Source organism: Chitinophaga filiformis, assembly GCF_900102545.1.
In the GTDB taxonomy this organism is placed as follows: Bacteria; Bacteroidota; Bacteroidia; order Chitinophagales; family Chitinophagaceae; genus Chitinophaga; species Chitinophaga filiformis.
Genome location: NZ_FNBN01000007.1, coordinates 1 through 57,025, shown reverse-complemented (window position 1 = coordinate 57,025; position 57,025 = coordinate 1). Strand labels below are relative to the sequence as shown.

The window sequence follows — 57,025 nt, the reverse complement described above, 5'->3', positions numbered from 1 at the left end:
CAGTGTTTGTAGCGCGGGGTGACAACCCCGGGAACATAATGATAGCCCCCGGCCAGGATGAAAAATATTATTTTAATTATTATATTTGTTCCGTGAACAACGACCCTATATTTATAATCAATAGGACCCGGAACACTCGATACATATCCCCTAACAAATAATCTACAAACAAGAAAAATGAAAATTTGGAACAACGAACCAGGTAAACAGGAGGCTGAAGCATTAATCACTGAATATTTTCAACTCTTACAAAACGGAAAATTAGACGAAGCAAATGAATTGATTGGTAGTGCATACGATGATTGGTTAGATACGCTTTTTGTAGTTTGGCAGGACCATTACCTGATTCATGAAATCCCTAAGGATTCATCTTTTGATGGAAAGGAATGGCTAAATGATTTAACATGGTTAAAAGACCTGACTATCAAGCCGGAAATGGAATGGATCAACGACAGCCATGTCTGGGCTGATTTCATTTATCGTGGAGAACCATCTGGTTATGTTGGTGAGTTTAGCATCCGGAAGATTGATGAGGGGTATACCGTGAGACGAGAGATCTTTAAAATGGCATAAAATATTCCCCGGAGATTATTATCTCCGGGTTTTTCTTTTTATAATACCTCATCAGAGACTAAGCGCCACAAAAACTGCATGGGTCTGCTGTTTGTTCTGAGCCGTTTCAAAAGCCTCATTGATATCATCAATTTTAAAGCGGTGTGTAACAAGCTTGCTGGCATTTAATTTCCCTTTTGCCAGCAGATCAAGACACATCTTCATCTCAGGATATATATGGTGGAAAGCATAGCTGGCGCTGAGTACCAACTGTATCTCTGCCTTTTGCATATGTTGCCAGTTCAGAGGAATGGCCTGCTCTCCTGTTTCGAAGCCGCCTACTACTATCACCTTCCCGCCAACGCGGGTGAAGGTAGTAGCCTGGGGCAGTGTTTGTGGCATTGAAGGGCCGCCGGCACACTCAAATGTAATATCGGCGCCCTGGTTGTTGGTAAACTCCATCAACTTCGCATGAGCATCTTCCTTGCTGGTATTGACCACAACATCAGCTCCCAGCTCTTTGGCAATGGCAAGAGAGGAGTCTACTACATCAGTTACCATCACATCTGCACCGCTGATCTTCGCCAGCTGTAATTGTCCAAGCCCTATAGGACCGGCGCCTATCACCACTATTTTATCATTTAGCCCAATGCCGCTTAAATGTATGGCATGTATGCAAACAGAGAAGGTGTCCAGCAGGGTAGCTTCCTCAAAGCTTACATGCGCTGGTAGCTTATAAAACTTTTTAGCCGGACCTATCACATATTCAGCAAATGCCCGTGATACAGTCTTCATTCTTACCGGGTAGAGGTTCGGACAGATATTATACTGCTGCACATTACACCAGTCGCAGGTCTCATCTCCCAGCAATGTTTCTATCACCACCCGGTCGCCGGTTTTTACATTGCTGACTGCATTACCAACTTTCACCACTTCACCCGCCAGCTCGTGCCCCATGACCTTGTGTTCAAGATTCGGATCATGTTTCTTCCAGTGGCGAAGGTCGGTGCCGCAAATACCCGCTACACGTACCCTTGCAAGTACCCAATCGTCATGAGGTAACTCCGGAAGATCCACATTCGCTATGTCAAATGTGCCCGCTGCATTCTTAACAGCAGCCTTCATCGTCTTTTCCATAAATGCAAAAAATAAGTGTCCTATACAGGACACTCAAATTCTGTGCGTGTTATGTATATAACAGCTCATTCCCTAAAACCTGGCTATAGCGTAATGGTTTTCAGAATAACATTTAGCAACAGTTAGCCTATGATGAGCAACAGTATGTAGAGCACATGAATAGTCATATACCGCCGCCCGGGCATATTCACCATTTAGACCATAGCATAGAATGGCATCAATCCCTATAGTTCCTGCATTTACACTACATTTCCCATCAGCGGATCTGTCTGACTAACCTTCCCCGTCTCCACATGCCCTGCAAAACCTTCCAACATATCCGTTCCAGGCACGCTGACAGTATAATCATACCACTGATAACTTCTCGCTAAATTCAGCACAACATTCACCGTTTCCTGTGGCGCTACAGTACGCCTCACTGCGCCGTTCTTATAACTGTTATCCTTTATCTCAACAGTATGCGCCTGCGTATCATAGTTGGTAATGCTGACAATGATATTACCAGTCAGCTCCGCCGCATTCTTTTTGCCCTTCTCGTAAAGCGTTGCTATTTTCAGCTTCGGATTATTCCTGTTACCTGCAAACTCCCGATAAAAGCCGTTAGGCGCATATACTCTCAGGTGATAATGCCCCTTATCAAAATCATTCAGGGTCCATTCATCAACCAGTGTATCACCCGGAGCCGCAGCATATTGCCATGTACGCAGCACTTCTCCTTTGTAAGGCTGCATCGCATACACCATAAAAGGAGCACCGGCAGCACGTTCGCCAAAGGCAGTATTACCGGCATTAAAGCTGATGCTATAACTGTCCTTCTCCTTATCGAACTGGCCATTTACAAGGAGCTCATAAGGCGCAGCACACGCCTGACGTGTACCCTTTTCCTGTTTAGGGAAGTATGGCGACCGTAGATGATCTTTATTGATCTGCTCGATCTCTGATTCACTCAGCGCCTTGAAATTATCAGGTGTCTGTTTGAACTTTGTACTATAGATCTTCTCAATGAAGGCCTGTTTTTGCAGGAACTGCGGACGCTCAATCTTTTCTCCGTTATATGGCCTGAACGCCGAAGTCAGATCTCCGCAGATCGTTCTTCTCCACTGCGTGATATTCTCTTCCTTTACCTGTTTGTTGAACTTCTTCGCAATAAAATTCTCCAGGAATTGTAAAGAAGAGGTATGATCAAACAACTCTGAACAAACATACCCGCCTCTCGTCCATGGAGAAGCAATGATCATAGGAACCCTGTACCCCAGTCCGATAGAACTTTCCCTGATCCTGTCCGGATTGGCAGAAGGATTGGTTTGCTGCTCTTTTGTTACGAAATCCATCCTGGGATCTATACCGGAAGATACTTTGCCGGTATGCTCTTTATAAGGATTCGGTACAGCATAGGGCACCACATGGTCAAAGAAACCGTCATTCTCATCATAGGTAAGCACAAAGATCGTTTTCTTCCATACCTCCGGATTCTGCAACAGGATCTCCATTACTTCATTCACATACCAGGGACCAAACCATGGCTCTCCGGGATGGTCCGAGAAGTTGGCAGGCGACATCAGCCAGGATACGGTCGGCAGAGTACCATTCTTCACATCTTCCCTGAACTGGTGAAGGATGTCTCCCTTAGGCACTTTCAGTTCTCTGTCCGTACCGTCCTCCTTATATTTGATATTGGTCAGCTCATGGTAATGCGGATCATTATTGTTCACCGTAAAAGCTTTGGCATTCAGTTTCCTTTCCGCTTCCGGAAGATTATTATAGGCTGCTATCGTATACTGCCGCGTTTCTTCTTCCAGTTTCTCCAGCGTTTTCTTTGCCGCAGCCAGTCTGAGAGGGGCCGTACCTGATGCAGGCTCTTTTTCCAGGCGTTCTATCTCTTTGATAAGATTAGCCTTTTTAACCTCGAGATTGGCAATACCACCCGGATGCAGCCTTATGTTGAACTGCTTATAATATTCCAGTACGTTACAGCCGAAATTACTCAGCCAGTCACTTTCTTCCCCGTTCAGACCAAACCCTATAGTCACCTCATTCTGGTATACTTTCCAGGAAATGCCATTCTCTTCCAGGCGCTCCGGATATGTTTTCCATGCCAGTTCAGGCCTGGCATAGTTGGTAATATTCCACAGATGTGCTATGCCAGCCGGCTCATTCTTTTCGCGCACAGTACCGGTCATCCAGTAATAACGGTTAGGATGTGTACCGGTAATGCTTGAGCAGAAGTTCTGGTCGCAGACCGTAAAAGCATCCGCCAGGGAGTAATAAAAAGGAAAATCCGCGCGGTCACAATATCCCATGGTCAGCGGTACATCTGCATATTTGGAGTTCTTCTTCACATCCAGCCAGCGGTTGTATTTGCCATCATTACGTGCATCTGTCTGATCCGACCAGCCATGTGGTGTAGATCCCATCCAGGGCACTTTCGTATCCATGGCGTTTAACCGGAAGGGTGCATAGGTCTTACCTTCCTTATTGGATTGCAGCCATACTTTGTTGCTGTTGCTCAGCCGGATGGCCCGGGGATCGTTAAAGCCCCTTACACCCTGCAGGCTGCCGAACAGGTGATCAAAGGAACGGTTTTCCTGCATGAGGAATACAATATGTTCAGCATCGTAAAAGGTACTGCCCGGCTCCGGGTTAATAGCTAGTGCACGCTGTATTGCTGGTGGCATCGCATTGGCCAGCGCAGCACTTCCTGACAATAGCGCTGCCTTTTTTAGAAAATCTCTGCGGGTATCCATATTTTTTACCTGATATTATCGTTAGAATGAATCGTGGGCATCCAGGATGGCGAAGTTAAAAATATCAGGATGAAAGGTCAACCCCTGTATTTTAAATGATTTTAAACATTGTTGTGCGGTAAAATAATTTTATAGGCGACAAAAAGGAAGGACGTCCCTGATAGTATCTGTTTAGATGGCGCCTTCGGACTCTGAAGGAATTAAAAAGGCATCGGCGGTAGCCGATGCCTGTCAGGTATTATAATGGGTTTGTTATTTACATCTGTAAGTAAATACGGGATTGAAAAAGCCCATATAGTCAATAATAATGGTAGAACCACCATGACTATACGGATATTCCAGCGGAAGACCATATGCATTATATGAACTGGCGCCTATCGGATTATTTACGCTATAGTCGCGGTTAATAAATTGCAGAACTGGATCAGTACGATTGAAGTTTACTTTATTATCATAGTGCAATGAATCTCCGTAAACATTTGTTACAAGATTACCCTGTGCATTGTACGCATAAGTGATGGAAGATCCTCCTGCCGTCCGGCGTATCATCCTGTTATGGGAATCATATTCATAGGTCGTAGTTAAGGTATAATATTCAGGAGGCATTTGCGGATCAAATACAGGACCATTAGCGCCTATTGTGCCTTCATAATAGAAGGTGTCTTTCGCAATCCGTCCGTATGCATCATAATACAGATAGTGCCACTCCCAGAAACGATCACCAACACTGTAGGTTCCTCCATTAGTAATGAATTGCGACAAGCGGCCATGCGCGTCATATATGAACTTGTAATCCGGACTTAAACGGCTCTGATGTGCAGCACGTCTGTAGGCAAGCCGGCCCTTTGCATCATATTCAAAGGCGACATTGTAATCAGACACGCCATCATCGATATTTGTCAACTTACAGATACAGGGTAATGCGTTATCCTGTTTGCGGCAACCAGCTGCAGAAATAAGCACTATTGCCAAAAGAGGGAAAATGAACCTGTTCATAAATAAGGGTATTTTGAAGTTAAGACCTGCATGAATAGTCGATTGCGCGCGCGGTACAGTCAATCATGGCGCGTATATCAGATGTGAATAATCAGGGTATAATTGCAGAGAGGTATACTGGTTAGAAGGAATATCGAAGATATAAAAAGTTTAAGGTAACATCTGTCTTTAATTTTTATCCTATATAGCTAATCCGCGCTAACTTTTTATCATTAGATAAAGCCGGTTAATTACCTTTGTTCCGTCATCTGGAGTTTGTCTATCAGGTTCCCCACTTTTGGGGATTTTAATATCGCATTAGTTGACAGACATTTGCATACAAATAGTCATGTTAAATGCCTACGTTTAAGTAGAAGATCTGATGGGGGATCTTTCCGCTTAGTGGTCGTCCCGGTTCATGCGGGACGACTTTTTATTGAATTACCATTATCCAATCATAAATGACATGACACAAGCATTCAATTACAGCAGGACCGGATCATTACTGATGTTTATACTGTTGGGAACATTCTCTTCCTTACAGGCACAGAAACGGATCAATAAGGAAAACGGGAATACCATCACAGCCAGGCAATTTCCCGGGCATAAAAAGGCTGGCAATCACGCAAAGCATAACATACTTTTTCAATACGGTGTTGCCGATGCTTTTATCGGAGGCGTATTTGATGGCAATTATACCTGGAGTCAGCTAAAGGAACAGGGGGACTTCGGCCTGGGCGCCCCGGACCAGCTGGACGGAGAACTGACCATCTGCGATGGCAAAGGCTACCAGACACAATCTACCGGCAAAACTATACAGGTAACAGACAGTTTTAAGACCTCCCTGGCCTTTGTTACGTTTTTCAAGGCAGATACTATCTTCACGATCAATGGCACCCAGGATCAGGCAGCTGCTTTTAACCAGATCGACAACTATCTGAAAAAGAAGAACGGCATGTACGCCATCAGGATCTCAGGTAGCTTTAATCAGCTGAAAACAAGGGCGTTCCCTCCTCCGAAACAACCTTATGCTCCTCTGGCCACCCTGCTGAATACCCAGCAATTCTTCGATATAAAAAATACAAAAGGCGTACTGGTAGGGTATAAGCTGCCGACCTATATCAACGGTATCAGCATAGAGGGGTATCACTTCCATTTCCTGTCAGACGATCGTTCAAAGGGCGGACATATGCTGAGCTTCTCAGGCAATGATCTTAAAGTAGAAGTGGCAGAACTGAAGGACTTCCATATGACCGTACCGGACGACGGTTCCTTTATGAACTACGAGTTTAAAAAGAAGCAAAATATTGATCTGGAGAAAGTTGAGAAGGGGCATTAAGCCAGACAGGGAGCTTAGTTTGCATTATGTAGCGCAGGAACTGCATGAGGGCGAGATGATGCTGGCTTCGGTACAGTTTAAATAGATTTAAAAAATATGGAGGTAATGAGGGCATGGTACCTGGTTGGCGCTATGCCCTTTAATCATTTAATAATATGTGAGACACTGTCTCACGTATTACAAAGCCGGGCTGGCTATTGCTATAGATCAGTTATTTGCAGTAACTTACGTAACTATAATAACTGCCAGCTTAAACATACGTGCGGATGCTAAAAAAGTTGTTTTTCATTAAACATTGTTTTTATGAAAATCAGATCTTTTTTTATCAGTGCTTTGCTGGTAATGGTGATGTATACCAACTGTAGCAAAGAGAAAAGACCAACTTTACCACTTAATGAAACAGAAAGCAAACTAATGGGTACCTGGGTTGTAATGACAGTAACAGTTGAGGAAACCGGTAAACCTCCTGTGGTCACACATATCAATGGCGCCCAGTGCTACTTTATAAGATTCAGGAATCACCCTTATCCTGTCTCAGATGGCGCATTTGCCGATGCAAATTCGGTAGACGACCAAAGAGATTGTTTAAATTTTCTGCGTGCCTGGAAAGTTGGTAGTGATGGCAGATTACAGATATCAACTTTGCACCTGATATCTTTAGATACTGTGTTTGAGTATGCGGATATATTGATCCTAAAGAAGGATACTTTGGCATTCAGAAGCACTGTGAATAATTCGCCGGATCGGCATACAGTTTTTGAGTTCAGATAGGAGACACATGCATAGGGCATGTATGTTCTTCTTAGATGAATATTACGGCACTCATTAGTTCTACACTATTGTACAATATTATGTGTCTCCAATTTTTTGTATGTATTATTTAATTTCAACCATTCTGCAGGCATCTCCATTCCCATGATAGATTTGGCTGTACTGTCACCAGAAGCTTTAAAACCCCGCATTTCATAGTTCAAATATATGCCATCGTGGAGTTCAATAAAAAGGAAGTCATTATATTTTCTATTGCACACTTTGAATGAGAACTGCCAATCATTGCCAACCTTTCCTAAGGTATCTGTTACTGTATATCCGCCATCTTTGTCTTTGACAGCCTTTAATATTTTGAGATCCGTGGCTTGAGGATTAGATAATTGATGTATCCAGCCTTTTAAATAGAAACAGTTATCAACTGTTTCACAATGTGCTTTCTCGATCCAGGGAACAATATCACAGGGCGCGAATCTAATGGAGACGTATTTCCCATATCGTTCATCGAATTTCACTCTTGTAATGCGCCCTTCGTACGTACAGGAATCGCATCTTTTATCTTTTCCCGGCGAACTAAAAGAGGAAAAGAGTATTAGTGTTGCAAACAGTATGCTATTCTTCCAAGGTATTATCATAATTCATTGTTTCGGATCTCAGTCCCCATTTCCTTTAGCAATCCCTCTACACCTTTCCCAAAGTCTTTTTTACGAGTTAATTCAGTTATGTGATCATAGACAATCAACTTATCCTTACTATCAAATTCGCAATATTTCAGATTCATTAATACTCTGTAAATACTTCTCCAATCATTTGTACGTGTAAGCATTTCGAGTAATTGCAGGAGATATTCTTCTTTTTTCTTTGTGTTTATAAGCACAAGGTTACACTGTGTCTGATTCTTTAGGATGTCTGAGGCGCGCCTCTGCAATAATGAAACAAGATCCTGCTCGTAAGTAACTGGTAGCAGTTCTTTGGAACAATATTTAAAATAATCCAGCGCAGCCAGTTTAACGATAGAATGTTGTTTGGTAAACAGATAGCTGTAATACCGGTCTCTTAGCTCTTTGTCATAGATACGCAGCATGCCTGCGAGATCCATCAGATCAGACAGGTACAAATGATCTCTGATATTGGTGGCTGCCACTATAAACTGCCGGTAATATTCAAAATGATCATCTTTGAAGTCATACTCGTTAATGAAATCACTTCTGACATCATAACTTTTATGTTCAAAAAGTGATTTTACTTCTTCTAATGTTTTCATAGATATCTTTGTTAAATGGGCCTGCGCGTACAAACATAATTATTTATACATAATAATTGCTATAAAAGAAAAAGGGGGATACACATCCCAGTCATGGTCGGAAGATTATTTCTTCCGACTTTTTTATTTTAGGGACTAATATTGCCCCTTAATTAATTGAAAATCAAATAATTATATTGTTTTTATCATTTTAATTGCTTATCTTAATATTTGATAATCAATAAGATATGCCCATGTTTAAAGACCATAAAATCAACATAAAACATCCTGTTGGGGTTTATCCCCGAAGCTCTTATCGCGAATTTATCTGTAACAACTAAAGTCGATTATTACGCAAAAGTCCTTCATGGAAAGAAGATGTTTTACTTATTGATGTACGGTATTTTGGAAAATGAAAAACTTAGCCAGAGAACATTGGAAGACACATTCAATGATGCTGTGTTCAAAATACTTTTCAACCTGGATGAAGATGAAAAAGTGCGTAGGAGCTCTATTTCAGATAGATTATCCAAAATAGATCCGGACTATTTTAAGCAGATATACGAATGTATTTATGATCAGTTTTCTGAAATATATTCCTCAACAGAAAGAGAAAAATATAACTTGATTCGTGTAGACAGTTCAATGATTAGTGAAACTGTTGGTAAGCTCATGGAAGGAATAGATAACCAAAGTGGTAAAAAGGCGGTTAAGTATAGTATTGCCTTTGATGGTATTCTACCTTGTCATTCCAATGTCTTTACCTCTGCTGCTTATTCAAGTGAAGATATTGCGTTACCGGAAGTAGTATTGGAACATGTGAAAAAAGAAACTAACCACAACAATATTTATGTATTGGATAGGGGTTTGCAATCAACCAGAACAATGAAATCCTTTACTGCGGATGATGTGGCCTTTATTTGCAGAGCTAAGGAAAATAGAAAGTTTGTTGAACTAGAGTCATTTATTACTGAAAATCAGGACTTAGATCTAGGCGAATCCAATTTGCTTAAAGATTGTAAAGTTCAATTATACACAGGCATTTTAATTAATAACAAGCGTGGGAAGGAACACTACAAAGAAATGCTGGTAGATACCCATTTCCGTCTTGTTGTTGTAAAAAGCAAAACAGATGAAGACAAAATCTTTTGGTTTTTAACTAATGATTTTCAACTATCCGCAAAAGACATTGCTCAGGCATATAGACGACGATGGGATATAGAGGTGTTCTTTCGATTTTTAAAACAAGAACTCAATGTAAGTCACCTTGTTTCATTGAACCAAAATGGCATACAGGTAATGTTATACATGACCTTGATAGTTGCAATGATGGTATTGATCTACAAAAAGGCAAATAACTTAGGTTACAAAACCGCTAAAGACGGTTTTCAATGGAAGTGAGGGATCTGGCAATTGCTCTAATCGGTGTACAGTGTGGAGGAGATCCCAGCCTGTTTTTCAAAACATAAAAAAAGGTCGGAATTTCTTCCGACCATGACTGGCATTAAGCCCCTTTTTTTATACCCGGAACGTATCTATCGAAATATTTAGTTCAGTCAATAAATGTCCTATATTTGCCACTGGATTTACATTATAATACCACCATCATCTTCATTTGTACACAACTCAAAGCAACTTATCATGAGTACGCAAACAGAAAATATTGCTGCAGCACAGACTAAACAGATCATTTCACAGATCCTGACGACCTGGCATTCAAATACTAAGCGGGTGACGGCCTTCTTCAACAAATATGAGGACGATTTTTACCTGCAGGAAGTAGCTCCCGGTCGCAGCAGGGCCATATACCTGTTGGGCCACCTCGCAGGATCAAGCGATGGTCTGCTGTCATTATTCGGTATCAGTGAAAAACTGTATCCTCAGCTGGAAAAGCTTTTCCTTACCAGCCCGGACAAGGCTTTTGATGAATATCCATCTATGGCGGAATTAAGGGAATACTGGGAGAAAGTGAACAGTATACTGGCGGATCATTTCAGCAAAATGCAGCCGGAAGATTGGTTATCCAGGCATACGAAGGTATCAGAAGAAGACTTTGCGAAGGAACCTCACCGGAACAAGTTGAATGTACTGATTAGCCGTGCTACACACATCAGCTATCATGTGGGGCAGTTGGTCTTCCTTGAGAAGAAAGAACCTGCGTTTTAAGGACATTATTCCCGGCTCATTGCATTACCCGAAGGCGGATTAATGAGCCGGGAATCAGTTAATACGTTATTGTTTTGTCAACCACAATGGCTTTGCCTGTTGTATCTTTTTATACACCTTACAACTGGTATCATGAGCACCCGGCAGGCAGCCTATACTCATCAGGAATTCATTCACAATCTCTCCACCAGTGAACTTGAACGTTTTCTTAAAGATCTTTACCCATTCCTCTTTCGTTTTCGGATGATGAAACGCTATCCATTTCTCAAAAGAGCCATGTTCTTTTTGTAGTTGCAGGATAGTCTTGGCATTTTCTATTGCCGCATTGATCTTTAAGCGGTTCCTGATAATGCCCGGATCTGCCATCAGTCTTTCCCTGTCCGCCTCCGTATAAGCGGCTACTTTTTTAATATTGAAATTGCTGTATGCTTTCCTGAAACCGGCCTCTTTTTTCAGGATGGTTTCCCAGCTCAGGCCCGCCTGGTTGATTTCCAGTATCAGGCGACAGAATAACTCGTTGTCGTCATGTATAGGAAAACCGTAGTGCTGGTCGTGGTAAGTTTTGTGTATAGCCTTTTTTTCTTCAGACATGTACTCGATCGCGCTGCAGTATGACATATGTGATGTTTCTAAAGTTTTAATGATTAATGAATGATGCTCTGTATTAACGGGAGACATCCTTGTCTTGATGTTAAGGTCTTGTTAAACTGCCAAGTTAGTTAAATTAGGCTTTATCAGGAATGTATCTTTGGCGCAACCTATTTCACACTGTTTCATTTTATACCCATTACCATGAAAAGAATATTTTTGTTAGCCGTCATCTGCCTGGCAGGTGTACAATCATTAGTAGCACAGCGTTTTACTCACGGCGCAGGCATTGGGCTTTTCGCAGAAGCTGGTAAAGACAAGACGAAAAGTAAAAGTGGTTTCACATTGACCTATTCTCCGCGGCTCAGTTTTGCGGAAACGAACAGAACCTCGCTGTCTATCGGCATTCCGTTGATTGTTGGTATTTCCGGCGAATATGAAGGTTTCTACGAGGGCGAAGGCAATCTCGAAAAGAGTTCGCTTGCATACACCATCGAAGTTCCCCTGATGTTCAATTTCAACATCGGCGCCGGCTCTGCCAGAGGCTGTAAGGATAAAATGGGGTACTTCATCGGCGCAGGTTATGCCTATCATGCTGGCTCCGTGTATGAAACCCCGATTGGTGGGCCGGGATATCGGTATCGTGGATTCAAAAGCGCCACTGGTGTGACCGCCAACATGGGCGTCCGTATAGCCGTGGGGGCAAACAGGAGGCATAACATAGAGATAAGAACTTTATACACGCAGGGTCTTACTTCATATAAGCCCCGCCTTTTAGAACTAAGCTGTCTGTTTAACTTCTAGCATGCGCAAACCAATGTGTAGCCCGGACTTCCATAATTAAATGTCGAAACGTATATTTGCCGCATTATAATTGAGTACTGTTCATTCAACACCCTTACCATGAAGAGAATTTTTTTGTTAGCCGCCATAGGCCTGGCAAGCGTAAAAGCGTCAGTAGCACAGCGTTTTATCCATGGCGTTGGCGTGGGTATCTTCGTAGAAGATGCGAAGATGACCGATGCAAAAGGCAGTTTTTCATTTACGTATTCCCCGCGCCTCAGTTTTGCGGAAACAGAGAATACCTCAGTGTCTATCAGTATTCCACTGAACGTTGGTTTCTCAGGATCCTACAATTCCGCGTACAGCAATGGTTATTACTATGAGGAGAATACCCTTGGTTACATGATTAACGTTCCCCTGATGTTCAATTTTAACATTGGCGCCGGTTCTGGCCTTGGTTGTGAGGATAGGATGGGATTCTTTATCGGTGCCGGTTATGCTTATCATGTAGGATCTGTATTCGAAACGCTGTATGATGTAAACGGATTCGGGTATATCGATTCACATACCAGAAGCTCCACAGGCCCGGCTGCCAATATTGGTCTGCGTATCGGTGTAGGTTATAAGAAGAAGCGTAACATCGAAATAAGAACTTCTTATATGAGAGGCGTTACTTCATACAAACCGCACGTTTTCGGTGCTAACTGCCTGTTTAACTTCTAGTATTATACACCCGATTTATAGAGCCGTTTTCATGATAAATGAAGACGGCTTTTTTTATATGGATCAGAAAGCTTGATGCTGGAAATACCGATGATATTTTTAACAATCCGCAAAAGGAACTGACTGCGAATTATGTGAAAAGGCATTTCGGATAATGATGCCTCCGGATAATCAGGATCCGTTAACGGACCGCCTGAGCACCAGCCACGCATTATCACTATCAATAGGATCTCTGTGCCGCTTAAAATACTGTTTATTACTTTTATGCCGGATCTACCATGTACCGGTTAGCATATATCCCGCTCCATTGGTGACTACTGGAAGGGGAGAGGTCTTACAAAACTTCTGTAGTAATCAACGTCTATCTCCACCAGATCGTTTGCCGCTTTATACTCAGGATATTCTTTATTGGATGCATATTTTACTGCCTGCATAAATTGATCAACATATGCCTGGTTCTTTTTCGCTGGCGTAGCCTTATCAATGATGTCGGAGTTGGAGAGCATTGTTGTTTCGAGGTAAAGGATTTTGTCTCTCTTTCTGCTGGTATAAAATCCGAGGAAGCAATGATTATGGGTCAGTACCATCACAGTGGATATATTGATAGCTCTTAGCAGGGAGGCAAATACGACCGTTCCATCAACACAGTTTGCCTGGTTGGTTTTCATGGAGTTGTCGAATGTCCGTACTGCCTGACTTACTAAATTACTGGTGCTATTGGTCGAAGTAGTAGTGATGCTGCTATATTGAAACCCTCTGTCATGCAGTACTTTCCAGATAGCAGCCACTTGTAGAATGGTATTTACATCGTCACCCTGATACCCACTTATTGCGTTTATCAGTTTTGACTTCAATGCGTCCTTTAATATTTTGTCTATCTCCGGATGTTGTTCCTGTATAAAGGCGGTAAACAGAAAATCGAATTTTTGTTCATGATAGCGATAAATGCAATCATTAACACTGCGCATAAAATAGGAGACTGATTTTTCCGCTTTATTACCATCTTCATCATATATCCTGAAGATGATGTTAATAGGAGAGCTGGAAACCTGCTTTGCAAGCGTTGACATATTCCATGGAACGTTAGGCATAAAATATACTTCCTGACCTGCCTGCTGAAACATAAAGTCTCCGCTTACCTTATCGAAGTATGTTTTGTCAGTACATTCAATTTCCCATTTTAAGGGGATATAGGAGTTGTTACTGATAAATCTGAATCCTAAAGCACTGCTCTTAACAGAATTCATAAATGCGTTATCGATATTGCCTTTGTAGTCGGCCATACTTATTACCATAGACGGAAATATCTGTCCATCGAAATAGGCAATAGGCTCCCATCTGATATTGGTGAAATCTCCCTTTTTGAATTTCGGTTTGGTTGTCTGGTCTGCTGGTACTGAAGGCTGTGGCGTATTACTCTTTACTACCTTTACATTCTTATTGAATTGTTCTGTGGTTCTCTTGGTCGCGTCTATAAATCCTCCGATACTTCTCATCGTTTCAGTGCCTGTTCTGAGCACGTCATTGGCATCTTTCAACACTTTGGGGAGTTGTGCAGAGAGGGAGGACGAGAACATCAGTATAATAGCAAGCACGAAATATTGCTTCGATCTCAACAGGTAAAATTGTCTGGTTTGCATCTTAATAGTTTTAGAGCGTGTGGAACTGCGTTTTGTAGTGTCAAAACGGGTAAGAATTTATATATGGGGATTTTGGCTGTAGTAATCAAAAACACGACTGGAGTGATCCTGGCATTAAGCTCTCTAAATCTTCCAGCAACAAAGTTATTTTATAGTTTTTGCTCTATTGGTTAATGAACTGTTAACCAATTAGTAATGGTTCTACTACCGCATCTTAAATGACATCATCCATGTGTTTAATATGATGAATATAATCGCTGTATCTGATAATATCTTTGTCTATGGGATAGTATTTGGCTGTCTGCTGGCAGTATTCAGTGAAGACTTCCTATATTTATGACTATGCAAAGAAAAACTGTTCTCCTGCTCGGCGCTAATTCGGATGTGGCAAAGGCTGCCATTCTCAGGTATACAGCCAAAGGTTTCCGGGTAATGGCTGCCTCCAGGAGTACTGATGCGCTTTATACACTTGTTGACCAGCATCCGCCCCTGAAAGAACTGGTGACCGTACTTTATTTTGATGCCACGGATTTTGACAGCCATGCACGTTTTTATGAACAGCTGCCGGAGAAACCACACATTGTTGTGTATGCAGCTGGTTACCTCAAAAATAACGAAGAGGCTTTACTGGACTTTCCGGGGAGTCTCCGGATGATGCAGGTCCATTACGCAGGCGCCGTATCCATTCTTAACATTATTGCCATGGATAGGGAGAACGCCCGTCTGGAGAGAATTATAGGGCTGTCTTCCCTTTCCGGGGTACGGGGAAGGAGAAGCAATTTTATCTATGGAAGTACCAAATCGGCCTTTACCCAATACCTGGCTGGTTTGAGGCAGTATTTGTTCAGTAGGAGGATCACAGTAAATGTGATCGTAGCCGGTTACATCCGGAGTAAGATGACCGCCGGACTGGACTTGCCGGAATCGCTGATGCTGGAACCGGACTTTATTGCAAAAGCAGTAGTGGAAGCCGGCAGCGGATTTGTCATTGTACCCGGATTTAAATGGAAGCTCATTTATACGGCTTTGAAATGGATGCCGGAACGCCTGGTGGCGAAGTTGCCCTGATGAATAAAAAAAGGAGCGAAAACCAGTTATGGTATAATATTTATGGGACTACTGCATGGAAGAACCAGAGGACTGAGGACCTGAACAGGAAATTGACCATAAATATCGTCGTATGCAAAAGATATTCATCGTGCTTGTTATGTGTTATCTATGGCAACCCGCCTTTTCACAGCATGAACACCACATGCCGGCGAAACAAGATACAACAAAGCCCCGTTCGCAGATGAAGATGGATAGCTCTATGCAGCACATGCAACATGGAGCCGGTATGAATATGCAGATGGACATTCCCATGAGCCATGCTTTTTCATTAAACTTACCCATGAACAGGAACGGTTCAGGTACCGGGTGGCTACCTGATGCATCACCTATGTATGGTTATATGATACACTCCAATAAATGGATGTACATGGTGCATGGAAGTATCTTTATCAGGTACAACGACCAGGACTTCACTGATAAGGGAACAAGAGGTGATTCAAAGTTTGATGCCCCGTCATGGTTCATGCTGATGGGACAGCGGAAAGTAGGGCAGAATGGCCTTTTCCATTTCAGTACGATGCTTTCCCTCGATCCCCTGATTGAAGGAGGAAAAGGGTACCCGCTGTTATTTCAAACGGGTGAAAGCTACAAGGGACAGCCTTTGATTGACCGCCAGCACCCGCATGATCTTTTTGATGAGTTATCTGTTAGTTATTCCCACGCCTTTTCAAAGAAGCTGGATGCCTTCATTTATGTCGCTTACCCAGGAGAACCTGCCCTGGGCCCCGTTACATTTATGCACCGGCCTTCAGCACTGGATAATCCCAATTCACCCATCTCACACCATTGGGTTGATGCTACCCATATCACTTTTGGCGTGGTAACAGTGGGCGTCCGGTTTGACAAATTTAAACTGGAGGGTTCTTCCTTCACCGGCAGAGAACCAAATGAAGAGCGGTATGGTTTTGATAAACCAAAATTTGATTCCTGGAGCGGAAGACTTTCTTTTAATCCCTCTGATAATTGGGCCTTACAGGTGTCTCACGGTTATCTGAAAAGCCCTGAAGAGCTGCATCCTGAAGAGAATGTTTATAAAACTACCGCATCAGCCATATACAGTATTGACATGGGTAATGAGAACCGGATCAATGCAACAGTGCTCTGGGGAATGAATAAGCAAAAAGAACATAGAGGAGAAAATGCTTTTATGGCGGAAGGCGCCTGGTGGAAGAATCGGCTGGCGGTATATACAAGGTATGAATTCACCGAAAAGTCGGGAGCAGAACTGGTACTCGAACCAGTGTTTGAATCTCACGACATATTCAATATTCATGCGCTTACATTGGGTGCCAATTATGACCTCATCAGGTTGTTTAAGACAAGGGTAGCTGCCGGGGCACAATGGAGTATTTATCATGCGCCGGAATCGCTTGATGCGTTGTATGGTAAGAATCCTATGTCGCTGGAGGTGTATTTGAGAATATATCCGTCGTTGATGAGAATGAGGAGTAAAATGTAACGCTACCTCACCACCGTCACCACGCCCCTGAACAAAAACGTCGTCCCATCCTCACACACCGTTTCCATAGCATATGCATAAGTGCCAATAGGCGCTACCTCGCTCTTCCAGGTACCATCCCAGCCTGATGCCGAATTATTGATCTGGAAATGTGTTCTTTCAAACACCAGGCTGCCCCATCTGTCATAAATGCGCATCCACTTCACTTCTTTCACACCGCGTCCTTTGGGATAGAACCAGTCATTCTTTCCATCCTTGTTAGGCGTAATGGCAGAAGGCATGAACACAGCACCTTTGTCGCAGGTTATTTTGACAAACACTTCATCAGTAGCCTTGCAGCCGTAACCATTCGTGGCTTCTACTGTATAAGTGGTTGACAGATTCGGCATGGCTACGGGTGCCGGACAGGTAGGGCAATTCAGATACTCGGCCGGTGACCAGTTCCAGTCTATGATATCGAAGCTGCCCTGTCCCCGGAGTGTTACCGGCTCACCCGCCATTACTACGCGGTCAGGACCTGCATCAATGGTAGGTGATGGGTGTACACTTACCACCAGGGATGTATCATGTGTAAAGCAGTTGTCAGCGTCGTAGCCGGTTACTTCATAGGTAAAGTCGCCTGTTCTCTTGATAGTGGCATGCGGATAAGGACTGTCAGTGCCATCCAGGCCTTCTCCTTTCCATACGTAATGATCCGCACCGGATGCCCATAAAGGCAGCACATGTCCGAGACACAGGACCGTATCTGGTGTAGCCTGTATCCTGAATGGTTGTGCCACGCGAATGCTTACTTCATCAGTATTGGTACAGTTATTATCGTTCGTCACGGTCACCTGGTAGGTAGTGCTTACCTCCGGAGCAGCCACCGGATCAGGTGCCTGCGGATTGCTCAGGCCCAGGGTGGGCGACCATTGATAAGTTGTACCACCGCCGGCGCTTAGTGTAGTGCTGTTACCCAGGCATATAAACTCAGCCCCCGCTACAGCATTGATCACCGGTTTAGGCAGTATCGTAATGTTGTGACGCACCGTATCACTACAGCCATCGGTGCTGGTAACTGCGAGCACCACTTCCGCAGGCCCAGTCTTGCTGTACGCCTGGTCAGCAGGTTGCTGTACATTGCCGGTAGTACCATTGCCAAAATCCCATTTCCAGCTGACGTCATTTACCTTGCTTACTGTTCCGTTGAAAGTTACCGGCGCATCCTGACAGGCTTGCGGTGGCCCGCTGATAGCCGATACTGGCTTAGGATAAGCATACACCGTTTTACTGACTGTTTGCACACAGCCGTAAGCCGTGGTAGTGGTAAGGGTGAAATCATATCCTTTGACTTTATCCAGGTAGAAACGGGGAGTGGCAGTGGCATCATTCTCCGCTGTCAGTCCGGGTTCATATGTCCATTTGTATTTCGCTTCTTTTTTCAGCTCGTCAATGGAATAACTGCTGAATGTTGGTGTAAAGGAGATCCAGCCTTCATCACACACAAAGGTTGGAGCCGATGCCAGTTGTACATCCAGTTTATCTATGACGATGGGATCCTGCAGGAAGGCAGTACCCTTACAACCCGCCTTGTCTGAGAGGATGAGGCGGGGTTTGTAAATGCCAGGCTCCTTAAAGGTATGTTTGATAGTAGAATCTGTTGTTTCCAGTACGTTACCATCTGTAAAGTCCCATGCAAAATTGACAACCGCGTTTGAGGATACCTTGAACTCAATCTCTTTTGTAAGACAACCACCATCAGAAGACGTCAGGATAGCTGCAAAAGGTCCTTTTACCACTACTTCCTCCTCATATTCGTCTTCTGTGTCCGCATCACCCACAACTTTCAGTTTCACTTTATACTTGCCGGCATAGGTATACGTGTGGGAAGGATTGGCGAGGGTAGAAAAGCTGCCATCGCCAAAATCCCAATATGAAGTTCTGTAATTAGCGGATGTATTAGTAAAACGAGCTATCACCGGTGGACAGCCACTATTATTTACAAACGCGCTAGTGTATGTGAAGCCCGCGCCAACGCTCGATACCTTGATCGTTCTTTTGGTGCTGTCTGTACAGCCGTTATCGTCTTTTACCAGCAGCTTTATATTATATACACCTTTTTCGGGGTAGATCTTATATGGGCCATACTCGGCAGAGGAAGTATTATCTCCGAAGTCCCATTGGTAAGTAGCATAGCCACCCGTTTCAGAGGTCTGGTTATAAAACCATACACCACCGCCAGGCGGCACCAGCGTAGCGCTGGGCGTAAAGTCTGCATTGGGACCGTTCACCTGCAGATAATCACCGGCAGCGGTACTGGTACAACCATCCTGATCTGTAACAGTCATTCTGGGAGTGAAGTAACCGGACTTATTGTAGGTATATTTGAATGGAGGCGCAGTAAATAATCTCGCCGGCGTGTTATCTCCGAAATCCCATGACCAGCTCTTTATTGGCTTCCCTTTCGAAACGTCTGTCTGATCGGTGAAAGTCAGCTCTGTACCACGGCATTCCAGTACATCCGGAGATTGAAATTTAGCTACCGGCCCATGTACGTTCACAACGACCTGATTGCTGCTATCTGTACATCCCTGTAGGTTATATGCTACAAAACGGATGGTGTCCCTGCCAGGTTGCAGGTTTGGAAATGTAGCGCTCTGATAGTCGTAATAATTCCAATAAGCGGGAGTGCCATCTGAAGAATACCAGCCATAGTTCGCATACATACCGCTGGCAATAGACGTTACGCTGGGCTTGAGTGTTTCATTGGTGCACAGCGTTGTTTTATCTGCGGTAATGGTAACGGGCGAGGGCGCATACACATTGATGTTCAGTGAGTCTGTACTGGTACAGGTGCCGTCAGTAACGGTCAGCTTCACCAGGTAAGGACCTGTTTTATCATATTTATGTTTGACAGGACTTGTTTGTGTAGCATAAGTATTCTCCTTTCCATCTCCCCAGTTCCATTTCCAGCTGGTAATAGTGCCAATCGAATGTTCATCAAAGCCGATCTCCGTCCGGTGATCACAGTCAATATTCTGCATGCTGAAGCGAGGGAAAGGATTCACTGCTGTGATATATGCCGTTTTGGTGAGTGTCTCGCTACATCCATAATTTGAAACCACCAGTGTCACCGTATAGGTGCCGGGTTCCCTGTAACTGTGGACTGTATTCTGTCCGGGAGAGTAGGTGTTGTCTCCGAAACTCCATGCCCAGGAATTGCCTACATCAGCGGTACTGTTGAAATGTACCCAGTTGTTACCACAAATCTGGGGTGCTTCAGGCGATGAGAAATCAATCTTAGGTTTTTTACGTACCTGGATAACGCCGCCGGGATACAGATTCACCGTTCCTTTACAACCATGGATTGTTGTATATGTCAGCTTTACCGGGTATGTACCTTCCTTGGGATACGTATGTGATGGTGTGGCTTCTGTCGACTTTGGACTGCCATCGCCAAAATCCCATTCATAGGCCACAATAGTGTCGCCAGCGCTGATATAACTGTTAAAATTTGGCGTCAGTCCTTCGCAACCTTCAGTAACATCCGCATATGCATTGACTTCCGTTTTTGTTACATTCACATAATATTGTACATCGCTGCTACAGCCGGCTGCATTGCTGACGGTGAGATTTATACCAAAATATCCCAGTTCATTGTAGGTGATGGATGGATTTTGCAGGGTAGATGTGCGTCCGTAGCCAAAATCCCAGTTCCACTTGGTGGCGCCTGTTGATTTATCGGTCAATTTCAAGGTAGCGGGTACATCACAGATAACTTTCTGATCGATCTCAAAATCAGCATGCGGCGCAGCGCTTACCACAACATCTTTTGTCACAGTTTTCTTACACGCGCCATAATCTGCTATCATGGTCACTTTTACAGTACCGGCACCCGCCGGATAGAGGGCAGCAATGCTGTCAAGGCCATAGATCTCCCCTTTATCAACGCTCCAGGTAAAGCTGTTGGGCCGCGGATTGGCGATTGCCAAAAAGGCGGGGACACTATTCTCGCAGACGCTGGCTGGCCCCTGTAAATCGACACTGAGGTTGCCCACATTGATATCACCCGAGGTTTGAGTAGCTGTACAGCCTTTATCGCTGGTCACCGTGAGCTTTATCTTGTAAACACCCTTCGTAGCATAGCTATGCGCGCCAGGGTTAACGCCTGCGGCGGTACCGCCATCGCCAAAATCCCATTGATAAGTAAGGTTGCCCGGACCTGTGGAAGTATTGGTAACCGTCAGCGCTCCGGGGGCAGCACACAGGAACTTGTCCGATACATTGAAACCAGCGACCAGCGAGGCTGCCGCATCCACAATATTGCTGATCTGTTTGGACGCCGTACAACCATTGCTATTAGTGACGGTGAGGGTAACAGTGGGCGAGGAAACATTATTATAGGTATGTACAGCCGGATTGCTGGAACTAACAGCGCCATCGCCAAAATCCCAGCTATAAGTAGTAATGGTGCCGTTTACAGGATCCGATTTATCGGTGAAAGTAACGTCAAAGGGTATACAGCCTTTCGCAGGACTGGCGGTAAAATCCGGTTTCGGCTTCTCCCATACGGTAACAGTCTTCTGGGCAGTACTGGTATTGCCTGCAGCATCCTTGACGGTCAGCGTTACAGTATAAGTACCAGGAGAAGTATAAGACGCACTGGGGCTTTGCTGGGTAGAAGTATAGCCATTCCCAAAGTTCCACTGCCAGGAAACAGGACTACCGGTGGAGTTATCATTAAATCTGGAGATCAGACTTTCACAATCGCTTGACTTACTAGGGGTAAAATCGGCTTTTATCTGCGCATGAACAGAAACGCTCAGCAAAAGCATGATGAAAAGTACGACATAGGTTAAAGCAACGTCCCGGGTTGCTTTGATAATTGAGGACATAATTTAGAGTTGGCGCCGGAAAATTAAGCAAAAATTCTAAGATGCGCTTGTTAACCGAATGTTATAGGGTCTCAGTGATAATTCACCTGGTTATGTACAATGGGCGTTGGGTTGGCCCGGTTATATGCGGTCGTTGGTACTTCCGGGTTAAGTCATAGTGCATTTTTTCTACTAATTACTGTTTCCTTGTATTCGTATAAATCAATAAGCCAGCATTATCAGTGCTGGCTTATCGGCTAATGAGATATATTGGTGGTATTACAAGCCTGTTGTAGTACACCAGAATGTGTTAGGGGGAATGGTCGCAGCCTGCATTTTCTTTTCTGCTGTTTCACTCAGTCTTGCGATCTTCATCTTACTGATGTTCAGTTTTTTCTTGTTTTTCTTTTTCATAAACGGTCATTTAGGAGGTAAAAAATGCCTACTCTTTTCTGAAGGTTTTCAGCTATCCCTTGTTGGAAATTGATGGATTATAGGAAGTTTGTGGGTTTATATTACAGGTCATATACAAGTTATGGCAATTATTTAGCATAACGGGTCTACCCCAATTTAGGTTTTTTTATTTAATACTACCTCGTTTTATTATATGATAATTATCTAGTAGCGCTAGCGATGCGATTGACTTTTTCCTGTATACCCGATACGAATTTAAGCGCGAGCGATCTCTTCCAGTAACTGACAGCCTTTGCAGTGTCGCCTGTTTCCCTGTAGTAATCGCCCATGCTGTCGTAGGTGTTATAACTCCTGGGGTAGTATTCAATATTGAGCTGAAAGAACATTAGCGATTTAGCGTAATTCTTCTGTGAGAGATGATGGTACCCCATCTGATTGAGCTCCCACTCATTGGGACGAACGGGATATCCCATGTCTTTACTAAGCGCTTTATAGTGTGATACGATCAGGGTTCGCAGGGAGTCAGCGTTGGAGTTATCCGGGTACAGGTATGTAGGGAACCAGTATTGACGGAAAATAGACCGTAGGCCATCATAATAGGCGATGAAGGGAACGGAATTGTGATAGTCATTGTCATAGTACTTATAAGACCAGTTGAGATGGTTGCCCATGTGCTTTTTCAGTTTATCCGCCAATTGCAGGATCGCAGTTGTATGTATGGAACCCATGGCATTGTCTTTCCTGACCTGAATAGTGTCAAGGTATTGGTTCATAGTATGGGCTACGGCCAGGTAAAATCGTTTGTTTGTAAAGTCCTGGTGTTCCAGCAGGCTGTCGACAGTTGGAAGTATCCGGCTGTTGTTCCAGAATATGGTCGGATCGGAGGCGATATATGCATTAAACAGCCGGGGATGATGCAGAAGCGTATTAACTACCAATAATCCTCCCAGGGAATGCCCGGAAAAGATCTTGTAAGGAGCAGTAGGATACTTACTATCAATGTAGGGGAGGAGCTCTTTTTCCAGGAAGGCCGTAAACTGTTCAGCTCCACCGGAACCGGGTTGCTCCGGATCAGCACTGGGAGTAAGATCACGTGTACGGTTAGTATTGGAGATAGCTACGATGATCATTTGTGACAGTGCGGTATTACCGTTATTGCTCAATAGCTGTATGACGGTCTGAAGAGACGCGAAATGTGCATCGCCATCCAGTAAATACAGAACAGGGAAGGAGGGCTGTTCAAAGTAATTGGTGTCAACACCAGGACAGTATATCAGGAGTTCCCTTTTCTCTTTCAGGATATCAGAGTAGAGACTATCAGCTTGTCCGAAAGAGACCAGGTTCTTTGGCGCCTGGGCTGGCGTTATAAGTGGCAACAGCAGGAAGAAGAGGATCAGTGTTCTCATGGCATTTTTTATGCAACAAGGTCGGCAGATCCCCGGATTCTCTGTGGAATATGTGATGTAACTGTGTTTAAATGGGATAGAAGAGTGGTTGTTTAAAATACTTCCGTTGCTGTAGTAAATGCAACTGCTTAATCCGAAATTTCACCATCACTTTTGTCATCTTCTATCAGTCCGCCTGGGGGAAGTGTACCCTCCGCCTTTTTTTCATAGTATTTTGCTAAGCTCATTTCTCCTATTTCAGCATTGATATCGAATTGCCTGCCCTTTCTGCCACTTTTTTGCATGTTGGTACTGGCCGGCAATACACTGGCATTGAAATAATAATTGGTTCCACCTTCGCTTTTTGCGGTAATGTGGTCAATGTGTGGGATGCGTGTCGTATCGTATTTGGCCAATTTTGTTTTTCCATCCACATCGCTTACCGGAGAGGTAGAATCGTAGTGCGATTTATTGTGTGAAAGAATCTCGGCCCGCTGTTCCTGGCTGAATTCACGGAACGTTCCCACTTTAGAAGAAGCAAATGCAGATGATACGGCAAGTAAGCGGTATGGCTCTAAAGGCGTTGTCGGTTCTTCAGTCAGCTCAAGTTTATTACTTTTTTTAATGTTCCCCTCGGCCGGTAGCACAGCGGCATTCAAATAACTGTTGGTCCCTCCCCTCGATTTCGGAAAGCGGTGGTCTATATGCGGTACCAGTTTCGTGTTTTGCTTTTTTAATACCGTTTCACCATCAGCGTCTGAAACAATCTCATCTACCTCGTAGTATGCTTTATTGGCTTCATATATTTGTGTCTGCTGTCCGGAATCAAACTTCTTCTGGAAATGATCATTAATGGGATCGTCCTTTTGTTCGTCCAATAATGCCTTGCTGTATATAGTCGCTTCTTTGGCTTCCTCATAGGTGTCAAAATCCTCTATACCGTAGCGTTGTACTACCTCAACTCCCATCCTGTTTTGTGCAGCTCGCGGACCAGTGGGGGAATCATCCTGTCTGGCTTTTAGCTGGAATGGTGTTACCGCTGCAAGTTCAGCAGAACTATTTGTTTGGCCCTGTTTTCCATTTGCCAATTTCTGTAACGCCTGAACGGCAGGTCTGGATATCCCTAAAGAACTATGATTGTATGCAGCTGCGGAGGAATAGGTCTGTAGCGTTTCAGGACTTTTGCGTTCTTGTGCCATGGCGTGGGAAATATTATTACCATTCACAATATAGTAAAAATTTAAAAGACGATAGCCCGGATCATTTACTGGTAGTTATTACAATTAATAAAACCGGCAGGAAGCATAAGCTCCCCGCCGGGTGTTAATGGACTGTCTAACCTAAATTAGAAAGGTATATTGGCATAGTCATACCATGTAGTATCCAGTGCAATAGCGAAACCCGTGCCACCGCCTAATGGATTGTATACATTACCGGTCATCACTGTTCTGTAGCCGCGGTTGAAAGGCACATAGCGCATTTCCTTGGTTTTACGTTCCCCGGAGTTTTTGTCAGGGTATGCAATCGTAACGGTAAGCTCGCTGTTAGGTGTCAGCACCTGTGAGCTGAAATTCGTACGCCCGTTCCTTTGCAGGATGATACCCGGATCAGGAATGAACTCGTCAAGATAACCATATTGAGCATATTGACGGTATGCGGGTGATGCATATACCATTACGCTGGTGTCACCAGGTCCACTTGCTACAGGCGCATCCAGGATGTTCACTTCCAGTCTTCCCATAATACGTGAAGGCCAGAGAGACACTGTCTGTACCGCACCATAACCTGTTACAGTAAAGCTGTTGCTGCCAATAAATACGTCCGGAGCTGAAACATTCATGTTAGGAAGAGTAGCATCCGGGAGACGTAATCTCAGGTTGTAGTAAGAGGTGGTGTCCAACAGCTGTATGGGACCAGTGGAAGCAATCAAGGAGATAATGTAACGATTGGCCGGAAGGTTTACTACAAGTGTACCAAAGTCGTCAGGGTTGTCTGTCGTATTCTGGAATATCACTTTAACGAACTGACCATTCTCATTGTAGAGCATGTAGTACAGGTTAGATACTTTTCCAGCCAGCACAGAGTCCCTGAGGTTACTTCCTGTGGCTGTCTTTCTGCCGCCTGGCAGTGGTTCCTGTTTCTGCAGAAAGCTGGTAACACTGAAGCTCACAGGGAATGTTTCAGTACTGGTTGCGGGCGGACTGGGATTCGGGTCGGTTGGCGCTGTATCTTTTTTACAGGCAAACAAAGAGATGGACAGTACGGCGACTGCCAATAGCAATTTTTTCATAGATGTGTGTGTTTGAGGTGAAAAAAAGGGATTATAGGTTACAAGAAATTTAGATCGGGTTAAGCGAATGATGCTATATGATCATAGAGAATATCGTTTCTGGGTTGCACTTAGCAAAGGGCATTAGAATGCTATCTGGTCAACATTACCATCCCAGTTATCAAGCAGGAAAATCTTTATCCCCTCACTGTTAGGCGCACTGCCACCGTAGAGATAGCCACTCAGGATCGTTCTGCGGTTTTTATAACAGTGTACATTATTGATCACTTTCGTCTGCAATTGCCCCGTAACCGGATCAACGTAGTCGATAGTAACGGTGAATGGCGACACTGTATTCAGGACATATGCAGAGAACATATTCAGACTGATCCTGTTAACTTTTGCGTTAACAATATCAGGGCCTATGTAAGTCGTACCCGGATCAAGAAAGAATGTGAATGCTTCAGGCGTAATTTTGATTGAGACACTGGTATCACCACTGCCCGGCTGCGGCATGTCCAGGATATTGACCTGAAGATTACCAATTATCCGGTCCAGGGTTTCATTGAGTATGAGCTCTTTGGAGCCATAGTCGTCGGGAACCCATACACTTGCCTTTGTGTAGAAAACATCAGGCATATTTTCCATTTCTCCAGACGCAGCTACCGGTACAGAAAATGCACTGGCTGACAGCTGATCTGCGGCATTAATATCAAGAGGTGCCTGAGATGCGAGCAGTACCATCCAGTAATAACCGGGTGCCGCAGTATCATAAATGCTGCCGAAGTTGTCGGTGACATTTGCATCCTGATGCATTACCTTAAGGCGGTTGCCTGCCTGGTCAAACAGGAGATAGTATAAGTGTGATACTTTCGTTGCCAATACAGAGTCGCGCAAGGCTTCCGCCGTGCCGACAGTTCTGTTGTTAGCGCCGGGAAGAGGCTCCACCTGTTGCAGGAAATCATTCGTCCGGATATTCAATGCTACTTTTTTGCCATCACCGGGTGTTACAGATTTTGATGGCGTTGTTTCTTTCTTACAGGCATAAAGAGATAGGGACAGTGCGCACACTGCCAGGAACAGTTTTTTCATACGTTTATTTTAAGTGTTAACGGCAATAGATACACGTACCATAACAAACTGAATAGTTATGATAAGGGATTGACCTGTTTAATATCATTAAACCGTGATAAAGGAATCGCTAATAGCAATACAGAGCATAGCTTTGGCAGCCTCTATTGCTAATGGAATAATCTTTCATGTGAATTTTAGTTAACTGTAATGAATTGGAATATCGGGCCAAACAATCACTATTTCCAGGTATAGGTTCTATTACATAAATGGTATTGGTTAACGGATACGAACTTAGTAAAGTTTTAACATAAAATGATCATTTTGGAAAAAAATATTTTCATAATTTTTTTGCAATGTTTTCGGGATGGTATTTAGAAAAAAAGACCAGAGACATTATCCCGGTCTTTTTTATTTATAAGCTTCGCCAGATATTTGTATTCCCTCTATCGATGGAACGACGTTTAGATCGTTGTGAATGTTAAGTGGCTAAGTTTATAATTCCATTTAAAGAAACCGGAAAACCTGTTTCCTGTATTCCTCAAAATCATGTTCATTGGACAACGTCTGAAATTTCTCCCGCTTGCCGTTACTGCTTTCTCTCATCAATATGACGTTCATGCCTCCAACAATGGTCCGCTTCGCTTTGTCAAATATCAACTCCAATTCCTGGCGGTCCTGCACCAGCTGTAACTCTTCAATGCGGTTCACTACGATTACAAAATCTTCCATTTCATTTATTTCGGACAAATTTATAACAATATGGCATATTTCGTAGCTGACTTGATTGTTGATAGCAGTAATACAAATAGAATCGCTAATAGCTGTCCCTTTTTGTTGAATATTCGTTAAAAAATAGTATACTTGGCGCTATTTGTCACTAATGACGAACCTATGCAGTCAGCCTCAACAAAAAGATTTAGCGTTAGTTTCCCTTCAGTATATGAGCAACATATAATGACAGTCGCGGAAAGTATCATGGCGGAACACAGAAAGGATGATAAGTGTATATCCTATGTTTCTGTCAGTTTAGAGGAACTCAACTATTATGATTATTATAACGGCGACGACCTCCTTGCCCGCTTTCGGGAGAGCTGCCTGGAAGAACGTGGACCCGTTGAAGTAATAGCTGATAAAACATTGCCGGTAGCAGGGCTTATGGCCGATATAAGAACTGCGCAATCCCCTGACGGACATTTTTATTATTTCGGCCTGGTAACCATTAACAGCGAATATGGGTGCATCATTACCTGCGATTGCGACCTTGCTTCACGGGAATTTTACGAACCGTTATTCGACGAAATATGGCAAAGCCTTCAATATTTTGACGCTGCAGCCGATAGAGGACAAAACAATAAAAATATTACATCTTCGACTACTTCCTCCGGGGAAAATGCCACACCTCTTCTTACTCCCTCCGGCGGACAGGAATTCTGGCAGATAGGGAACCATTTTTTTACACTTAATGGGCAATGCCAGTCTTACATCTCCGATGGGGACCTTTATGTTAAAATAGAGGCACAGGCTCCCGATTCTATAGATTTGGATCAAAATGATATTATCAACAGTGGCAAGGTATACCTGCAGTTCTACTTCAGGGGTATCTATAACGCTGGCGTACCTACTGGTAAATTCCACTTTGAGCGGGAACGAAATGGCACTTACCTGACCTATGTATGGAAAGGCGGATTTCAATATTCACAGTACCTTACTGCGGAGGTCAGTCTGGAAGATGGTTGGCTGCTTGTCAATGGACACTTCAACCAATACCCGGTAAAACTGGCCGTTAAACTATCTGTAGAAAACCTCGCCTGGGAAAATTACCGCTTCCTGAGTGCAGAGGAGGTGAGTACCGCAACACCGGATATTGTTCGCCAGCTCTGGTTCACCGACACTCATCCCGGTGTATTGGAAGATGCCATTCGGCCCTTAACGCAGCTGAAGGCATTGTCCATTGACTTCCAGGATAAAAAACATGCGGCCGATTTTAAGGAAGTACCTAAAGCGATGAAACAGCTGATGGAGTTGAAAGATCTCTCGCTAACAGGTGTAACTGCATTAGATAGTCTGCCGGAATGGTTGGGCGACCTGAAAAAACTTGAAACAATCCGCTTGTCCGATAGCAGGGTAGCAGACATTCACCCTGCTATATGGCAATTGCCTGCACTAAAGAAACTTTATCTTGGAGGTAATCAGCTGCAATCTGTTCACCCGGTGCTGTCTGAAAGCCTGGAAACGCTGGTACTCTCGAATAATAAGCTAACTACGGTACCTGAATCCGTGATCCGGCTGCAGTACCTGAATATAGAAAACAACCCGCTGCAACACCTGCCTGCAGGACTGGAAGATATCCCGCAACTTAGTCTGGAGCTGGCAAAGAAAATGTCACTGCTGGATTATAGCTATAAAGGAGCGGATGGTCAGGGAGTGGTTCCCTATGATGATAGCCGCTTCTACGCAAAATCTGACCCCGACTTACTGCTGTTGCTGGAAGAACAGATCAGCGCCGCAGGATTAGACAGGTTCAAAGAAGGATTGATCAACCGTACGCGTAGATCCGTAGCATTTGAAACAACGGAAGAAGATAGCTACTTTGAAAAGGGGAATCACCGTTTCGGCGGTCTGCCCGATCTGCCACCAGGGGTAAGCTATCCTTCTTTTATCGACGCCTACGGACAGGAGAGGGGGCTGCAGTTCATTGCCCAGATCAATTGTGCAGCTATTGCTCATCTGCAGGATTATCTTCCCAGGACAGGCATACTGTATTTCTTCGTGCAGGATCTGCAGGATCAGGACGAGATGGGCCCGAGAGTATTGTATTACGACGGTGATGTCAGCGATCTGCAATCAGCAAAGGAACTCAATATAGAACCGGCATTCATCTATGAAGATCACGGTATCTATACCCCGTTACGGGCCAGATCAGGAAAATACCCCGGCATACCTGTGATGTATGACACACGTAGTCTTTATCCTGAACTGGCAGACCTGGAAGACATGTATGAAGAAACCGAACAACTGAAAAACGCTTTAAAGGCCCCTTCTGTTGATCCGGTACATAGCATGAACTCCTACGTATTCAAGCAGCATGATACGCCGGAAATGGAGGCCGTAAATCAAAAGAGGGGCAAACCAGAAGACTGGATGGTGCTGTTGAGGATAGCCTCTGATAATAAAACCGGCTTTCAGTTCTGGGATGCAGGTGAAATCTACTTTGTGATCCATAAGAGTGACCTGGAGAAGAAAGATTTCTCCAATGTGCACTGCGGACTGGAGAGCAGTTGAGAAAAGGGCGACTGTACCGTCACCCCAGCCGCTCCGCTTCTTTCTTGACATCCGCCGGCACGGTCATATTCAGTTTCTGAAGTTCCAGTATCGTCGTATTGCCTGTTTCCCGGTACATCGGTACGAAGCGCCGGTTGAACTGTATCTCGTCCCAGGTATAAGAGGTCCGCTTCAGCACAGAGTTGGAGAATACATCATCGAATGCCCGCACCGTTATGTAGATCTCCACATCGGCGGTTTTGATGTCTTCTTCATTCAGACCCAACAGGGGACTGTTTTCATCAATGGGATGCACTACCGTCCAGTTCATAGGCAGATTCTGAATGCGGCTGCGTTCCAATGTCAGCTCATAGAACCTGTATGCTGTTTTACCGTCCTCCGGTACCAGCAGGGCGAGGTTAGCCTTCACTTCCACGTCAGTAAGGGTATGCATGTTTTTATAGGAAGCAAAGCGGAACATGAGGCCTGTAGTATTCTTGTAAGGCGCTATGACAGCAAGATCACTGAATTTCAGGAAAGCCTTGGGCTTGGAAAAACGTCCGTAGATCAAGCCCGTGAAAACAGCCAGGTACAGGAAGCCGTTCAGGGCTTCTATGGAAGCTACCAGGTTGGCGCCATCCCCTACAGGGTTCACGCGACCATAACCTACCGTGGTAAAGGTCTCTGTGCTGAAGAAATAGATCTCCTTGAACACCTGCCACTCAGATGTACCCATTATCCCCTGGAACTGATGTGCGCCAAGCAGCAGGTAGATCAACGTATACACCAGGTTAATAGACACAAAGAAGATGATAATGGCAAGGAAAAATTTCCAGGCAGGCAGGTTGAGTAATGTATGGTAAATGCTCACACGTTCCCATACCGGTATACCTTCCTTGCGCAGGTTAAACGAGCCGTCCCGGTTTATAAACCGGCCCACATAACTATTGGAATTGCTGCCAAAACCAGTGTCGTCATTGACCCGGGAAAAAGGATTAATGCGTAATGCCATATCAGGAAAATCTTTATATGGCAAAACTAAAACTTAGACCGGTAAATAAAAAACTATGGCAAGGTAATCATGTCGCCAACGCGGATAGTGCCACTTCCATTAAACAGCAGGTTCTGACCGAAGTATATTTTCTGATTCTTTGCCCGATAGGTGCTGAGCGTTTTCAGTGGCTCTTTTGCCTTTATACCGCTCTCCTGGTCAATAGTAGTAATGACGCAGCGTGCGCAGGGTTTAACACCGAAAAATTGTATATCTCCGATATGGAACTGTTTCATGTCATCTTCCTGAAATGGAAGTCCTCCCGTAAATACGATATTCGGCCTGAAACGATTCATGGGTAATGGTGATGTCAGCCTGTTATTCAGGTCATCAAGAGAAGCCTGACCAATGATCAGCAAGGGATATCCGTCAGAAAAACTGGTGATTTCTTTGTTATGTGCATATTGTTCATCTACGGTTCTTTGGGTGCTATCAGGCATATATACCAGCCGGCAGGACATGTTCAGCTGGCGACTAAACCAGGCATCCGCTTCATCACTTACACGCTGTGCCAGACAATTGTCGTCCCATACAGACACCATCATTGTTTCTGACGTCAACGGTTCAAAAGGGACCTTGATAAGATCCGCTGTTTTTTTATTGGTGATCAGTAGATTTCCCTCCTGGAGGGCAACCCGTAACAATGCCATGGCAGATACTTCCCGTTGAGAGATAAAACGGTTGTTTTCATCTATCAGCATCCATCTTCTATCGTATTTGAAACCACGATCAGTAAGCGTCGCTGCCGGCACGGAGAATCCTCCTAATGACTTAACTGGATAAATATATATGTCGCTAACTGTAAGCATAGGCCTAAAGTTACACAAAAGATTATTCTTATAGTTTGTATACATTTAAAGACAGCATATCGACCTGTCTTTAAATGTAACGATAGTATAACCGGCGACAAGGCATTCCTACCTTGAAATAATAAATCTGACATCCCTGCTTTCATTCTGTGTAATGACACGCAGAATGAATACGCCGGTAGCAGTACCGCTGATTGTAAACGAATCATTGACTTCAAGCGCAGGCGCATATTGCCGCTGCTCTGCTATCACTCCGTTTAAGTCATACACATACACGATCATCTGCTGCTTCCTGTTCAGCTTAATATGGTAAGTAAAATGTCCGTTGTTGGGATTCGGAGATAGTGTAACGGTATCTATCACCTGTACAGGCACGGTATAAACAGGGCCGGCAGAGGGATCATAAGCTTCTATTTCGAGTTCCTTACGCAGGGTATAGGAACATTGTCCAAATGTGGCAACCATCTCTACCCAATAGGTTCCAGGATCGGTGAACTTAATCAGCGGCGTGCCGTTATCATATCCCAACAGCACCGCTTTTGGATCATATGACCAGGTGATGTTGTCTGGCTCAGGCAGACTGATATCTTTTATCACAAGTGTATCAAACGCATTCCTACGGGATGCTACCAGGAAGTTGATTGCTGGTTTTATATTACTCTTACTGATGGTGGCATCTCCGCTGATCTCACAACCATGGGCATCCTGTACTGCTATGTGGTATTTACCTTCGGATAATCCTTTGAATGAACCGGCATTCAGCCAGCTACCCTGGTCCAGTGAATATCGATATGGTGTTGTGCCTCCTTTTACAGCTGCATTGATGCTGCCATCATCTGATCCGTCACAAATACTGGATGCTTCCAGTTCCAATTCAAGTTGATCAGGTTGATGTAATGTGTAAGTGACTTCCTGTTTACAGCCTTTACTGTCGGTAATATTAATCGTATAATTTCCGGATGGTATATTCTCTGCGGTGCTGCCTGACAATGATGGTGTGCTCCATTGGTAGGCATAATTACCGTCCCCACCACTTGTATGGAGGATAATTGCGCCATTGGATTGGCCGGCACATTTCACATCTGTGATATCTGCTGTGGTGACCAATGGAGTATAGGCTGCTGTTAATGTTGTGCTGATCGTAGAGGTGCAGCCGCCTGCATCACGTACCTGTAGACTATGATCGCCGGCTGCCAGGCCTGTGAACGACGGACTATCCTGCCATGCACCATTGTCAATGGCGTAAGTGTAAGGCGCCGAACCTCCTTCAGGAGCTACTGTGATGTGACCTACAGGATCTGCTCCACAACCCGGATGTTCCTTCTCACTTACTTTTAATCCTAGCGTGCTGGCTGGTTCTGTCATAAGGATCTGTTGGTTGCTGATACAGCCACGGCCATCCTTGACATGTAACTGGTGTATTCCTCCGGTGATATGTTCTATCAACGAAGCAATACCATATGCGCCATTATCCAATGCATAAGTATAACCGCTGTAACTACCGCCGTTGCCGCCGGTAGCAGTGACCCGTACATAACCGTTGTCATTGCCTTTGCAGGAAACATTATACCCATTATAATCGGAAGATACCGTTGAGAAGCTGAGAGGAAGGGATGGCAATGTAACCGCATAAGTGCGCTCAGCAGATATGCTGCACCCATGGTCATCTGTTACGCGAAGCTGGTAGTTGCCTGCTGTAGTCAGCTTGGTACTGGCTACAAATGGATGATAAGTATTTCCGTCCAATGACCATTCATAAAGGTAATTGCCTGAACCACCCGCTGCAGTGATATCTATATGGCCTCCATCAGCCAGGCAGACCGCATCATGGACAGTTACTTTGGTGATCGTTAACTCATTCACCGGGGCGATAGTACTTTCAGCCGAAGTGACTGAACAGGCAGGGGCATTTCTATCTGTAATGATGACCCGGTAAGTGCCTGCGCTGAGTGCATCTATCCGGGTATCTGTGCTGAACCAGAAACCGGATGTCCATACTCCATTCTTCAGTTGCTGCCAGTCATAGCTATAGCTACCGGAACCGCCAGTTACGACAGACTCAATAACACCGTCTGTGTTGGGATAACAGCTGAGGGGTGTTTGCTGGAGCTGTACATGCAATGTAGCCCGCTGGTAAACAGTAGCGTCTAAAGTAACCGCATCAGTGCAGGTGCTACCCTGGTTGGTAACGGTAACTGTATACGCACCCGCGCTAAGGCCTGTGAAACGACCAGTGGTATTGGTGATGCCGTTCAGTGTATACTGATACTGACCTGTGCCGCCTTTGGCCGTAAATTGTAGCCTGCCGTCATTACCACCGAAACAACTAACAGAGTCAGAAGAGGTGAGGGTGATACCTAAAGGTGATAAAGCTTGTAAGGTAACAGTACTGTCCCAGCCGGTACAAAGTGGTGCATCGCTGTTCACGATCACCGCACGGTATGTGCCGCCTGGCAGGTCGCTGAACGTATAGGTATCGGTATTATTCTGTACGCCGGAAGTCTTTACTATGGCGCCGTTCTGATAAAGTTGGAATTCATAATTACCCGTCGTAGCAGCGGCAATAGAAATAGCGCCGTTGCCTGGTGATGTACAGGTAGGATCATTGCCAGCCAGGTTACCACTTACCTGAGCGGGTTGTTGTAGCACAATATTTACAGGAGGTGCGCTATTGCTACATTTTGCATTTCTTACAATTGCCTGGTAGGTACCAGCGGGTAGGTTCTCCCATAGTATACTTTTATTTGTACCTGCCTGTTCCGCACGTACAATAGTACTGCCGGAGCGTAGCTCAAAGTAATAATCAGCATTTGTATCAGCTCCCCCTGCGGTAATGCTGATGGCGCCATCGCTGCCGCCGAAACAGCTGATATTTTTATGCAGGTTTGTGTCTTCTACAGCCGTTAGAGGATCGTATTCATCTACTGTCAGATAGTAAGGCGTCATACAACTGCCAGTTGTTTCACCAGGGTTGAATACCCAAAGTGTATAAGTCCCTTTTGGAACATTGTCAATATAAATACCATCGGATACGGGAACAGCGCCATTGCTTTGAACCAGCAGATCTCCACAGTTAGAACCCGGGTTAGACAGATCAGGATCGCAGGGTGTTGAGACGATCCCTTTTCTGAGCGTCCAGCGTATGGTGTTATAGCCCGTGTGGATAGCAGAACCGGGTATTGAAATTGTACCTCCGCCTTCGTTATAGCATCCGGATGTTTTTACGATCTGAGCAGCATCTACTGTCGGAGGAGCGGGCGATATTTCAAATGGATCGGAAGGTTCGGACCAGCGGGAATAGAGCACGGTAGCACCCTTATTATACACCGCCTTCTGCCGGTGGCGGAACCATACGTTTCGTTTTGCGTTGGCTACTTCAGGGATCAGTTGAGCAGGGGTAATGCTAAATCCATACCCGAACCTGCCCAATGAGGAATCTATTGCCTTCCATCCTGTATTCAGATCTGGACCAACATTATACTCCAATACATATGAACCCTGATAATACTCATTGTCTCCAGGGTTAGTCACATTATCTCCTATAGACACAAGATCGATTCTCTCATTAGCACATATAGATCTTATTCCTGTATAGTTTTTCAGTTTCCATGGTGGCACCATCAGGTAGTAGAACTGTATATTTATCGGATCATCAGTGCGCATTCCGGTGTTCGTATGATAATTATCGAGCGCATAATAAGGAACGCCTAATCCCATCGTCCGTGCATTCAATACTTCCTGAGTAACGGGATAAATCTCGTTGATATACTCCAGGGGAGTGGTGAGGTAAATGTAAGTACTGTAGTCATACACTTCATATATCATCCAGGGTGGATTGACAACGATGGTGTCCATATAATACAACCACTCCGTAGGTTCCTGATGAATAGGGGTTGCGACAAATTTTGGCCCGAATTCGGTGTATATCCAGGTAGCAAAAGTCTTATCAAGATGATTGTTATTCACTGGGTCAATTGTAAAATACATGCGCGCCGGTTCGGTAGAGTACCATAGCCGCTGCGCTGATACATTGAGGTACATCAACAAAAACAACAGCGTATATAAAAGTCGTTTCTTGCTAAAAAGACGATTGCTTATAGGAGTCAATGCAGCCAGCAGGATTTTGCATACCGCAGCTTGCAGCGCGGATATGACGCTTACTTTATTTTTAGGCATAGGTCAACCAGGGATTGGTCCTTTAAACTATAAATATATATATTATATGTTGTAATATTAGAATGGATGGTGGGTCGATATGCAGAAACGCTGTTAATTTTTTGCAGTATTTTCAGGAGGGGACCACTACAATATTGAAAATCAGGAGTATCTTGCTTTTACTCTTCTTCAGCCAGCTCCATGTCCGGTATCCCATGTTGCTGCATCTGAGCCTGTCCGTAAGTGTTCACAGTATAGACAACAGATAAGAACAGAATGATCAGGATGTGTTTCATAGATATATAATAGTGAATAAAAACTATTCCGTCATTGCCGATTTTAACGCAATCAGCAACATCTCTTTTTGCTTACCCTTCAACTTGATCGAGCCCAAAGTTTGTGTAATGAAGTTACCAGCCAGTCGCAGAGACGCTGCAAGATCGCCGGAAACAATAATCTCTTCATTGAATTCCTTGCACATATCCTGTATGCGCGAAGTGGTGTTCAATACATCGCCGGAGTATGTGATATCTCTCTTGATGATGCCTACTTCGCCAGCCACTACCTTACCGCAGTGGATGCCGGCTTTAAAAGAAGGGGCCAGCCCGTATAACCTGATATATTTGCTGCTCAACTCTTGCAGGTGGTATTTGATATCAAAGAAACATTGCACGCATTTGCTGTTCTCGATGCCCTCGTTATGCTTCCAGGCCACGATCACTTCGTCTCCCACATACTGGTAGATTTCTCCTTTGTTGTCAAGAATAGGGTTGGTAATATCAGTGAAGATATCCTTCAGAAAGGCATGATATTTTTTGTCGCCCAGCGTTTCTGCGATAGTGGTGGAAGAATTCAGGTCCAGGAACATGAAGATCCTGCTTTCTTCCTTAGGAGTATTGTACTTACCCCGCAGGATATTCCAGAAAACACCCTGTCCGAATTTGTTATTGATCTGCAGGAATAACTGCGTAATGGCTACTATTATACCCCAGATCATACAGTTCTTCAATATCCGGAGTGGGTCGGAAGGAACGGCGAAGAGTCGTAGTACAATATTCACGATCGCAATCACTACCAGGAACGATAGTATAACCGTAGCAATGGTATAGCCGTAAGATTTATCCCGGAACTTTACGTTTACATAAAATACCAGCAGGCTGCCGCCCAGTAATGCGCCAATCAATGCCGCTCCCATATTAATAGCCACAGCTTCGGCAATGGTATATTTAGGCACTGGGACTACTGCATTGGTGGTAAACAGTGCGAGGCGGTCATATAGAGGGATGAAAAAGCCTATTATCAGCCATATGACCGTAATGATCCCCAGCTGTTTTAACTTGTACGATGTCCTCCTTTTCATGATGTAAGGGCGATTTGCGTGCTCAAGATATTCCTTTTTCAGATAAAATGGTACGGCCTGGTTTTTCCGTGGCTCCGCAGACGATAACTGCTGTTCGGTTCGCAATAAGTTGTAATTGTGCCACAGCCCGTGGCACAATTACCTTGATGGACATTCCTCGGGATTCATGATGTTCTTTCTGCAAAAAAGGGCCGACCCGAAGGTCAGCCCCTTTTGAATACAGTCCTGATGTATTAGATGTAGTACTTAGTTCACTGTAACACGGTATACGCTGTTCCCGGTATTGGATACAACGTACACTTCTCCGCTTTCAGTTTCCCCGAAATCCACAATCCCGGTTGGAGATAGTGTTTGAGTGGTAACAGTCCATGCGGAACCATTAGGAACAATCTTATAAAAAACGCCTGAATAAAAATCAGCACTCAGGTAAACACCCTGCAATGTGGGATACCTGGTGCCTCTGTAAACAACTCCTCCGGTAATACTTGCCGCAGGGTTCTGTGTTGCATAAGCATGCACGGGGAAGATATAATTTGTTCCATTACATCCCGAAGAGTTATATACTGCGTTACCTTCATAACAGCGCCAGCCGTAGTTAGTGCCTGCAGTAACCGCTGCTGCACGGAAATTAATTTCCTCCCACGAATCCTGTCCTACATCACCTATCCACATATCCTGGGTTGCTCTGTCAAAGCTCCAGCGGTAGGGGTTACGTAGTCCGTAAGCATATACTGCATTTGAGAAAGGATTGCCCGGAGGAATAGTATAATAGGGCGCAGTGGCAGAGGTATTAACGGCCAGACGTAATATCTTGCCCAGCAATACAGACGTGTTCTGCGCATTATTGGGAACATCACCACTACCGCCACCATCACCGGTAGATAAATACAGGTATCCATCACTGCCGAAGTGGAGCTCTCCTCCATTATGGTTAGAATTGGTCGGATGCGGGATAGTCAGCACGATCACTTTTGATGCGGCTTCCAGTGTATTCGGACTGCTGCTGTTTACATGATACCTGGCAAGCTCAAGGTTGCCTGCGGTGTTGGTATAATACACATAAACAAACCCATTCGTGGCATAATTAGGATGAAAGACCATACTGAGCAGGCCTCTTTCGCCATTGGTGCTTATATTTGATACGGTGCCAAATACTGAAATAAAATTAAATGCAGAATCATACACTCTTATGGTACCGGCTTTCTGCGGTATAAAAATGCGTTTAGTACCGTCGCCGGCATTCACAAACTGCATAGGAGCACTTAAACCGGAACTGATAACTGACGTCAGCGATATCTGAGGTGCTGCAGCCACGGTCACGGCCGGTGTCTTTTTTATAAGGTTATCGTCGTCTGTTTTACAGCTTATCATTAAAGCTGTCATAACGGCCACGGACAGCAGCTGTCTGGAAAAAACACTTAATAGATTTTTCATACTTTGAGGGTTAAGATTGATAGTTAAAAAGGGTTCGCATCAGGACTGATTCATGATAGTTTCCGTACTTAATGTTTCACTGTACTATCCTAAATATACCCAATTTGTCAAGAGTAAATGTCCCTCTCAGCAGATAAAAAAATTAACCCGGTGTCTTATCGACGAATTTTATAGCTTATGTAATAAGAAGCTCCAGATTGGACAACTTTGTGAAGAAGCACCTCCTACAAGAATTTCACAAACGTCAAATTGGATAGAACAAAAGGCAGTATGGCAACATACCTCAGGCATCCATTCCGGAATTTTGTCTGCAGCAAAAATCAAGGACAGGACTATACATGCCCACCGCTTCTTTTGCGGTGGGCATGATATCTTTTATTCACCCACCTTATAATCAAACCAGTCGAAATACGCTTTCGATGTCGTTTTATGCCCATTTGAAGTTGCATAGAGCCCGATCATGACGCCTGTGAACCCACCTGCCACTTCGGTACTCAGATACCTTGTATCGAGCTTTTTTAACTCCTCGTATTTGCCTTTCTTCCTGTTCAGGTAACTGAAAGTATAGGTCAGAGGACTGCCTTTCACCCGGAAATTCACCTTGTTGTCATCTACCGCCTGTTCTGCTGCGATGTAGGAAAGTGAACCAACCATAACGCGCAGCTGCACAACATACTTACCGTTCTTCCGTTTGAGCAGAAGATCGTAATGGTGCGTATTGTTTTGCATAAGCGTGATACCTGCTTCTTCATCTTCAGTGGAAGACACTAACTCGAAATCCGTTTCAGCTGTGAAGTCATGCTCGGTCTGTCTACGTGCAACAAGACTGAGCGCTGCCGGCTTATTCAATGTAAAAGGCGACGCACTTATTCTCAGGTATCCTTTTCGTTCACTCAATGAGTAGTTTTCCGCTATAGGATTACGCAGATACTGCCATTCATAGCCAAGCGCCGGACTATCGAAGCCAACACGGGTCGCTTGTTTGGCAAACGGATGGAGTGGTAGGGTAGGGACATTCATGTCAATGTTGATGATCCCGTTGCCGTTGACCTGTGGCCAGCCATCTTTAGGCCAGCTTACCGGTGCAAGAAAGGTCTCCCTGCCTAAAACGTGATAGTATGAATAGACCTGAGTAACGCGGAAGCCCAGGAAAACGGCCCACCATGAGCTATCAGGAGCCTGTATCAGATCGGCATGCCCTACACCCTGGATCGGATTACCCTGTCCTAGCCTGTTGCAATGCGTTATAATGGGGTTCAGCGGACATGCTTCATAAGGACCGAAAAGATATTTGCTCCGTCCTATCGTTGTACTATGCGCATACTCCGTACCGCCTTCTCCCAGTAAAAGGTAATAATATCCGTCTTTCCGGTAAACATGTGGCGCCTCAGGGAAACGGCCACCTGTACCTGCCCAGACCAGGTGTTCAGGGGAAAGTGTCTTTCCTGACCTGATATCGATCTCCGTAATCCGTATTCCCTCATTGCCCTGAGTTACGAAATAAGACCTGTCATCATCATCCCAGAAAATATCCGGATCTATGCTTTTGATGCCTACCCAGACAGGGTCGCTCCATGGCCCTGCCGGATTATCCGCTGTACAGTAGAAGTTGCCACCGCCAGATACATTTGTACAGATAACATAAAATTTGCCTTTATGATATCTGATAGACGGTGCGTATAGTCCACCGGAAGAGGGCGCCTTCTGCAGAGGGAGCTGGGATTCGCGATTCAGGCAATGGCCTATCTGCTCCCAGTTAACTAGATCCTTACTATGATAGATAGGTAATCCGGGAAAGTATTCGAATGATGAAGTCACCAGGTAGAAATCATCGTTGACGCGACAGATGCTGGGATCAGGATTAAAGCCCCGGACCACCGGATTTTTATATCCCTGTTGTGCAAAAAGAGCATCCGGTAAAACAAGCAATAGCATGTAAAGAAAAAAGAGACCAGTCTTTTGAATCATAATACGTGGTTTGTCATTTTAGTTTGAAAATAAAAGCGGGCTTGTATCTCAAAGCGTCCGACCGGCACAAAACTAATACAAGCCCACTCTCTCAAGGGGGTGCTTTTGTTACTATCTGGGGGTGCGTTGGTTAACTTATGGCAACCAATCTTTCAATATACTCTCCTGTAATGTATTCATAGACTTCCTTCGGGTAATTGCAAAGCTGCCGTCCTTCGTTGCCACATCCAAACCGGCATAGCCGAAGTACTTCTTATAATCGGGCGTTTTGACAGTATTGGCATAGTCAAAGCATTCTGCCAGAGAAACGCCGGCAATACGTTCTGCAACTGATCTGAACTCCGCTTCAGTAAAACCTCTTTTTTTCTCCTGGTAGTATTCCCGGTATAAGGCGCGCATCACATCGTCGAGAGAATACTTGTTCCGGGTTTCGTGACGGATCTTCAGGTCCATTAAGGCGCCCAGCACCGGACCCTTCTCATAATAGGAAATGGAGCTGTCGCCAGCACCAAATGGTCCGTCGCTCCAGGTATTATAGCTGGCGCCTGCGGCCGACTGAAGAAGGCGACCAGGTTTGGACTCATATGCATGAATATTATTTTGTAATGCCCTCAGGACTTCATCAGGTGTAGTAAACCCTGCCCGGCAGAGGATCATATATTCATAGTACACGGTAAAGCCTTCGGATACCCACAATAGCCGTGTTTTACTACCATGATCATAGTCAAAGGGCCCCAGTTCTATTGGCCGGATACGTTTCACATTGTAATGATGGAAATATTCATGTGCCAGAAAATTATACGTCCTGATCTTTTCTTCTGGTTTATTTAAGTTGCCACCAGTAAAAGAAACGGCGGTGGAGTTCAGGTGCTCAATGCCACCCATGCCTGACCCAATCCCCAGAAAGGTATAATTATCATATGGGATGTCGCCAATAATATCAGCAGCAGTGTTGATAATCTTTTGCAGGTCTTTCATGAATGCAGCTCTGTCAAACTCACGGGGGCGATAGGCGATAAAATGATGCGGTTTGCCCTGTACATCAAAAGAGGGGAAGGTTTCCAGCTTTCCCATCAGGATAGGACTATCATAAAGTACATCAAAATCAGACGCTATATAGGTATACTGTTGATCGGGCACTGGCCTCAGGCCTGTTGCGACGCTCCAGCCATTTAACGGCTTTACAGTTAGGGTGACCGCCTGTTCGATATGCCCCTTAAGATGCATGAACATTCCTGCGGGAGAAATAAATCCCCGGTCTGCCTCCAGGTAATTGGATGCCACAAACAACCGCGTGGAGCGCACATCATATTGCAGATTTATTACCGGCGCAGCTGATGTATTATATATCCACCAGCTGTTTTTCCCAGTCTTTTTACATAGCAAAGTGTTGCCGTTAATATCTTTTGCCTGCACATTACGGACTGCAGCAGCGTAATCCATCAGCTGATAGTAACCAGGTGTCCAGTCGGGTATTGAGAACTGAAGGGAATCACCAGAGACCCCCCGACAGGCTAATTCAATGTGATAATAAGGGGTATCTGATAGTACCGGGCTAACGGTATAGGTCATTTCCTGCGCCCAGGCAAAATTCCTTGCCAGGAGGAAAAGGCACAGGATAAGCGTTCGTTTGATGCTCATAATAGGTGTTTGTTTGACAATTTATGAATTATCATGGTAGAAATGATAAATTAATCATGTTGTCACCACTGCTCTGGTCTTTTAAATAAGAGAAACTGAACTTCCGGATAGGTAGTTTTCCGATCCGAAAAATTGAACTTTGGTTCGCCTTAAGAAGACTGAAACCTGATTACTCATTTAAAACTTGAACTGATGAATGGTAGCGAAATCAAATCTGCTTTGCTGGTAGTGACAAGCTAATACCCCCGGAACCTGGCACTCCCATGAAATGTTTCAATTCCTTAACTTTGTGTCATGAAAGATAAAGTTGTACGTTCTTTGTCCCCTTTTAACAGTGACCTGAAGCTGAAGGGATTTAACGTTTTTCAAATAGAGGGTGACGGCGCAGCCACCCGTATCTACAGCAGGAAAGATTTCTATAAGATATGCCTGACCACAGGCAAAAGCATCATTCATTATGCCGACAGAAGTTTTGAGGCGGATGGAAGTATCCTGTTCTTCGGCAACCCGCATATACCATATTCCTGGGAAACGCTTTCAACCACTTATGTAGGCTACACCTGCCTTTTTTCAGAGGATTTTATAAAGGCGGCTATGCGCTCCGAAAGTCTGCAGCAGTCGCCGCTATTTAAGATTGGTGGTACGCCGATCCTGGAGATTACGCAGGCGCAGCGGGAGTTTCTTAACACTATCTTCCTGAAGATGATTGAAGAACAGAAATCTGATTATGTCTATAAGGATGATCTCATGCGCAATTATATCAATCTGATCATCCATGAAGCCCTGAAATTACAGCCATCTGAAAGGTTTGATACTAAAAAGAATGCGGCCTCAAGACTTACAGCTGTATTCCTGGAGTTATTAGAGCGCCAGTTCCCTATTGAAACGGCTGACCGGCCGCTTCAGTTCACTACAGCGCAGGATTATGCGCAGAACCTGGGTGTGCATGTGAATCACCTGAACCGGATGGTGAAGGAGGTGACTGGTAAGCCTACTACAGCACACATTACGGAAAGGATCACCAGCGAAGCGAAGGCGCTGTTGCAACATACAGACTGGCCTGTAGCCGATATAGCCTATGCGCTTGGCTTTGAATACCCAACCTATTTCAATAACTATTTCAAGCGTATGACCGGCGTGAACCCCACTACCTACCGGACAACACCGATTGTTTGAAATTCTTAATGATTCCTTTGATTTCTGTTAGCATCAGGGATCATATGCCCGGTACCTTTGTGGACGTATCAACGGGTATTTTTGATGAGCAAATCAGAGAACATTCTTTTCAGACTTAAGGGAGGCGAACCGGTGAGCATGGAAGAGCCGGAATATGACACCATTCTATCTATTGTCTCAAGCACAATTAAATTATCACCTGGCCTTAATAACTCTACCAGTACCGGAGAAGCACGCAAGCGCCTCGGTGAGATCATAGGTGCTGAGATCGACGAAAGTACGACGGTGTTTGTGCCGTTCTTTACCAATTTCGGCCGCTTTATCAGTTTAGGTAAAAATGTATTTATCAATCATGCCTGTTCTTTCCTGGATATGGGCGGTATTACTATTGAAGATGATGTACTGATCGGTCCGAAGGTGAACCTGATTACTGAGAATCATCCTTTGGATCCTGCCAACAGAAGAACGCTTGTGACAAAACCCATTGTAATTAAACGAAATGCCTGGCTTGGTGCTGGTGTAACTATACTCCCGGGAGTAACTGTTGGCGAAAATGCAGTCGTAGCAGCCGGCGCCGTTGTTTCAAGGGATGTGCCTGATAATACTATCGTAGCCGGTGTTCCGGCGAAAGTCGTAAAGTCAGTTCCCTCACAGGTGGCAGGCCATTCATGAGCTACGAGACGCGAAAGCGATCTTTCAATAACGAATATATAAGTCAGGAGCATATTAACGTAACTAATACAACTAACCTCAATCATTTTTCCTTGAGTTTGTCATTAACAAAGGGAAATATTTAGCAAGAACAAAATCAGATTAAATATGGACGTAAACAGTATCAAAGCGTACGGCACACAAGCCGCCGATGCGCCATTAAATCAATTGAACATCAATCGCAGGTACGTTACACCGCATGATGTACAAATTGACATTTTGTATTGTGGTGTTTGTCACTCTGATCTGCATACCGCGCGGAATGAATGGCCTGGTACCATTTATCCTTGCGTACCAGGGCATGAAATAGTGGGAAGGATTGTCAGCGTAGGGAATCATGTCACTAAGTTTAAGGTAGGAGACCTGGTAGGAGTGGGCTGTATAGTAGATTCCTGCCGTGAGTGCGAATACTGTAAAGATGGGTTGGAACAATATTGTGAACCGGGTATGATTGGCACCTATAACTCACCTGATAAACACCTGAATACGCATACCTTCGGAGGTTATTCCGAAAACATTGTGGTGGATGAAAACTATGTGTTGCGCATTCCTGAAAACCTCGATCTGGCAGCAGCAGCACCACTTTTATGTGCCGGCATCACAACCTATTCGCCGCTCCGTCACTGGAATGTGGGACCTGGTAAGAAAGTGGGTATAGTAGGTATTGGTGGCCTGGGACATATGGGAATAAAGATCGCCAAAGCAATGGGTGCGCATGTTGTGGCCTTTACTACTTCTGCATCGAAATTTGCTGAGGCCAAACGTCTCGGTGCAGATGAGGTGGTACTATCTAAAGATGAGCAGCAAATGGCCGCTTATCGTGGGAAATTGCACTTCATCCTGGATGCTGTTTCTGCTGAGCATGACATCAATGCGTATTTAAGTTTATTACGTGTAGATGGTTCTCTAGCTTTGGTGGGCGCACCTGAACATCCACTGCCTGTCGCCGCTTTTAGTGTTATTATGGGGCGTAAAAGCTTTGCCGGTTCTGCTATCGGCGGTATTGCGGAAACACAGGAGATGCTGGATTTTTGCGGGAAGCATAATATCACTGCCGATATTGAATTGATTAACATTCAAAATATCAATGAGGCGTATGAGCGTCTGCTGAAAGGTGATGTGAAATACCGTTTTGTGATTAATATGGCATCTTTGAGTTAAGCGTTTGCCTTATGTCTAAAGTCCGATCATAGGCTTTAGACATAAGGCATTCCCTTTGTGGTGCTGGCTGTTTAGCCCCGCGTCCAGCTATGTAATTGGTCAGCCAACTCTGGTTATTCTTCGCTGATGTATGTATCGGGCTCAATGCGCTTTCCCATCAGAAAGAGCAAAAACCGGCTGTTGTCCCTCTGAGGCTGTTTCCGTTACTTCTTTCTCTTTCCTTTCTTCTGATCCTTTCCATTTCGTTTTTGCGAGTATCAGGAACATAAGAGCAGCGATGATACCATAAGCCACACCTAATACAGCCTGGTTGGTGATAGAGATACTCTTTACCATAAAAGTGCTCAGTATAGAAGTCACCACTGCAAACCCACCACCTGTCAAACCGCTGGCTTTGCCTGCATATTGCGGAAAGCGGATCAGACAATAAGACATCAGGTTATTGAAGATGAATCCACCGGTGCTGTGCAGCAGGAAAACATAAAGTAACAGCGTGAATATATTATGGTAGTATATAGTTAGCGGTATCATAACAGCTACGGCGATCAGTTGAGCAATACTGGCCATCACCAGTTTTTTACCAAACGGTTTATTTACCAGCATTCTCGATATCGTTCCACCCATGAAAACTGAGAGTCCGGAGAACAATGAGCAATAACCTGTTACTGTTGCTGCTAAATGCAATTGATGTTCAATGAGGAATGGGCTGCACATGCCATATAGCAATACCATGCCGTAGGCCAGTCCCAGTACTACAATACCCGAAGTAAAATCAGGTGTTCTGATCATGTGGCCATATGTTTGTGCCATTGATCGTACACTGAATGGCTGTGCTGCTTTCATTGACTCGCCGCCAATAGCAGCTTCAATGACAAAGAACACGAGTCCGAAGTATCCCAGAAACATAAAGTTAGACGACCAGCCCCAGGTTGTTTCAAAAAAGCCTCCGAGGAAAGGCGCAACAATTGGTGCGATGGCCCAGATCACCGAGAACATACTCGTGTATTTCTTTAGCGCTTCTCCCTGATAGAGATCTATAAAAAATGCGCGCTTGCTTATTGCGATCACTGCTACAGTAAATCCCTGTACGATACGCATAGCATAGATCACCTGCATATTAGTGGAATAGGCAATGATAAAGCTGGATATACTGAATACAAGTATCGCTGCCAGATTGGGAATGTAACGGCCATAGCTGTCGATCAATCCACCTACGATCAGTTGCGAAATCCCGTAGCTGATGATGAAGAGCGAAAGTGTAAGCTGAATAGCAGCAGGTGAAGTGTGTAATTGCACTGCCATATCGGGTAATGACGGAATGTACACGTCCATGGCAAAGCCGGATAATGGAATAAGGCCCAACGACATAATGGTGTTCCAGCCTATTCTTGATTCTTTGATCCTTCTCATAGTTATTTCTTTTAAAATGGCGCTGTAAAATTAGGGAGGACGGCTGCCATTGTAATTAAACGATTCAAAGGGATGCTTATACAAATCAAATGTCGATTGAGCCGTTTGGGCGATCAGGATAACTTCTGAATATTTTTAGATTGGTGCCGGTGTTACTGTCTTTTTTCCCACGCGGAACTCAAGTGGCGTTAAGGCGGTTACCTGTTTGAAGTATTTATTAAAGTGTGAAGGGTATTCAAAACCCAGTGCATAGGCAATCTCCGCGATGTTCCAGTTCGTATTACGCAGTAATGTTTTCGCCTCAGAGATCACGCGTTCATGAATAATTTCGCGGGTGGTTTTATTGGTATGCTTTTTCACCACGCTGTTCAGATGGTTCACATGCACATGCAACAGGTCGGCAAAGTGGGCCGGCATTAGCAATTTCAATGGCGCTTCAGGCGAATCTACCGGGAACTGCTGATTCAGTAAGGCGAAGAAGTCATTTACCAGCCGGTCGCGCACCATGGATGCAGGTGTCTGGAGACTCTGTTGTAAACGGATGCCTTCATGGATCAGAAGCTGTAACAGGTTACGTATCATATCCCATTTAAAAGTATAATCCGTAGCCTGGAGCATCTGCATTTGCCTGAAGTAAGTAGTCAGCTGTTCTTTTTCTTCCTTTGTAACTGGTATTACGGGCGGCAGGGAAGAATTGAACAACGGACAGGCATATTGTATATCAGCCGGGATATATCCTTCTATAAAGGGGGTATTGAATAAACAATACAGGCGGTTGAATGGCTCATGTATTTCTATGGAAGTGGGTACTGCAGGATTGGTGAAAATCAGGCAGCTTTGATTGATCTGTATTTCCTCGTCATTGTACAGCAGCACACCACTGCCTTTTCCGGTAGTGCAGCTAAGGCATACCTTGAAATAGTCCCGCCGGTTGAACGGTGTTTTACGGGCGGATGTAAGGGCCTCGCGAACATTAAAATGCGCTTTGCCGGATTCCTGGAGTTCCGGTGGAATATCTTGGCCGGTGCGTTTGTAGAATTGCACCAGGGATTCTGTGGGAATGAGTTTATCGGGCATGGCTTTGTTGCTTATACAAATCAAAGGTAAAGGAATTTCGGACATTTGCCCATTCTATGCATTTTTCAAATTAGGGCTAAAACCAATAGATTATAAAACTATCATATTTGTTATCTTTGAGCGCAATTATCCCAACCTATGCGTCGTATACAAACTGCTATTCTATTTTGCTGCCTCTTTCAGTTATCCGCCAAAGCCCAGACCATAAAAGAATATAAAATGGAAAAGTTGCTGCAGATGGATGATGTTGATATTCCATTATACAGGCCTGACGTTAAATATAAGCAGGTCATTGCTTCTGTTTATCATTATACAAGTAATGGCCGCGCGATCCTGAATGATTCGCTGATCACAAGATTTGATAATAATAACCGGTTTACTTATATCGGTTTGGCTATGCCTTTGATCGGGCAGACGAGCGTCTCTGCTTCCACATTTTCATACACGAATAATACAGTGGTCGTGGAGAATGGAGGACGTGAACCCAAAGAGATTTACGAGCTGGATGCAAAGGGCAGAATACTTACCAAGAGCTTGGTACAGTTTGGAATCAGTACTAAGATACTGGACCGTCATGTCAGGTATACTCCCAATGGAAGAATATCTTATCTGCACAGGGCCAGAGATGGCGGTATTGTCGAAAAGAAAGTTTATCAGCTGACAGCGAAAGGTCTGGTGAAGCGATGTGAGGAATATGGAAGTGATACTACTCTGGCCAGCAAAACAATTGACTATACTTATAATGGAAAAGGTCAGTTGGTCTCCATGGTAATGAAGCTCAAAGGAATAAAGCACACAGGTGGTATTCCCTATAAGTTTACCTATAATGATAAAGGATTAATTGCATCACTCAAATTCGGATTTGATCCGGGAGCTGCAGTGTATACTTATACTTATGTGTATGATGCGAAAGGGGAGTGGACGAGGATGGAATGTCAGTTTGATGGTGAAAAGCGTTTTTATGTGAATAGAAATTATGTCAGGTAGTTTGGCACCCTAGTTTCCGTTTATGCGTACTTTGACTGAAGCTGCGTCAATATTAATGCTTGTACAACTGTTTTCCCCTCGACAGATAACAATGAAAACCAATCGTACCTCCAAACATCTGAACTCTTTGATTTCCGAAAGTTATTGTATTCGGTAAGTCGGCGAGTTTTATTTCCTGCTGTAGAAAGACGGCATTCCCGGTAAAATAAAATATGTTGACGGAAAAACCACAACCATCAGATTCACCCCAAAACTCATATCCAATTTTGCCTCCTGATAACAAAAATGATTTGGTTGCCTTTAATGAGATCCGATCTACCTGCGAATTGCCGTTGCCATAGTCGATGCGCAATAGTGATTCTCCTTTTGACCAGCCATTAAACGCCATTCCTACTGTTGGTTCAATGACGAATACGCTGTTCTCTTTCCAAAAAGTACCCAGGCATACTTTGACATGAGGCACATGAAAGCTATAGTTAGCTGCAGTCGCAGTTACATTCCGATATGAAGCATTATTTTTCGTCAGAAATACTTCTGAGCTTAGTCCTAAACGGTCTGCATCGAAACGGTTAGAGAAAAACATTTCACCAACGCCAATTGCCAACCAACTGGAAAAACGGTACTGAAGGGATAGATTAGCCATGTACCCCCACCGGGCAAGACCACTGTTTTGCCATGTATATTGTTGCTTGTTTAGAAACTCTTTATTTGAATACGAGGAACCTGTTGGATAATTGACACCGCCGTCCACGGCAAAGATCAACTCACTGATCGGACAACCGCCATTGTTTTGAGATCCTTTCTGATAAGTGCATTTGTCCGATTTATCAGGGGTACCATCATTGTCAATATCAGGACATCCTTTAGCTTTTCTGCCACCCGGATCATCAGGACATTGATCAAGTTTATCAGTTATGCCATCTCCATCTCTATCGTTGTTGATACATCCTTTTATCGTGTTATACCCCTTATGCAGATCAGTATCAGCGCAACGATCGCACAAGATGCCATTAACATTGTCATCTACTACATTATCTTTATCCAGGTCCCGGGGTTCACGGTCGTTGATGATTTCGGCTATTTTATATGTAGTGCCGATATGTTTCAATTTCAATCGAACCCAATTGCTGACGGTCCTTGTGTCCTTTTTCCGGACCCTATAAGTAAATGTTTTTTTCATCCATACATAACAAACACCTGTGTTATAACAAAACTTCATGTCATTGATACTCTCTGGCAGGGTCATCTCAAGATTATCGTAGTTTTCAGCCCCGTTTATAACAAATACACGTATCAGTTCGTCCGTATAAGCCGCAGCATTCGTAAAAGGGATATTAGCACGTATACTATTAAAATCATTATCAATATTTATCCTTCCTCCATCAAAAAGCGCTATAAACTTTTCTCTGTTGTAACGACGTTCCTGCAGTGCGGAAAAGAAACTTAGATAAGGCTCCAGCACCTGTTCATAAAGGCTGTCTGCCTTCCGGTCCGAAATGCGTACTATCCCCTGTGCTGAAGCATGGTTCAACAGAAAAGTGGTCACACCAAGAAAAAAAAGATGTTTGTACATGCTTATGAACTTTGCGCGCAATCGCTTGTTTCTTCAATCGTAATACGTTTTATGAAGGGCTGATAACTGCCATCATTTAGTCTATAAAACACAATGGACATCCTTCTGATGGTAACATCACAATAAGTCAGTACATTGTTTCTATAACCTCTGAATGTCTGATGTATACGCCGATCAATTTCGCAGGCGCCACCAAACTGGTAGATAAGGTTACTTCTTTCCAATATGTCTTCGGAAAAATCAAAATGTATTTCATCGTAAATGCCGGCTACACAAAGCCTTCTAAGACCATTAATATATGCTGCGGGAGTCCTGGATACCGTCCCTGTTCTACTGCGACTGGAAACTTCGATATAGGCGTCGGGTGTAAATAGCTGTAGGAAGCTTTTCAAATGAACACCACCATTCTTGCAATCCGCTGCCATTTCAACCGCACGGGTGTAATCATCCAATATACTTTGCGCGCCGTCCCTGACTATATTATCTGAAAGTATTCTGGATCTGGGTACTTCTCTTAACTGGGCGCTCGATGACAGGCTAATAACAGCCAGGATAAAGGCAAAAAGAATGTTTCTCATATTATTCTACGAGGAATTTTATTTTCAGAATTTTATTACTTTCTACATCGGGGATGATCTCTATCACCCGTTGAAATTTCCAGATGCCGCCATGCGTTCCTATGATGATCATTCCTTCAAGAAAATCTTTCAGTTTACCATGATTTCTACCTATTTCATCATTTTCTTTTATGCTCACCATTTCTGTATTTGATGTAAACCCACACTGGTCGAACAACTGCCTGAGTAATCCAAGATCTCTTCGTTGGATTACTTCGTTTATCCTGACACAGATATAGTTATTCTTCAACGCTGTTGTATATTTATTGGAAAGCACGGCAGATAAGCTATCCAACGCACTCCTGTAATTATTGTCCCACATGCCCATGCCACTTCTTTCTGCCTTCATCAGCGAGTCTATAATATGTTCATGCCCATTTTGTACAGTTTTTCTGACATCGTCAAGCTCTTTTTCATTTACTATATACTGATAATTGAGTTGCGAGCAATAGTTATTATGTGCCGTAGTGAAATCTTTTTTAAGATTGTATAATAAACTCATGTCCCGGTCAAAAGGTTTCAATACAGCAACGCTCACATAACACGATAAGGCTATAATAGCCAATTGTGAAAAAAAGAACATGCTTGCATTAAAACGTTTTCCGGTCTGCTGTATAAGGAATACTATCACAGTAAGTCCCACAGGGAGATAGATTTCGAATGCTTTATTATTGCCGACATAAAGACAGCATATCAGCGGACAAAAGGCAAGCAAAAATGTTATCCAGGCGAGTAGCACGAGCCACTTGTTCGGAGGAGGAGTTGATGCCATTATTTATTGTTGAATATTGATCTGATAAGGTTCGCTACTTTCGCTATTGTACCCTGAAATTTTAATATAATATGTTTGCCCTTGTGCCATTGATACTGTTTTTAGACTGACTGCTTCTTCACCGGTATAATAGGCGTAGCTGATGCGGTCGTTTGAGCTCGCCGCTTTATATACTTCTACATACAGATATCCTAATCCTGCTGGTACGCGGTCTATATTAATAATTGCGGGTCCGTTAGTAGTCGCCGTATATCGGTAATAGTCAACATCATCAACTGATTTGATGGTAGCTTGTAGACCTCTGGCCTGTGTCAATAAGGTTGCTTTACTAAAAGTATTATTGTTCTCGTTCAGGTCATATTTATCCATGTCCACCGTGATAGAATACTTCTCAGTACTCTCGCCGTGCGCAGAAAGCTGTATGTAATGAAAACCTTCTTCGAGCGGCCCAACGGAAAATGACATAGTCTCACCAGGATTACCATATTTTGTACGGATATTGGTAGACTGGTCGGCCTCCTTATAGACAGTGACAGTCATACTTCCATTGCTGGATAAATTAGGTACAGGAGATATTTTGATATCCACTGCGCCTGATCTTGGCTGATAGAAACGAAAATAATCCTGGTCGTTAAGCGGTAACATGGTACCGGAGGTACTTTGTCCCAATGTCAGATGGGTGGCCAGATAAAAACTGCCGTTTAATTCATTAGGGTCATTCTGATCTAATGTGCAGGTGATTCCATATAATTCATTCCCTTTATTCCAGTTCTCAACGCGTATAAAGAAAGTATCTCTGGAAAATGGTCCAGCGTAAAACCGTATTGCTTCTCCCGGATAGCCATACTGCGACTTTATAACGCTACTATTGGTAGTAGCCTCAGACAATATACTAACGGTAGTGTAGCTCCCCGAAGGCACAGGTGACAGCTCAATTTTGGCAACCCCGGGCTGTTGCACAATAAAATAGTAATAGTTGTTGTTATTATCTCCCATTTTATCTTTTACCATCTGGCCTGATTTCAGTTCACTGGCACAGGAAAATGAGCCGATACTCTGGCAATTCGATTTTTCAAAAATAAAGACCGTGTCTGTCTTCACATTCTCTTTAGAGGCCTCTGCATTGATCACTTTTAACGTAACAATATAATAGTCTCTGTTTTTAGCGTAAATATGAATGGGATCTCTCAGATAGGAAATATGTCCATCGCCGAAATCCCAATTATAGGTATCGGCAGGGGAAGAGGTATTGTCAAATTGTACAGTGCATGAATCTGTACCACAAGTTTTGTTAACGATCTTAAAGTTAGCCACAACCTTGTTGCCTTTTTTGCATCCGATTGACGAGGTAAAGTATAGGCATAAGAATAGCATTAACCATAAATGGCCAATATTGTTCCTGGGGGAATAAAACATTTGCAATACGATATTACTTAGGTATTCTTAAGGGGCAAAAACACGTTATACTAAGTGAAAAAAGCGTAATAAAGCTAGTCGATATTGTAACGAGACAACAGGCGGATTTACAATATGTTACAATATTATGACACTAGGTGCGTGTTATCAGGATGCTACTGTAATGTTCATCTACTGTATTGTCATCCGGATATAAACAGGCTAAGGGGTAATCGCTACCGGGGCTGCCCGGCAAATTTCAGGAACAGGTAAGGCGACTCAGCCCTCGTCTACTATCTCAAAGCAATTCCGGCTTAAAAAACAAAGCAGATATACACAGCAGCCTATCTTGTATAAAGCTTGAATGCGCTTTTTAAGATATTGGTTTAGCTGAGTATATCTGCATTAATTATATAAGCTAGCCTTACCTCGTTTGGCCTACGAAAGCTGCCCTTTACTTAAGCAGTTTCAGTTTTGACCCAGATCGGATTCTGCTCTATGACGGTACAGGCGCCGCAGAAAGAAGAATACCTGAAATGTCGCTTACCGATATAGTTATTGGTAAAGTGATACCAGAAGTCAGATTCATATTCATTTGGCATCCTTGTTACGCGCATCTGGAAACCAATCGAAAAATCTTCCCATGGCAGATAGTTTTCTACAACACACATAAAGGCCTCCGGTCTAACTTTCAACTGCATCACCCTGTATCCTGGCTCTTCTGTAACCAGTTCCTTTTCTGTGATAACACGGAACTCTTTTTTGTAAAAGTCCGCATATACGATACCCCCAACTATCTGCTCAAAGTTGTCATCGGTCGGGATGATCTCAATGATCTGTTTGCCTGAGTAGTTGGACTCCTTAAAATACGCAATGATAGCGTCAGCATCATATTGGTATTCTTCTTTAAGCTTATCGATGTAGAATTCTGTTTCTTCCGGTTGCAGAAAATCTACCTCTAACTTATTGAGGATCAATGTTCCATTGGTGAAGATAATCTCCTGGTCTGCCGCAGGCGCTATGAATTGCGCTTTATGCTTCTGTGCCAGTTCTGCATAATCGGTAGCAGCGTTCTTTTGATTAGTCTCTTTGATATAGCTGTCCCTTTCTGCATACTCAGAGAACATGCCGGCGTAAGGTGAATAATAACGGGGCTGGGCGGCCTGCAGATACTGTGTTACCAGGAATTTAACAGCGCCTTTGTTGCGTTTCAGAATGGCGCCTTTCTCTTCTTCTGTATAGTTGTGGAAACACAACGGGAAACCGGATGCACCACCAGCGAAGGAAGTGAAGAGCATATCTACTTCCCGGGGAAGGATATTGAAATTCAGGAAGTTACAGTCCACTGTCAGCAGATACTCGTGTCCGTTGGCATAGACGTATAAGCCGGAATCGTCTCTGAAGTCTCCTGATTTCAGTATACTGATCTGGAAATGATCGCCTATTGCGAAAATATCATTGAAGCTAAGTGCCTGAATATTAGTGAATCCCAGCGCCTGAAGGTACTTTTCAGCAGATTTGGAGCCGAAGTCTGCAACAATCAGTTTTTTATTTTTGGGAAGTATCGAAAGGGTTTCCGCATGTAAATGATCGGGGTGATTATGTGAAATGAATACATAATCCGCGTTCCTGAGCAATTCGATACTATCCTCAGGCGACGGTGAAGCCAGCCACCATCCTGTAAGGAAGGCGGGTCCGAACAACCAGGGATCGGTGATAATGCTTTTGCCGTTACACTCGATATACACTGTGGCATGGTTCAGCCAGCGGAGCTTGACTTCTCCTTTCTTTTCCCCTTTGAATGGATTGACCAGGTGGCTTTTCTGTTCAGCAACCTGGATATTGCCATCCTCGTCCAGGTTAAAGTCGACGGTCTTCTTGCACTCGTGCGAATTATTATATTGCAGAGATTCGAGATTCAGTCTCCAGTCATGTAGCGGACAAACGGCAACATTTTCTTTAAGAATTAATCTACCGCCTGCGTGATCACAAACCTTATTAATGACGTAATCTATCCCACCATTGGCGCTCACCTTTACAAAGTGTTCCCCAACGTCGTTGATGCCCTGTTTTAAGAATTTGTGTTCAATTGTTTTAATGGACTCACTATGTTTCTTGAAGAAACTTCCCAATTTTTTCATAGTTATAGAGACTGAGGGGGCAAAGATACAAACTTCGCCCAGAGTTCAAAATGCACAATGCTGTAATATTGTGTTATTTACGCTATTCTACGAGCATTGGGGCTGTAGCGGTGTAATGAAACAACTGCCTCCCAGGTTTTTGGAGGAGATAAGGAGCATTATTACTCTATTTTTTCAGTAATCAGGAGGGAATGGAAATGCGTAAAACCTGGCGCGGTGAAATAGATCCAGGTTTTATATCGAAAACGCAACGGGAGAAAGTTGTGTGTCAGCTGATGTCTTAATACGAGTCATGAACGCCTGTCCTGAATTAATTATTTTCCAGGTAATCTTTAATAGCAGAATGATATACCGTACTACCAGGTCTTACTTTATAAGTAGCCTTCTTCCCGGGGTCACTGATAATGCTCTTGGCATATGCAACTGCATGCATAAATCTATCCTTGTACGTAAGCTGTAATGCTGACGGAACAACATTGCTCATGTCAGGATACTTACTGATAAATGTCTTGTCTCCGCGCGTTTTCAGTACGAAGTCTTTATTGATTTTTCCACGGCTTGTCTTTAAGCCGTTCCATAAATGATTGTTTGTTCTTGCCATAGTTTTTTTATCTAAAATTAAGGCTTTTTTCATTGCGGGTTTTACGCATTCTGAACTTGAAGAGACAAGGACATGATGCCTATTTAAACAGGTATTAGCTATGGTTCTCCTATGGGTATCTTACGTTCATCTTACGTTCAAAGACGTAGGATGAACGTAAAATACCCATAGGAGAACCATTGTTTGTCAGGTCCTGAAATAGGTTTACACTTTAAAAAGTGTAAAACATGCAAAATTCAAACAATCAGGGACGCAAGGGACGTCTGGGCCCGCAGTTCCAATATGAGCAGTCGTTCATGGACAAAGTAGTGGCCGATTACATGGCCGGAGACCAAAGCATGAGCCAGGTCGCAGCTCGTTATAGGATCACTAAAACCCAAGTGGCTTATTGGTACTCTCTTTTTTCTTCCGAACTTAGGCAAACGACTTTGGAAAAAACCATAATATCTACGGCCATGACAGAACAGGAAAAAAAAGAGTTTGATGCATTGAAGAAGCAAAAT

Annotated in this window: 44 protein-coding genes; 15 read left to right on the top strand and 29 right to left on the bottom strand. The window is 44.0% G+C overall.

Annotated elements, in window-relative coordinates; genetic code table 11:
- Window positions 1-177 precede the first annotated feature (177 nt).
- Complete coding sequence (locus tag BLR32_RS24480; RefSeq protein WP_089835540.1) at window positions 178-573, top strand: hypothetical protein; 396 nt, start codon at window positions 178-180, stop codon at window positions 571-573.
- 51 nt (window positions 574-624) lie between these two features.
- Here BLR32_RS24480 and BLR32_RS24475 read toward each other — a convergent pair whose 3' ends face one another.
- The 3 genes from BLR32_RS24475 to BLR32_RS24465 all read right to left on the bottom strand — a co-directional run bounded on the left by BLR32_RS24475 (window position 625) and on the right by BLR32_RS24465 (window position 5,429).
- Window positions 625-1,689 (bottom strand): zinc-dependent alcohol dehydrogenase, encoded by a 1,065-nt coding sequence (locus tag BLR32_RS24475; protein WP_089835538.1) that lies wholly within the window; start codon window positions 1,687-1,689, stop codon window positions 625-627.
- A 239-nt stretch (window positions 1,690-1,928) separates the two neighbouring features.
- A complete protein-coding gene (locus tag BLR32_RS24470; protein WP_089835537.1) occupies window positions 1,929-4,433 on the bottom strand; it encodes a phosphocholine-specific phospholipase C in 2,505 nt (834 codons plus the stop codon).
- Window positions 4,434-4,685: 252 nt separating this feature from the next.
- Complete coding sequence (locus tag BLR32_RS24465; RefSeq protein ID WP_089835535.1) at window positions 4,686-5,429, bottom strand: hypothetical protein; 744 nt, start codon at window positions 5,427-5,429, stop codon at window positions 4,686-4,688.
- Window positions 5,430-5,874: 445 nt separating this feature from the next.
- Between BLR32_RS24465 and budA the strand changes: the two genes are divergently transcribed.
- Window positions 5,875-6,747: an acetolactate decarboxylase gene (gene budA / locus BLR32_RS24460; protein ID WP_176842423.1), complete on the top strand. Its 873-nt coding sequence runs from the start codon at window positions 5,875-5,877 to the stop codon at window positions 6,745-6,747.
- 303 nt (window positions 6,748-7,050) lie between these two features.
- Window positions 7,051-7,518, top strand: a complete 468-nt coding sequence (locus BLR32_RS24455) for a hypothetical protein (protein ID WP_089835531.1) — start codon at window positions 7,051-7,053, stop codon at window positions 7,516-7,518.
- 65 nt (window positions 7,519-7,583) lie between these two features.
- Here BLR32_RS24455 and BLR32_RS24450 read toward each other — a convergent pair whose 3' ends face one another.
- Both BLR32_RS24450 and BLR32_RS24445 read right to left on the bottom strand, forming a co-directional pair.
- Complete coding sequence (locus BLR32_RS24450) at window positions 7,584-8,150, bottom strand: hypothetical protein (protein WP_143011567.1); 567 nt, start codon at window positions 8,148-8,150, stop codon at window positions 7,584-7,586.
- Complete coding sequence (locus BLR32_RS24445; RefSeq protein WP_089835527.1) at window positions 8,147-8,779, bottom strand: hypothetical protein; 633 nt, start codon at window positions 8,777-8,779, stop codon at window positions 8,147-8,149. The genes BLR32_RS24450 and BLR32_RS24445 overlap by 4 nt, the downstream gene beginning before the upstream one ends.
- A 270-nt stretch (window positions 8,780-9,049) precedes the next feature.
- On the opposite strand from BLR32_RS24445, the gene BLR32_RS24440 reads away from it, so the two are divergent.
- Both BLR32_RS24440 and BLR32_RS24435 read left to right on the top strand, forming a co-directional pair.
- The gene (locus BLR32_RS24440; RefSeq protein ID WP_218124247.1) at window positions 9,050-10,159 is read left to right on the top strand and encodes an IS4 family transposase; all 1,110 of its coding nucleotides are present in this window, start codon (window positions 9,050-9,052) and stop codon (window positions 10,157-10,159) included.
- 240 nt (window positions 10,160-10,399) lie between these two features.
- Window positions 10,400-10,924 (top strand): DinB family protein, encoded by a 525-nt coding sequence (locus BLR32_RS24435; protein WP_089835525.1) that lies wholly within the window; start codon window positions 10,400-10,402, stop codon window positions 10,922-10,924.
- A gap of 66 nt (window positions 10,925-10,990) precedes the next feature.
- Here BLR32_RS24435 and BLR32_RS24430 read toward each other — a convergent pair whose 3' ends face one another.
- Entirely contained in the window at window positions 10,991-11,542 is a 552-nt protein-coding gene (locus BLR32_RS24430; protein ID WP_089835523.1) for a DNA-3-methyladenine glycosylase I, read from the bottom strand.
- Window positions 11,543-11,716: 174 nt separating this feature from the next.
- Here BLR32_RS24430 and BLR32_RS24425 point away from each other — a divergent pair, with 174 nt between their 5' ends.
- A complete protein-coding gene (locus BLR32_RS24425) occupies window positions 11,717-12,316 on the top strand; it encodes a hypothetical protein (protein WP_089835521.1) in 600 nt (199 codons plus the stop codon).
- Between the two features lie 99 nt (window positions 12,317-12,415).
- Window positions 12,416-13,018 (top strand): hypothetical protein, encoded by a 603-nt coding sequence (locus tag BLR32_RS24420; RefSeq protein WP_089835519.1) that lies wholly within the window; start codon window positions 12,416-12,418, stop codon window positions 13,016-13,018.
- Between the two features lie 314 nt (window positions 13,019-13,332).
- Here the strand turns inward: BLR32_RS24420 and BLR32_RS24415 are convergent, their stop codons facing one another.
- Complete coding sequence (locus tag BLR32_RS24415) at window positions 13,333-14,658, bottom strand: hypothetical protein (RefSeq protein ID WP_143011566.1); 1,326 nt, start codon at window positions 14,656-14,658, stop codon at window positions 13,333-13,335.
- A gap of 342 nt (window positions 14,659-15,000) precedes the next feature.
- Between BLR32_RS24415 and BLR32_RS24410 the strand changes: the two genes are divergently transcribed.
- Window positions 15,001-15,726 carry an SDR family NAD(P)-dependent oxidoreductase gene (locus BLR32_RS24410; RefSeq protein WP_089835516.1) on the top strand — a complete coding sequence of 242 codons (726 nt, stop codon included), beginning with the start codon at window positions 15,001-15,003 and terminating at the stop codon, window positions 15,724-15,726.
- A 112-nt stretch (window positions 15,727-15,838) separates the two neighbouring features.
- Window positions 15,839-17,227, top strand: a complete 1,389-nt coding sequence (locus BLR32_RS24405) for a TonB-dependent receptor (protein WP_089835514.1) — start codon at window positions 15,839-15,841, stop codon at window positions 17,225-17,227.
- 2 nt (window positions 17,228-17,229) lie between these two features.
- Here the strand turns inward: BLR32_RS24405 and BLR32_RS24400 are convergent, their stop codons facing one another.
- The 7 genes from BLR32_RS24400 to BLR32_RS24375 all read right to left on the bottom strand — a co-directional run bounded on the left by BLR32_RS24400 (window position 17,230) and on the right by BLR32_RS24375 (window position 27,951).
- Window positions 17,230-22,101, bottom strand: a complete 4,872-nt coding sequence (locus tag BLR32_RS24400) for a PKD domain-containing protein (RefSeq protein ID WP_317042847.1) — start codon at window positions 22,099-22,101, stop codon at window positions 17,230-17,232.
- 258 nt (window positions 22,102-22,359) lie between these two features.
- Window positions 22,360-22,494, bottom strand: a complete 135-nt coding sequence (locus tag BLR32_RS34515) for a hypothetical protein (protein ID WP_262487440.1) — start codon at window positions 22,492-22,494, stop codon at window positions 22,360-22,362.
- Between the two features lie 200 nt (window positions 22,495-22,694).
- Window positions 22,695-23,900, bottom strand: coding sequence for an alpha/beta hydrolase-fold protein (locus tag BLR32_RS24395; protein WP_089835512.1), 1,206 nt, complete (start codon window positions 23,898-23,900; stop codon window positions 22,695-22,697).
- A gap of 128 nt (window positions 23,901-24,028) precedes the next feature.
- The gene (locus BLR32_RS24390; protein ID WP_089835510.1) at window positions 24,029-25,078 is read right to left on the bottom strand and encodes a hypothetical protein; all 1,050 of its coding nucleotides are present in this window, start codon (window positions 25,076-25,078) and stop codon (window positions 24,029-24,031) included.
- Window positions 25,079-25,224: 146 nt separating this feature from the next.
- On the bottom strand, window positions 25,225-26,169 hold the full coding sequence (locus BLR32_RS24385; RefSeq protein WP_089835508.1) for a hypothetical protein: 945 nt from the start codon (window positions 26,167-26,169) through the stop codon (window positions 25,225-25,227).
- Window positions 26,170-26,292: 123 nt separating this feature from the next.
- Entirely contained in the window at window positions 26,293-27,240 is a 948-nt protein-coding gene (locus BLR32_RS24380) for a hypothetical protein (protein ID WP_089835505.1), read from the bottom strand.
- Between the two features lie 486 nt (window positions 27,241-27,726).
- Window positions 27,727-27,951, bottom strand: a complete 225-nt coding sequence (locus BLR32_RS24375; RefSeq protein ID WP_089835503.1) for a hypothetical protein — start codon at window positions 27,949-27,951, stop codon at window positions 27,727-27,729.
- Window positions 27,952-28,176: 225 nt separating this feature from the next.
- Here BLR32_RS24375 and BLR32_RS24370 point away from each other — a divergent pair, with 225 nt between their 5' ends.
- On the top strand, window positions 28,177-30,504 hold the full coding sequence (locus BLR32_RS24370; protein ID WP_245705514.1) for a DUF1963 domain-containing protein: 2,328 nt from the start codon (window positions 28,177-28,179) through the stop codon (window positions 30,502-30,504).
- 19 nt (window positions 30,505-30,523) lie between these two features.
- Here the strand turns inward: BLR32_RS24370 and BLR32_RS24365 are convergent, their stop codons facing one another.
- From BLR32_RS24365 to BLR32_RS24335, 7 genes are all read right to left on the bottom strand, one after another.
- Window positions 30,524-31,495, bottom strand: coding sequence for an ion channel (locus tag BLR32_RS24365; protein WP_089835499.1), 972 nt, complete (start codon window positions 31,493-31,495; stop codon window positions 30,524-30,526).
- A gap of 53 nt (window positions 31,496-31,548) precedes the next feature.
- A complete protein-coding gene (locus tag BLR32_RS24360) occupies window positions 31,549-32,343 on the bottom strand; it encodes an MOSC domain-containing protein (RefSeq protein WP_089835497.1) in 795 nt (264 codons plus the stop codon).
- Between the two features lie 108 nt (window positions 32,344-32,451).
- Complete coding sequence (locus BLR32_RS24355) at window positions 32,452-36,330, bottom strand: T9SS type A sorting domain-containing protein (RefSeq protein WP_176842422.1); 3,879 nt, start codon at window positions 36,328-36,330, stop codon at window positions 32,452-32,454.
- A gap of 487 nt (window positions 36,331-36,817) precedes the next feature.
- Window positions 36,818-37,858 (bottom strand): adenylate/guanylate cyclase domain-containing protein, encoded by a 1,041-nt coding sequence (locus BLR32_RS24350; protein ID WP_089836089.1) that lies wholly within the window; start codon window positions 37,856-37,858, stop codon window positions 36,818-36,820.
- A gap of 246 nt (window positions 37,859-38,104) precedes the next feature.
- Entirely contained in the window at window positions 38,105-39,292 is a 1,188-nt protein-coding gene (locus BLR32_RS24345) for a PQQ-dependent sugar dehydrogenase (RefSeq protein WP_089835492.1), read from the bottom strand.
- Between the two features lie 375 nt (window positions 39,293-39,667).
- Window positions 39,668-41,260, bottom strand: a complete 1,593-nt coding sequence (locus tag BLR32_RS24340; protein WP_218124246.1) for a glycoside hydrolase family 43 protein — start codon at window positions 41,258-41,260, stop codon at window positions 39,668-39,670.
- 135 nt (window positions 41,261-41,395) lie between these two features.
- Window positions 41,396-42,901, bottom strand: coding sequence for a M61 family metallopeptidase (locus BLR32_RS24335; protein WP_089835488.1), 1,506 nt, complete (start codon window positions 42,899-42,901; stop codon window positions 41,396-41,398).
- Between the two features lie 294 nt (window positions 42,902-43,195).
- Here BLR32_RS24335 and BLR32_RS24330 point away from each other — a divergent pair, with 294 nt between their 5' ends.
- The 3 genes from BLR32_RS24330 (at window position 43,196) to BLR32_RS24320 (ending at window position 45,949) form a co-directional block, all read left to right on the top strand.
- Complete coding sequence (locus BLR32_RS24330) at window positions 43,196-44,077, top strand: helix-turn-helix domain-containing protein (RefSeq protein ID WP_089835486.1); 882 nt, start codon at window positions 43,196-43,198, stop codon at window positions 44,075-44,077.
- 84 nt (window positions 44,078-44,161) lie between these two features.
- Entirely contained in the window at window positions 44,162-44,749 is a 588-nt protein-coding gene (locus tag BLR32_RS24325) for a DapH/DapD/GlmU-related protein (protein WP_089835484.1), read from the top strand.
- Window positions 44,750-44,896: 147 nt separating this feature from the next.
- A complete protein-coding gene (locus BLR32_RS24320; RefSeq protein WP_089835482.1) occupies window positions 44,897-45,949 on the top strand; it encodes an NAD(P)-dependent alcohol dehydrogenase in 1,053 nt (350 codons plus the stop codon).
- Window positions 45,950-46,090: 141 nt separating this feature from the next.
- Here BLR32_RS24320 and BLR32_RS24315 read toward each other — a convergent pair whose 3' ends face one another.
- Both BLR32_RS24315 and BLR32_RS24310 read right to left on the bottom strand, forming a co-directional pair.
- Window positions 46,091-47,359 (bottom strand): MFS transporter, encoded by a 1,269-nt coding sequence (locus tag BLR32_RS24315; RefSeq protein ID WP_089835480.1) that lies wholly within the window; start codon window positions 47,357-47,359, stop codon window positions 46,091-46,093.
- Window positions 47,360-47,494: 135 nt separating this feature from the next.
- On the bottom strand, window positions 47,495-48,436 hold the full coding sequence (locus BLR32_RS24310; RefSeq protein ID WP_176842421.1) for a helix-turn-helix domain-containing protein: 942 nt from the start codon (window positions 48,434-48,436) through the stop codon (window positions 47,495-47,497).
- A gap of 219 nt (window positions 48,437-48,655) precedes the next feature.
- On the opposite strand from BLR32_RS24310, the gene BLR32_RS24305 reads away from it, so the two are divergent.
- On the top strand, window positions 48,656-49,423 hold the full coding sequence (locus BLR32_RS24305; protein ID WP_143011565.1) for a DUF4595 domain-containing protein: 768 nt from the start codon (window positions 48,656-48,658) through the stop codon (window positions 49,421-49,423).
- Between the two features lie 52 nt (window positions 49,424-49,475).
- On the opposite strand, the gene BLR32_RS24300 is transcribed toward BLR32_RS24305, so the two are convergent.
- From BLR32_RS24300 to BLR32_RS24275, 6 genes are all read right to left on the bottom strand, one after another.
- The gene (locus tag BLR32_RS24300; protein WP_143011564.1) at window positions 49,476-50,885 is read right to left on the bottom strand and encodes a hypothetical protein; all 1,410 of its coding nucleotides are present in this window, start codon (window positions 50,883-50,885) and stop codon (window positions 49,476-49,478) included.
- Window positions 50,886-50,998: 113 nt separating this feature from the next.
- Window positions 50,999-51,574: a hypothetical protein gene (locus BLR32_RS24295; protein WP_089835472.1), complete on the bottom strand. Its 576-nt coding sequence runs from the start codon at window positions 51,572-51,574 to the stop codon at window positions 50,999-51,001.
- A 1-nt stretch (window position 51,575) separates the two neighbouring features.
- Window positions 51,576-52,385, bottom strand: a complete 810-nt coding sequence (locus tag BLR32_RS24290) for a hypothetical protein (protein WP_089835470.1) — start codon at window positions 52,383-52,385, stop codon at window positions 51,576-51,578.
- Between the two features lie 3 nt (window positions 52,386-52,388).
- Window positions 52,389-53,699, bottom strand: coding sequence for a PKD domain-containing protein (locus BLR32_RS24285; RefSeq protein WP_143011563.1), 1,311 nt, complete (start codon window positions 53,697-53,699; stop codon window positions 52,389-52,391).
- Between the two features lie 539 nt (window positions 53,700-54,238).
- Window positions 54,239-55,921, bottom strand: a complete 1,683-nt coding sequence (locus BLR32_RS24280) for an MBL fold metallo-hydrolase (protein WP_089835466.1) — start codon at window positions 55,919-55,921, stop codon at window positions 54,239-54,241.
- Between the two features lie 310 nt (window positions 55,922-56,231).
- Window positions 56,232-56,522 carry a hypothetical protein gene (locus tag BLR32_RS24275; RefSeq protein ID WP_089836087.1) on the bottom strand — a complete coding sequence of 97 codons (291 nt, stop codon included), beginning with the start codon at window positions 56,520-56,522 and terminating at the stop codon, window positions 56,232-56,234.
- Between the two features lie 227 nt (window positions 56,523-56,749).
- On the opposite strand from BLR32_RS24275, the gene BLR32_RS24270 reads away from it, so the two are divergent.
- The coding region (locus BLR32_RS24270) for a hypothetical protein (RefSeq protein ID WP_143011562.1) at window positions 56,750-57,025 on the top strand (276 nt) is incomplete at its 3' end.

Excerpts from the sequence above, each read along its gene's own strand:
- BLR32_RS24425 (WP_089835521.1), top strand. The coding sequence starts at position 11,717 with ATGAAAAGAATATTTTTGTTAGCCGTCATCTGCCTGGCAGGTGTACAA.
- BLR32_RS24345 (WP_089835492.1), bottom strand. The coding sequence starts at position 39,292 with ATGAAAAATCTATTAAGTGTTTTTTCCAGACAGCTGCTGTCCGTGGCC.
- BLR32_RS24465 (WP_089835535.1), bottom strand. The coding sequence starts at position 5,429 with ATGAACAGGTTCATTTTCCCTCTTTTGGCAATAGTGCTTATTTCTGCA.
- BLR32_RS24380 (WP_089835505.1), bottom strand. The coding sequence starts at position 27,240 with ATGAAAAAACTGTTCCTGGCAGTGTGCGCACTGTCCCTATCTCTTTAT.
- BLR32_RS24280 (WP_089835466.1), bottom strand. The coding sequence starts at position 55,921 with ATGAAAAAATTGGGAAGTTTCTTCAAGAAACATAGTGAGTCCATTAAA.
- BLR32_RS24290 (WP_089835470.1), bottom strand. The coding sequence starts at position 52,385 with ATGGCATCAACTCCTCCTCCGAACAAGTGGCTCGTGCTACTCGCCTGG.
- BLR32_RS24420 (WP_089835519.1), top strand. The coding sequence starts at position 12,416 with ATGAAGAGAATTTTTTTGTTAGCCGCCATAGGCCTGGCAAGCGTAAAA.
- BLR32_RS24445 (WP_089835527.1), bottom strand. The coding sequence starts at position 8,779 with ATGAAAACATTAGAAGAAGTAAAATCACTTTTTGAACATAAAAGTTAT.
- BLR32_RS24450 (WP_143011567.1), bottom strand. The coding sequence starts at position 8,150 with ATGATAATACCTTGGAAGAATAGCATACTGTTTGCAACACTAATACTC.
- budA (WP_176842423.1), top strand. The coding sequence starts at position 5,875 with ATGACACAAGCATTCAATTACAGCAGGACCGGATCATTACTGATGTTT.
- BLR32_RS24295 (WP_089835472.1), bottom strand. The coding sequence starts at position 51,574 with ATGAGAAACATTCTTTTTGCCTTTATCCTGGCTGTTATTAGCCTGTCA.
- BLR32_RS24360 (WP_089835497.1), bottom strand. The coding sequence starts at position 32,343 with ATGCTTACAGTTAGCGACATATATATTTATCCAGTTAAGTCATTAGGA.
- BLR32_RS24335 (WP_089835488.1), bottom strand. The coding sequence starts at position 42,901 with ATGAGCATCAAACGAACGCTTATCCTGTGCCTTTTCCTCCTGGCAAGG.
- BLR32_RS24405 (WP_089835514.1), top strand. The coding sequence starts at position 15,839 with ATGCAAAAGATATTCATCGTGCTTGTTATGTGTTATCTATGGCAACCC.
- BLR32_RS24395 (WP_089835512.1), bottom strand. The coding sequence starts at position 23,900 with ATGAGAACACTGATCCTCTTCTTCCTGCTGTTGCCACTTATAACGCCA.
- BLR32_RS24385 (WP_089835508.1), bottom strand. The coding sequence starts at position 26,169 with ATGAAAAAATTGCTATTGGCAGTCGCCGTACTGTCCATCTCTTTGTTT.
- BLR32_RS24410 (WP_089835516.1), top strand. The coding sequence starts at position 15,001 with ATGCAAAGAAAAACTGTTCTCCTGCTCGGCGCTAATTCGGATGTGGCA.
- BLR32_RS24455 (WP_089835531.1), top strand. The coding sequence starts at position 7,051 with ATGAAAATCAGATCTTTTTTTATCAGTGCTTTGCTGGTAATGGTGATG.
- BLR32_RS24390 (WP_089835510.1), bottom strand. The coding sequence starts at position 25,078 with ATGGCACAAGAACGCAAAAGTCCTGAAACGCTACAGACCTATTCCTCC.
- BLR32_RS24415 (WP_143011566.1), bottom strand. The coding sequence starts at position 14,658 with ATGCAAACCAGACAATTTTACCTGTTGAGATCGAAGCAATATTTCGTG.
- BLR32_RS24275 (WP_089836087.1), bottom strand. The coding sequence starts at position 56,522 with ATGGCAAGAACAAACAATCATTTATGGAACGGCTTAAAGACAAGCCGT.
- BLR32_RS24330 (WP_089835486.1), top strand. The coding sequence starts at position 43,196 with ATGAAAGATAAAGTTGTACGTTCTTTGTCCCCTTTTAACAGTGACCTG.
- BLR32_RS24370 (WP_245705514.1), top strand. The coding sequence starts at position 28,177 with ATGACAGTCGCGGAAAGTATCATGGCGGAACACAGAAAGGATGATAAG.
- BLR32_RS24350 (WP_089836089.1), bottom strand. The coding sequence starts at position 37,858 with ATGAAAAGGAGGACATCGTACAAGTTAAAACAGCTGGGGATCATTACG.
- BLR32_RS24305 (WP_143011565.1), top strand. The coding sequence starts at position 48,656 with ATGGAAAAGTTGCTGCAGATGGATGATGTTGATATTCCATTATACAGG.
- BLR32_RS24435 (WP_089835525.1), top strand. The coding sequence starts at position 10,400 with ATGAGTACGCAAACAGAAAATATTGCTGCAGCACAGACTAAACAGATC.
- BLR32_RS24355 (WP_176842422.1), bottom strand. The coding sequence starts at position 36,330 with ATGTATTTTACAATTGACCCAGTGAATAACAATCATCTTGATAAGACT.
- BLR32_RS24315 (WP_089835480.1), bottom strand. The coding sequence starts at position 47,359 with ATGAGAAGGATCAAAGAATCAAGAATAGGCTGGAACACCATTATGTCG.
- BLR32_RS24365 (WP_089835499.1), bottom strand. The coding sequence starts at position 31,495 with ATGGCATTACGCATTAATCCTTTTTCCCGGGTCAATGACGACACTGGT.
- BLR32_RS24310 (WP_176842421.1), bottom strand. The coding sequence starts at position 48,436 with ATGCCCGATAAACTCATTCCCACAGAATCCCTGGTGCAATTCTACAAA.
- BLR32_RS24320 (WP_089835482.1), top strand. The coding sequence starts at position 44,897 with ATGGACGTAAACAGTATCAAAGCGTACGGCACACAAGCCGCCGATGCG.
- BLR32_RS24340 (WP_218124246.1), bottom strand. The coding sequence starts at position 41,260 with ATGATTCAAAAGACTGGTCTCTTTTTTCTTTACATGCTATTGCTTGTT.
- BLR32_RS24480 (WP_089835540.1), top strand. The coding sequence starts at position 178 with ATGAAAATTTGGAACAACGAACCAGGTAAACAGGAGGCTGAAGCATTA.
- BLR32_RS24375 (WP_089835503.1), bottom strand. The coding sequence starts at position 27,951 with ATGGAAGATTTTGTAATCGTAGTGAACCGCATTGAAGAGTTACAGCTG.
- BLR32_RS24430 (WP_089835523.1), bottom strand. The coding sequence starts at position 11,542 with ATGTCATACTGCAGCGCGATCGAGTACATGTCTGAAGAAAAAAAGGCT.
- BLR32_RS24325 (WP_089835484.1), top strand. The coding sequence starts at position 44,162 with ATGAGCAAATCAGAGAACATTCTTTTCAGACTTAAGGGAGGCGAACCG.
- BLR32_RS34515 (WP_262487440.1), bottom strand. The coding sequence starts at position 22,494 with ATGAAAAAGAAAAACAAGAAAAAACTGAACATCAGTAAGATGAAGATC.
- BLR32_RS24470 (WP_089835537.1), bottom strand. The coding sequence starts at position 4,433 with ATGGATACCCGCAGAGATTTTCTAAAAAAGGCAGCGCTATTGTCAGGA.
- BLR32_RS24475 (WP_089835538.1), bottom strand. The coding sequence starts at position 1,689 with ATGGAAAAGACGATGAAGGCTGCTGTTAAGAATGCAGCGGGCACATTT.
- BLR32_RS24400 (WP_317042847.1), bottom strand. The coding sequence starts at position 22,101 with ATGTCCTCAATTATCAAAGCAACCCGGGACGTTGCTTTAACCTATGTC.